This is a genomic window from Nocardia sputi, from assembly GCF_023501985.1.
Map to the genome: position 1 here is coordinate 345,355 of NZ_JAMFLC010000002.1, position 57,671 is coordinate 403,025.

Below are 57,671 nucleotides of genomic sequence, written 5' to 3' on the forward strand. Positions count from 1 at the left end.
TCGCCACCGGCATATCCCACGCCCGCCTCCACGACATCGGCTCTGGCAGCGCGACCACGCGGGCCGCGAGGAGCGAGACCCGAGAACAGCCGCGTTTCGCCGAGCCCAGCTTTTACTCCGGCGGACACCTGAACAGGACGACAGGCCTCCGGCCGTCCGCAGAGCGACCAATTCCAATCACCAACTGCGCCAAGCGCGGTCGCCGTTTAGGGTATGAACCCATGAGGCGTCCGTCACAGCGCACCCACCCGGCGTGGGGTGGAAAGCGAGCGCGCGGCGTCCCGGTGACGCACTCGCTCCGCCCATATACGGCGCTGCCCACCCGCGCCGAGACCGTCCCCGGTCACCCCGCGCGCACTCGTGTGCTGCGGTCACGGAGGGGCAGCTAGGCTTGACCATCGTGCATCCTGACGTTTCCGCTGATCTCGCCGAACTCGACGCCACTTTGAAGACGGTCGAATCGGTCCTCGACATCGACGAGCTGCGTCGTCGTATCGACGAGCTCGAGCATCAGGCCGCGGACCCCGACCTGTGGAACGACCAGGACCACGCCCAGCAGGTCACCAGCGAGCTGTCCCACGCCCAGGGTGAATTGCGCCGGGTCGAGGAGCTGCGGCAACGGCTCGACGACCTGCCGGTGCTCTACGAACTGGCCGAGGAGGAAGAGGGCGAGGCCAGGACCATCGCGCTCGCCGAAGCCGATGCCGAGCGCACCGCGCTGCACGCCGACGTGGAGGCGATGGAGGTCCGCACGCTGCTGTCGGGCGAGTACGACAAGCGTGACGCACTGGTGAACATCCGCTCCGGCGCCGGTGGCGTGGACGCCGCCGACTGGGCCGAGATGCTGATGCGCATGTACATCCGCTGGGCCGACCGGCACAAGTACGGGGTCGAGGTCTACGACACGTCCTACGCCGAGGAAGCGGGCATCAAGAGCGCCACCTTCGCGGTGAAGACGCCCTATGCCTACGGCACGCTGTCGGTCGAGATGGGCACGCACCGGCTGGTGCGGATCAGCCCGTTCGACAACCAGGGCCGCCGCCAGACCTCATTCGCCGAGGTCGAGGTGCTACCTGTGGTCGAGACCACCGACCACATCGAGGTGCCGGAGACGGAGATCCGGGTCGACGTGTACCGCTCCTCGGGCCCGGGTGGCCAGAGCGTCAACACCACCGACTCCGCGGTCCGCATCACCCACCTGCCCACCGGCATCGTGGTCACCTGCCAGAACGAGAAATCCCAGCTGCAGAACAAGATCTCGGCCATGCGGGTGTTACAGGCCAAACTCTTGGAGCGCAAGCGGCAGGAAGAGCGCGCCGAGATGGACGCGCTGAAGACCAACGAGGGCGCCTCATGGGGCAACCAGATGCGGTCCTACGTGCTGCACCCGTACCAGATGGTCAAGGACCTGCGGACGAACTACGAGGTCAACAACCCGTCGGCGGTGCTCGACGGTGACATCGACGGGTTCATCGAGTCGGGTATCCGCTGGCGAATGCGAGAGCAGGCAAGCTAGATGAATGTCGCGGGCATCCAGGCGATCGCTTCCACCGGTTTCACCACGTGGCTACGCGGCTCGGGCCTGGAGATCGTGCTGCTCGTTCTCGGCGCCATCCTGTTCAGCCGGTTCGCCACCTACATCAGGGACCGGGTCACTCGCAGAATCGACGCCGGGTTCCACAGCAGCGACGCATTGGTGCGCACCGAGGCGGCCAAGCATCGTCACGCGCTGGCCCAGGTGATCACGTGGGTGGTACTGACCATCGTCTACGTGCTGATCACCATGGAGGTGCTGCGGCGGCTCGGCTTCGCCGTCACCGGGTTGGTCGCGCCCGCCGCGGTGCTCGGCGCCGCGCTCGGCTTCGGCGCGCAGCGCATCGTGCAGGACATCCTCGCCGGGTTCTTCCTGATCACGGAGCGGCAGTACGGATTCGGTGATGTGGTCCGCATCGCGGTGACTGGAGCCGCAGACCAGGCGGAGGGTACGGTCGAGGACGTCACGCTGCGGATCACCACGCTGCGCAACGCGGACGGTGAGGTGATCACGGTCCCCAACGGGCAGATCGTGAAGGTCACGAACCTGTCGAAGGACTGGGCGCGCGCCGCGATCGACGTGCCGGTGGCCGCGCGCGCTGACATCACCAGGGTCAACGAGATCCTGCACGAGGTCGGTACAAAGGCGTACGAAGACGCTCGCTTGAAGCCGCTGCTGCTCGACGAGCCCACCGTCATGGGTGTGGAAGACCTCACCGTCGACCAGATGAACATCCGAATGGTTGCCCGAACGTTGCCGGGTAAACAATTCGAAGTCGGACGCGAGCTGCGGGTACGTGTCGCCGCGGCGCTGCGCCGGGAGGGAATCAGTGAGACCACGTAGATCCACGGCGATCCTGATGGCAACCTGGGTCGCCACCTTCGCGCTGTACGTATTCGTCAAACCCGACGAAACGACCACCGCTCCGGCCACCCTGGTCAACGCTGTTCCGGCAGCGGTGATCACGGAACCGCCGGGTCGCTGAGCCGAGCGTGACGGGCCGCCGCCGCGCTGTCACCCATGGTTGACGACGCAGTCCGCGCCCGGTTGCTGGTTACACTGGCTCCCCGTGATCACCATGCGGAACGTGACCAAGTCGTACAAGACCTCGACGCGACCCGCGCTGGACGACATCACCGTCGATGTGGGCAAGGGCGAGTTCGTCTTCATCATCGGACCGTCCGGCTCGGGCAAGTCGACCTTCATGCGTTTGCTGCTGAAGGAGGAGGCCCCGACGGCGGGCGAGATCAGAGTCGCCGACTTCCGAGTCGACCGGTTACCCGGCCGCAAGGTGCCCAAGCTGCGCCAGCGCATCGGGTGCGTCTTCCAGGACTTCCGGCTGCTGCAGCAGAAGACGGTGTACCAGAACGTCGCGTTCGCGCTGGAGGTGATCGGCAAGCGACGCCAGTTCATCGACCGCACCGTCCCCGAGGTGCTCGACATGGTCGGCCTCGGCGGCAAGGCCGACCGGCTGCCGACCGAGCTTTCCGGTGGTGAGCAGCAGCGGGTGGCGATCGCGCGGGCTTTCGTGAACCGGCCGCTGGTCCTGCTGGCCGACGAACCGACGGGCAACCTCGATCCCGACACCAGCGGCGACATCATGATGCTGCTGGAGCGGATCAACCGGGTCGGCACCACGGTGGTGATGGCCACACACGACAACCACATCGTCGACGCGATGCGCAGGCGGGTGGTGGAGCTCGATCACGGGCGGTTGGTGCGCGACGAGGCGACGGGCGTGTACGGGGTGGGCCGGTAATGCGCGCGAGCTTCCTGTTCGGCGAGGTCTTCGCGGGTCTACGCCGCAATGTCACGATGACCATCGCGATGATCCTGACCACCGCGGTCTCGCTCACCATGCTCGGCGGCGGCCTGCTCGCGGTGCGCATCGCGGACAAGACCGAGCAGTACTTCCTGGACCGGCTGGAGGTGCGGCTGTACCTCACCGAGGACGTCTCGGCCAACGATCCGGACTGCTCGCAGGACCCGTGCCGGCCACTCATGGCGGATCTGAAGGCGACCAGCGGCGTGGAGGCGGTCCAATTCCTCAACCGCGAGGAAGCGGTCCGCGAGGCCAAGGAGAAGACCTTCAAGGACCAGCCCGAACTGGCCAAATACGTCAGCGAGACGCCGCTGCCCGCGTCGCTGCGCGTGAAGATGGAGAACGCGGAGCTCTACCCCACGATCTACGAGAAGTTCTACGACCGCCCCGGCGTGGGCATGGTGCGCAACGACAAGGACATCGTGGACCGGTTGGTCAGCCTGTTCGACGGATTGCGCAACGCGGCGTTCGGCCTGGCCGTGCTTCAGGCACTGGCCGCGGTGATGCTGATCGCGAACATGGTGCAGATCGCCGCGTTCACCCGGCGCACCGAGGTCGGCATCATGCGGCTGGTCGGCGCGACCCGCTGGTACACCCAGTTGCCGTTCCTGCTCGAGGCCGTGGTCGCCGCGCTGGCCGGCTCGGTACTGGCCATGCTCGGTCTGCTCATCGCCCGCCCGCTGGTGATCGACCGCGCCCTCGGCGACCTGTTCGCCAGCAAGGTCTTCCCGCGCATCACCGGCGACGACATCGCCATGACCGCGCTGGTCATCGCACCGGTCGGCATTGTCTTCGCGGCCATCACGGCGTACGCAACGCTGCGGTACTACGTGCGCGAGTGATCGTCCGAGCCGGTGGCCGCCGAGCCACCGGCTCGACCCGGCCGCAGGCTGCTCAACCCGCCTCGACCTCGAGAACGCCGGTCCCAGCTCGACCAGCAACGCGACCTTTCGACGGCGACGAGCCGACCCTCGGGTACTGCGATCGTCCCGAGCTCACAGCACCAGATCGGTCAGTCGATCCCAGTCGAGTCGGATTCGGATCGGCAGGTCCAGGGCGAAGCCGGTCTGCGGCTTCAGCACGCGGGCGAGGCGGTAATGGCCGACGCTGTGGTCGAGGCCGTAGGTCTCGATGGAGGTCACGTCGGTATCCGACACGCTGACCAGCCAGTACCAGGGAATCCCGGCGGCGGCGTATTCACCCATCTTCTCGAGCCGGTCCGTTTTCACATGACTGGGCGAGATCACTTCGACGGCGATCTTCAGGTGCCGTGCGGGCATCGGCCGGACATCGGCCGGTACGCATTCGAACAGCGCGATGTCAGGACGTCGGATCGTCGCGCGGGGCACTTCCCAGAGCACTACATCGAAATCGTGATTGGCGTCCAAGCAAGCCGAAGGGTCTTCGGCCATGTATTCCCGAGCCGCCACCTCCAACATCGCCAATAGCCGGTGGACGGCTTTCTGGTGCGCCCGTGTCGGCGATTCACAGCGGACCGCGTCTCCGTTCACCACTTCCACCAAACGGCAGAACTCGTCGGGAAGTTCGCGCCAGATGTCGACTGTGATCGGCTCGGGCTGGACGTTGTCCGGCCGGGCCCAGTCGAAGATCGCTGACATGCGTCGGATTGTAGTCACGACTACGCCTTCAGTCGCTGGAGCCGAGCCGCTGCCCCAGTCCCCGATGCCTCCCCAGCCTTCTTCCCCGGATCGCGGATGGTACGGCCATCGCGGCGAGACCGGTAGCCCGGTGTGTGGCGGACGACGGCGGGCCGTCGACTGCCCAGCATTGGGCACTCGTCCAGCAAAGTGCGGATTCCCCGCGTATGCTGCCCCTCGACGCCCTTCTTACTCGGGAGTAAGATAGCCTTACTCCCGAGTAAGATAGCTGGGACGGACCGCACCGAACCCATCCGAGAAAACAGGTGATGATGAGCACTCGAGACAGCGCGACGAAGCGACGTCCGGACACGTCCGCGGTCGGCCTGAACCAACCCAAGCGGGATTGGATGGGCGCGGCGATGCGGGTTATGACGACCCTCACCGGGTCGGAACTCGCCGAGAAATACAACCTGCGCAAGCCGATCGAGCGCGTCACCTACGAGGGCACCAGGACCGGTTTCCGCACACTGGGCGCCGCGACCCGCGCGTTCGCCAGGGTCGCGGGCACCGGCGCGCCGAAGCGCCTGGCCGCCAACGAAGCGAAGAACAAGGATTTCTTCGACCTGACACCCTCTGACGAACAGCAGATGATCGTCGAGACGGTGAAGGAGTTCGCCGCCGAGATCCTGCGCCCGGCCGCCTACGCGGCCGACAACGCCGCCGAGGCCCCCCGCGATCTGCTCGAGCGCGCCGCCGAGCTGGGCATCACCCTGATCAACGTTCCCGAGGAACTCGAGGGTGCGGCCTCGGAGCGCGGCGCGGTGACCAACTCCCTGGTCGCCGAGGCACTCGCGCACGGTGACATGGGTCTGGCCCTGCCCATCCTGGCGCCCAGCGGCGTCGCGGTCGCGCTCGCGCAGTGGGGCAGCGACGCACAGCAGAAGACCTACCTGCCGTCGTTCACCGGTGAGAACGTGCCGCAGGCCTCGGTCGTGATCAGCGAGCCGCGCGCCCTGTTCGACCCGTTCGCGCTGGAGACCAAGGCGGTGCGCTCGCCGAGCGGCTACCGCATCTCGGGTGTGAAGAGCCTGGTGCCCGCCGCAGCCGACGCCGAGCTGTTCTTGGTCGCCGCCGAGCTCGACGGCCGCCCCGCGCTGTTCATCATCGAGTCGGACGCGCCCGGCCTGGTGGTGGAGGCCGACCCGAGCATGGGTCTGCGCGCCGCCGGCCTGGGCCGGCTGATCCTGGACAACGTCGCCGTCGGCGCCGACGCCATCCTGGGCGACGGTGACGCCACGACCCGCGCCGAGGAGTACGCCGACGCGGTGCGCCTGGCTCGCCTCGGCTGGGCTTCGCTCGCCGCGGGCACCGGCCGGGCCGTGCTGGACTACGTGATCCCGTACGTGAACGAGCGGGAAGCGTTCGGCGAGCCGATCTCGCATCGTCAGGCGGTGGCCTTCATGGTCGCCAACATCGCGATCGAACTCGACGGCCTGCGGCTGGTGACCCTGCGCGGCGCTTCCCGCGCGGAGCAGGGCCTGTCCTTCGGCCGGGAGGCGGCGCTGGCCCGCAAGCTCGCCACCGACAAGGGCATGCAGATCGGCCTCGACGGCGTGCAGCTGCTCGGCGGTCACGGCTTCACGAAGGAACACCCGGTCGAGCGCTGGTACCGCGACCTGCGGGCCATCGGCATCGCCGAAGGTGTCGTGCTCATCTAACCGGCTCGTTCCGTTTTCCAGGAGAACTTCCCCATGATCAACCTCGAACTCCCCAAGAAGCTGCGGGCAAGCGCGAACCAGGCGCACCAGGTCGCGCAGGAGATCTTCCGCCCCATCTCGCGCAAGTACGACCTCGCCGAGCACGAGTACCCGGTCGAGCTGGACACCATGGCCGCCATGGTCGAAGGCCTGGCCGACTCCGGCACCCAGAAGATCGGCGGCGCCGCCGGTGGCCGGTCCGACGACAGCAAGACCGACAGCCATGCCACCGAACTGCTCGGCAACACCAACGGCGGCAACATGTCCGCGCTGCTGAACGCGCTGGAGACCTCCTGGGGCGATGTCGGCCTCATGCTGTCGATCCCGTACCAGGGTCTCGGCAACGCGGCCATCGCCGCCGTCGCCACCGACGAGCAGCTCGAGCGCTTCGGCAAGGTGTGGGCCTCGATGGCGATCACCGAGCCGTCCTTCGGTTCCGACTCCGCCGCCGTGTCCACCACCGCCGTACTCGACGGCGACGAGTGGGTGCTCAACGGCGAGAAGATCTTCGTCACCGCGGGCCAGCGCTCGACCCACATCGTGGTGTGGGCGACGGTCGACAAGAGCCTCGGCCGCGCGGCGATCAAGTCGTTCGTCGTGCCGCGCGACGCTCCCGGGCTCTCGGTGGCGCGGCTCGAGCACAAGCTCGGCATCAAGGCCTCCGACACCGCGGTACTGCTGTTGCAGGACTGCCGCATTCCGAAGGACAACATCCTCGGCAGCCCGGAAGTCAACGTGGAGAAGGGTTTTGCCGGGGTCATGCAGACCTTCGACAACACCCGTCCGCTCGTCGCCGCGATGGCGATCGGCGTCGCACGCGCCGCGCTGGAAGAGCTTCGCTCGATCCTGACGGCCGCGGGGGTGGAGATCTCCTACGACGTCCCGGCCAACAACCAGCACGCCGCCGCCGCCGAATTCCTGCGGATGGAAGCCGATTACGAGGCTGCCTACCTGCTCGCCCTGCGCGCGGCGTGGATGGCCGACAACAAGAAGCCCAACTCGCTCGAGGCCTCCATGTCCAAGGCGAAGGCGGGCCGCACCGGCACCGACGTCACCCTGAAGGCCGTCGAACTGGCCGGCGCCATCGGCTACTCGCAGCGCACGCTGCTGGAGAAGTGGGGCCGTGACTCCAAGATCCTGGATATCTTCGAAGGCACCCAGCAGATCCAGCAGCTCATCGTGGCGCGCCGCGTTCTGGGCAAGACCAGCGCAGAGCTGAAATAGGCTGATAGACAACGGAAAATCGGTGCGAGTCCACTCATCTACTCGCACCGGTTTTTCGTGTCCGGTTTCGGCTCATCGGTCTACAGTTCGCTCAGGCCGCCTGTAGGCCGTCATCGCCGGGAAGCTCCCAGATTCGTGCCGCCTCATCCACGGCCTGACGAGCACGCTCATGGCTGGACGGAAGCAGGTGCGTATAGACGCGGAGAGTGAAGCCAGGGACCTCGTGTCCGAGGTAGTCAGCCAACTCTTCGACCGACAGGCCCCGCGACAGCAGCTTGGACGCATACAGGTACCGGAGCCCGGAGTGAATCCCGTCGGCTCGGTTCTGGTAGTCCAATCCCGCTTTGCCGAACGCTGGCTTCCACACGATCTCGCCCGAACAGATTCCCGTTCATCGCGCTGCCTCGCTCGCTGACGAGCAGCAGCCGGACCGTGACCGGATCACCATCGGCCGAGCCCCACGGCAGCGTGACCGAACCGAGTCTCGCCAGAGAAGCTCGCGTCGGGAAGCCAGGCGTCGCCGGTGAAGGTCGTTCCGATGAACCTGGCCACGCGTGAATCTCCCCGGTCCTGACTCCCCTGGCACACACGCCGACCACCGCCTCGTCGAACCCGGCCGCACGATCGCCTGGGGCCTGTCTGGGAAGAGTCCGCTGAGCTGCCGCAAATGAGGTATCAGCTGGTCGGTGCGCTCGATCCCCGCCAACGAGGGCTTGACAGATCCATCAACTGCAGTACGTTTCGGAGACACACAATGATGTGTGTGGAGGAGTAATCGCTCATGACCGCTCAGTCACTCGGCCACGTAACTGTCCTCAACGGCAGTAGCCTGTTCAGGCCGATCGCGGAGTGCCTGGCTGGAGAACTGGTACGGCGGGGCTCGGCCCGGATCGACCACCCGCAGGAGATGGAAGCGGACGAATACGCTGCCTTCAGCCCGGATTCAGCCCGGACTACGACCAGGATGAGCCTGTACACCTTGAACGACCCTGCCATCGAGGACGCAGTCTTCAGGCGTATGTCCAGCTGTCGTATCTGCGGCAGCGGCAAAACACTGCTGTCCTTTTTTGTCGCGCTAGGTAAGGCGAAAGAACAAATAGCGGAATCAAGGGCCACAGGCTCGGTGGAAGCGACAGACGCCACGGATCGAGTGTCGTGCCTCGGGTGTGGTGCCGAACCTGCTCTGCTGTCTGTTGTCCGAGCTCTCATCGCCGACACCGCATGGTTCGAGGATGCTCAACTCACGGCCCGAGCACTCACACGGGCCGAGCGCCCCGGCACAGCGCGCGGAATCGCCCGTGTTTCCCGACTCGCCGATTTCGCTGCGGGCGACGGCCGCATAGACTCGAAGTCCCTCCCTTTCTTGACCGGAAAAGGGGAGCCGGCGGCCTACCGCGAGAGGTACGATGAGTATCGAAAATATCTGGCGGCCAATGGTTTTCCGGGAGACGATTCAGCCGCGACGACCCGTCATTACTACCTGCTGAACGGCGGTGTCAGATACGGGCGGGAAGGTGCACTGGCCGGTGCGCGTTTGATGACTGCGGCAACTGCACACGACGGCGTCGAAGTGTCCGAAGCGGACATCCCCTTCCATGAACACCGTGCCGCAGAGACTCTGGACGCCACGACGGCTCCGACGAAACTCATGCTCGTTTGCTGGATCGTCAGGGCTGCGATCTGGGCCGCTGTAGTCAGGAATGCGAACACTGGGTCGCTCCCCTCCGCGAAGGAAAGGCCCCGACCGTACAACCGTGAACTCGAAGCCTTCAGTAGCGTTCGCCGCCTCACCTTTTCCATGCCGTACCACTGGCGAACAGTGCCCCATCGGACCGATGACAATCTGCCGGAAAGCAGCGTCGACCCCACCGCGGCCGGAACCTGCGCTCGGTGTGTCGCCGTTCTGGACGCGCTGTCGTACTGGCAGAACGATCTGAGCGGCTGCTATGTGGATCTGCTTACACCACCCAGCGAGCTGAATGAACTCGTGTTCAGACGGATCGTGCGGCCGAGGGGAGAGACGATCACCTTCGCCCGTGAACTCGCCCACTACTGGGACACGGTGACCTCGTGCCCGTGTGAGAAGGACGTCGACTGGAATGACGCGGTTTTCCTCACCGCAGGCTCGGCCGCATTCTGCTGGCTGGACCCCCGATACTGCGCCACCCTCAACGCGCATCGGGCGAACAACGCGTCCTCGGACTACGTGACGGTCCCCGAGAGAGGGTACAGCATCAGCTATCTCGTAGCTTCGGGGACCAGGAGGATCTGGCCCTATGGGCCTGGCCAGGACACCGACGAAGGGGTCAGAAGGAGTGTCGTCGCAGCACTCGAGCGCGCCTACGCAGGAATCGAATATCAGCGGGAAAAGCTTCCGGAATGCGTGGACGCCTATGAATTGTTCCTGCCTGTACAGGATCCGGGTTCCACGGCTCACCCCGAAATCGACGCACTCCTGCATGAACTGGCCGACACCGTGCGGTACGTGTACGGCCTCGTCCGCACAGGCCTGCGGGAATGCCGAGGAGCTGGCTGCACAACCTGTCTCGAGCTGGATCAACAAACGATCATAGCCGGTGGAAAATCCGAGATGACGCTTATGAAGATCGCCGCCACCGAGGAGAGGCGCACTGGAGACCGGGTGGTGGCAATGTACAGCGGTATTTTGGGCTGGTTATTCGAGTACGTAGGGCAAATGACCCACAGATCGTTGGCTACGGTGCTCGCACCGTAGCCCGCTTTATGCTTAGGAGGCCGACAGTGGGCGCATCCGGCACAGCCTCGCCTGATTCTGCCAATATGGCTGGAGCTAAGGAGCACCGTGCGATCCCGCGCGCGCCGGGCAGGATCCCGCTGATCGGCCACTTACGTCCGCTGCTCCGTGATCCATGGACCTTTCTGGCCTCCTTACCGAAACTCGACAGTGGTCTGGTCCGTGTCCAATTCGGACCTGTCACCGTCGTCGTTGTCTGCGACCTTGAACTGACCAATCAAGTGCTGCGCCAGGATCGAGTATTCGACAAAGGCGGGCCGTTATTCGATGTTGCCCGCACGATGTTCAGAGACAACGTACTCACCGTGCAGCATGATTCGCACCGCCGGTATCGCCGGTTGATCCAGCCAAGTTTCCACCACGGGCGATTGCCCAATTATGCGGACGTTATGAGCCGGGAGATCAGTGCCGTCACCACGCAATGGCAGGACGGCGCTTACGTCGATATACTGTCCGAATCACTGCGAATCACCGCGCGCACGTTTTTGGCGACTATGTACTCCGGTGCATTGCCACCCATGGTGCTGGATCGCACGCTGGCCGATATGACCATCCTCATCGGGGATATATATCGGCAATTGCTGACACCGGCGCCGCTGCGCAGGCTGCCGACACCAGCGAATCGGCGATATCAGCGGGCCCGCGCGGGTTTTCGTGCGACCATGAATACCGTCCTGGCGCAGCGCCGCGCTGATGATGTCGACCGCGGTGACCTGTTGTCCACGTTGCGGGCAGCGGCGGGCGAAGACGAACCGCTGACCGACGCCGAGATCTGCGACCAACTCACCATCTTCTTCGTGGCGGGGACCGAGACCACCGCGAGCGCCTTGGCGTGGTCTCTGCACCTCGTTGCCCTGCACCCGGATATCGAGCAACGGCTGCACACCGAGGTGGACCGAGTTCTGCAAGGGGACGCGGCGCAGTTCGGGCATTTGCCAGCCCTCCAACTCACCCGACATGTAGTGACAGAAGCGCTGCGCCTGTACACGCCGGGCTGGCTACTCACTCGTACGATTACGACGGACACCCAACTCGGTGGTTACGCACTGCCCCGCGGTACAGCATTGGTCGTCAGCCCCTATCTCATCCACCACCGTGAAGATCTGTACGTCGACCCGGAAAAGTTTGATCCCGACCGTTGGGACACTCCAGGCAGAATTGGCGTCAGTGGCGCATTTCTCCCCTTCGGCAGAGGACCTCGCGGGTGTGTAGGCGAATCTTTCGCGCTGACGCAAGCAACGCTGGCTTTGGCTACCATCATCGCTCGCTGGCGGCTACGCCATCGCACCGGCGCACGCGTTCGTCCGGCAATCTCAGCAGCTCTTGCGCCCAAGGGTCTGCACATGCAGGTCGCCACCCGTGTTCGAGGACGATCTCGCTGACCTCAGCCGCACACACTCATCGAGAACGCACCCTGGTTGCGCCGCCGCGACGAGAACTCCACATGGGCAGTTGATAGACGTTGCCAGCAACATTTTTCGACGCCAGCACAGGTATGGACCTGGGACCGGATGGCCCGTAGCCTTCGCACCCATGTGGAGCATCGTGCCTATCTCGATCGTCAGTTGTTTCGTGATCGCCGCCGGATTCGCGTGGGGGCTGCCCAAGGATTGAGGTGCCGTCGCGAACCCTCCGAGTGATCAGTCCTGCGGGGTCATGTCTCGGCGAGCGAGCCGGCGAGCGGTGAGATCGGCCGTCCACAGGGGCTGGAGCATATGCCAGTCGGCTGGGTGCGCGGCGATACCCGCGGCGAATCGGTCGGCCAGCGCCTGCGTGGTCGAGTGCACGCCACCGCTGGTGTCGATTGGGGAATCCACGTGGAATCCCCAGCCGTCAGGGGTGTACCAGCAATGCACGGGAAGCAGCGGCGCGCCGGTGTCGATGGCCAGCCGCGCCGGGCCGGCCGGCAGCCGAGCGGGTTCACCGAAGAAGGTGACCGGTACACCGGCGCCGGACAAGTCGCGTTCACCCAGCAGCCCGACTATCCTTCCCTGCCGGATTCGGGCGACCAATTGCGGGAACGGTGGCTCCGCGCCGCCAGTGAGCGGGATGATCTCGAATCCCAGGCCTTCGCGAAAGCGGACGAAGCGCTGGAACAACGATTCCGGGGCGAGTCGCTCCGCCACGACCGTCGGCGAGCCCACGCGCTGCACCAGCCACACTCCCGCGAGGTCCCAATTGCCGCTGTGCGGCAGGGCGAGCACCGCACCGGTGCCGCGTTCGACCGCCCGGTGGATGTGTTCCAGCCCGGTGGCCGAGGATTCGATGACGTCGGCGAGTCGCACCGGGTCCATCGACGGCAGCCGAAAGGCTTCCCGCCAGTAACGGGCGTAGGACCGCAGGCTGGCACGGATCAATGTGTGCGGGACCTCCGCCGGTGGAACACCGAGTACCCTGGACAGGTTGCGGCGCAACTGGTTCGGTCCACCATTCCGGGCCGCGCGGTCGGCTCCCGCTTCGAAGAGGCGGACAGCCAGTGGTTCCGGCAGAGCGCGCACCAGCCGCCAGCCGGCGGCGTAACCGAGATCCCATGCCCGGGCGGCCGGATGCACCGCTTGCCTACCGGCTTCGACCGGCGTCTTCGTCGGTCGCCACCGAAGGCGTTGCGGTGACGGCGTCGCTGAATACAGGCAGACGAACCGCCTCGGGGTGCGGCGCGCCGACATCGACCGGCTCACTGGGATGGCTGAACAAGTCAGGTGCGGGCTGGTTACTTCGATGCATTTCTCGGATTCTCCGCTCACTCGCGATCGATGACGCCCGATTGGATGGCTTGCCGTATGGACCCGGTCTAGCCGCCGCCGCAGATTCGGCGGCCGCCTCGAAAGTCCCACACTACCCTCGATCGGACCATACGGAACGGTCGTATCGGAGAAATGCCCCCTTGACAAGCACGCCGCTGCGTCGACGAGTCAACGACATGATCACGCCATTCGGCGCTCACCCCGTGGACAGGCGCGCATCGAGCGGGCAGCCTGACGCCCTGTCGCTGGATCGACGAATCAGTGGACGTATGCACTCGAGCTGCACCAGAACCGGCTTCCGCCGTCCCGGGAGCCGGAGCTTTCGGTTTGTCGGAGGTCAGGTACTTCCGTAGCTTGTGGATTCGTGAGTCTGGAAGACCGAGTCGCCGAATTGGAATGGCGGCTCAGCGCACTGGAAGAAGCGGTATGGCCGGAGAACCTCCCGCCGGAGACCGATCATCATTGGGCGGTGACGCGCCTGCGGGAGGAGTTCGCGGCAGCCGACGAGCCCAACGGCGGTGTCGTCTTCGCGGGCACGGTCCGCCTGCCCAACGACCAGCAGCGTGAGTGGCAGGCCCGGTTCACCACCGGCGACCTCATCGAGGACGACTGGGCCGAGACCGCGGAATGCCTTGCCGCGCTGGGCAGTCCGGTGCGGCTGCGCCTGCTGCGCGAGATCATGGGCGGGCGCAGAACGGCCGCCGAGCTGGCCGGGGTGGAAGGGGTCGGCACCTCCGGCCAGATCTATCACCACCTGCGTCAACTGGCGGCGGTCGGCTGGCTGCACACCGCGGGCCGCGGGCGATTCGAGGTCCCCGCCGCCCGGGTGGTACCCCTACTGGTCGCCCTGGCCAGCGCCCGGCGCTGAGTCCGGCGCCGCTGCGGCCGCGACATACCCGGCGGTGGCGAGCAGTCCGCCGATCTGCTCGTAGGTCGCCCGCTCGCGGGGCGCGATCGTCGCCAGGCCGTCCACGTAGCGGTTGAACATGCAGAACGCCGCGGCGATGAGGACCGCGTCGTGGATGTCCTCGTCCTTCGCGCCCGCGGCACGTGCGTGCTCGATGTCCTCCCCGGTCACGTCGAGCCCCGACCGGCGCACCTTGTCCGCGATCCGGAGCAGCGCACGAAGTTTCGCACCGATCGCGGCGGAGTCCACGTCCTCGATCACCGCGTCGATCAGCTCGCGCCCGCCGTCCACCAGCGCCGCCGCGGTCGCGGCATGCGACTGCGTGCAGAAGTAGGTCTCGTTGCGCGAAGAGACGTACGCGGCAATGGTTTCGCGCTCGCCCGGGGTCAGCGGCGAGGGCCCGCGCAACAGCGTCTGGGCGAACTCGCTCAGCGCCGTGCCGGTCGACGGTTTGAAGGCGAACAGGCCCCGGATGCCGGGCAGATCGCCGGGGACGTCGATGAACGGCGCGCGGTCTTTCGGATCGGGCATATGACCGCATCTCCCTTCGAGCGGTTTCGAGACGTTGCGAGGGTAGCGCTACCGGCCGGTAGCCGCGTGTGAAAAAGGCGTAATCGTGTCACGGACCGGCCTCACCTGCGGCGACGCAACCCAACCGAGACTGGTTTGTCCGCTTTTGTTGTGACCTGCCACACTCCCCACTGCTACGGTGGCGGTCAACACGCCGTATTGGTTCGCTAGGTCGAGTACCGACGCGAGGGTTTTTGTGGAGGTTTGTTCGACATGAAGCTGGCCCACACGCTGGAATTTGTGAAGGCGCTAGGGGTGCTGCGGAGCGCGGGCGTCAGTGACCCCAAAAAACCGCTGGAAACGCTGCGGACGATGAAGGAGTCCAAGATCCTCGGCCCGCAGGCCACCCTGATCCGGCACTCCGCGCGGGTGGCGCCGGACGCGCCCGGTCTCGCCGACGAGGCGGGCACCCTGACCTATCGCGAGCTGGACGAGCAGTCGACCGCGATCGCGCGCGGCCTGCAGGCGGCGGGCATCAGCGAGGGCACGGTGATCGGCGTGCTGGCGCGTGACCACCGCGGGCTGATCCTTTCCATGGCCGCCGCGGGCAAGCTCGGCGTGCGCGTGGCGCTGATGAACACCGGGTTCGCCAAGCCGCAGTTCGCCGAGGTGTGCGCCCGCGAGAAGGTCAAGGCGGTGCTGCACGACAGCGAGTTCCTCGGCCTGCTCGACGCCCTTCCCGCTGATCTGCCCCGCTATCTGACCTGGGTCGACGAGGGCACCGCACTGCCCGCGGGCGCGCAGACGCTCGACGACCTCATCGCGGCCAACTCGACCGAACCGTTGCCGGCTCCCAGCAAACCGGGCGGCTTCATCATCCTGACCAGCGGCACCACCGGCTTGCCGAAGGGTGCGCCGCGCACCAAGGTCACCCCGCTGTCCACCGCCCAGTTCGTCGACCGCATTCCCTTCCCGCAGCGCGGCACCCAGGTGATCGTGTCGCCGATCTTCCACAGCACCGGTCTGGCCACCTGGCTGGTCGGCGCGGCTTTGGCCAACAAAGTGGTGGTGCGCCGCCGCTTCGACGCCGAGGCGACGCTGCAGATGATCGCCGACCACCAGGCCGACATGCTGGTGGCGGTGCCGACGATGCTGCACCGGATGGTGGAGCTCGATCCGGCGATCCGGGCGAAGTACGACCTCTCGTCGCTGAAGGTGATCATGCTGGCCGGCTCCGCGCTGTCGCCCGAGCTCACCATCAAGGCCACCGAGGCGTTCGGGCCGGTGCTCTACAACCTCTACGGCTCCACCGAGTGCGCCGTCGCGACCGTGGCGAACCCCGAGGACCTCGCCCTGGCGCCCGGCACCGTCGGACGTCCGCCGATCACCTGCGAGGTGCGGCTCTACGACGACAACGACCAGCAGGTCACCGCGATCAACACCACCGGCCGCATCTTCATCCGCAGCGGAGCTCCCTTCGAGGGTTACACCGACGGCCGCACCAAGCAGGTCATCGATGGCTTCATGTCCAGCGGCGACGTCGGCCACTTCGACGAGAACGGGCTGCTGATGGTGGACGGCCGCGACGACGACATGATCGTCTCCGGCGGCGAGAACGTTTTCCCGCAGGAGGTGGAGAACCTGCTGCTGGAGCGGCCCGACGTCTTCGACGTGGCCGTGGTCGGCGTGGACGACCCGGAGTTCGGAAAGCGGCTGCGCGCCTTCGTCGTCCCGGAACCGGGCCAGGCGCCGGACGGCGAGGAGATCAAGGCGTACGTCAAGAACAACCTGGCGCGCTACAAGGTGCCGCGCGAGGTGGTCTTCCTCGACGACCTGCCGCGCAACGCGACCGGCAAACTGCTGCGCCGCGTGTTGGTGGACTACGAGGTCCAGGCCTGATCCGCAGCGGGCCGGGCGACCACGCCCGGCCCGCTACCGGCCGGTAGCGACCGCTGAGATACATGACACATCCGGTTACACGAGCTTGCTACTGTTAGCGCCAGCACTGGGTACCGAAATTGCGGTTCGCACCACCCGGAGGACCACCGGGTGGCACCGCCGGAAGGTTGTCGTCGATGTCTCTTTCCCTCCCCGCGTTGGCCGGTAGCGCCCGTAAGGCGGGCGATCTGGCCCTTGGCGTGAACGTGATGGTCAAGCGGCGGCTGTTCAATCCGCTGCGCCCCGACCACGCCGCCCGGTCGGCGTTCAACGTTCTGAAGTTCGGTCCGTTCGCGGGCGTCGTCATGCACGCCGCGCAGACCAGGCCGCACGCCGCGGCCATCGTCGACGAGCGCGGCGAGCTGACCTTCGGCCAGCTCAACGAACAGTCCAACGCCCTCGCTCGCGGGTTGCAGAGCAAAGGCATCAATCCCGGTGACGTGGTGGCGATCCTGGCGCGCGACCACCGCGGCATGGTGCTGAGCCTGCTGGCCACCGGCAAGCTCGGCGTGCGCGGGGTGCTGATGAACACCGGGTTCGCCAAGCCGCAGTTCGCCGACGTCGCCGAGCGTGAGCAGGTCAAGGCGGTGCTGCACGACAGCGAGTTCTTCGACTTGATGAGCGCCATTCCCGCCGCGATTCCGCGCATCCTCACCTGGGTGGACGAGAAGGACGACGCCGATACCGCGATCCCGACCATCGACTCGATGATCGAAGGACAATCCGGCGCTCCGCTTCCCGCACCCGCGAAGCCGGGCGGCATAGTCATCCTGACCAGTGGCACCACCGGCACCCCCAAGGGCGCGCCGCGCGATCGCGTGAGTCCGTTCGCCTCGGCTCAATTCGTCGACCGGGTGCCGCTGCCCAACAACGGCACCATGATCATGGCGGCGCCGATCTTCCACGGCACCGGCCTGTCGCAGTTCACCCTCGGTCTCGCGCTCGGCAACCGGGTGGTCTTCCAGCAGCGCCGCTTCAACCCCGAGCAGACTCTGGCGAATATCGCGAAGTACCGGGCGGATTCGCTGGTCGTGGTCCCGACCATGCTGCAACGCATGCTGGACCTGGACGAGAACGTGCTCGCCGAGTACGACGTCAGCAGCATCAAGGTGATCTTCGCGGCGGGCTCGGCCATCGCACCGGACGTGGTGACCCGCGCACTGGACCACTTCAACGACAGCCTCTACAACCTCTACGGCTCCACCGAGTGCGCCGTCATGACGGTCGCGACGCCCGAGGATCTGCGGAAGGCGCCCACCACCGCCGGTAAGGCTCCGGTCGGCATCCGGATCGTGCTGCTGGACGAGAACCGCAAGCCGATCACCGAGCCGAACGTCACCGGAACGATCTTCGTGGACAACGGTTTCGCCTTCACCGGCTACACCGACGGCCGCACCAAAGAGGTCGTCGACGGCATGATGAACAGCGGCGACGTAGGCCACTTCGACGCCGACGGTCTGCTCTACATCGACGGACGCGACGACGACATGATCGTCTCCGGCGGCGAGAACGTCTTCCCCCTGGAGGTCGAGAACCTCATCGCGGGACGCGAGGACATCTTCGAGGCCGCCGTCGTCGGCGTGGACGATCGCGAGTTCGGCAAACGGCTGCGCGCCTTCGTCGTCCCCGGACCGGACAGCAAGCGCGACCCGCAGGAGATCAAGGACTACGTCAAGGCCAACCTCGCCCGCTACAAGGTCCCGCGCGAGGTGATCTTCCTCGACGAGCTGCCCCGCAACGCGACCGGCAAGCTGCTGCGCAAGCCGCTGATCGAGATGGAGGTGGACGCGGGCTGATCCGCGTCCACGGCTTCCGGGCGGCGTGGTTCTCGCCCGTCCGGAAGACCGAAGTAACTCCACCTCGAATGTGCACGTCGCCGCGAGTTTCGGCCGAGCCGACTCGGTCCGTCGGGTGCAATCTGTCGGCTATCATCAGCGGGTGAGTTGCGAGTTCGACCGGTCTGCCGCGGGACGTCGCGGCGCCGTCGCGCGGGTGCGCGGTGGTTCGGCCGGTGCGATCTCAGGAGCGATTTCCGTCGCGGCGCACGGCTGGGCCTCCGGCGGCATGCTGCCCGACACCACCGCATTGGCGCCGCGTCCGCCGTGATCGGCGCGCTGGTGGCGGGCGCGGCTCCGCTGCGCGACACCTCGGCCGGGCTGGTCGCGGCGCTGGTAGCCGGTCAGCTACTGGGGCACTTCACCATGGGCATCGGCTCGGGACACCTGCACCACGGTGACGCGCAGCTGACCCCGGCCATGATCACCGCGCATGTATTCGCGGCATGCGCCGCCGCCATCGTGATCCGCGGCGCGGAGGCCGCCTACCGGATCGGCACCGCGGTGTTGCACCGCGTTCTTCCGGTGCGCCATGTCCCGCCCGTCGTCGTGGTTCGAGCTCCACTGCGGACCACCCATCGCGATCGGGTGGTCCTGCGGCTGTTCACCACCGACGGGCTGCGTACTCGCGCCCCGCCGCTCACGGTCGTCGTCTGAACCTTTCCCACACCCGGGGCATGGAGCAACTGTGGCGTGAGTGTCGCTCACGGCCACGGTCCGCACCGTGCAGCACGGCGTAGCCTCGCACTCTCGTGCCCACGCCTGAGCGTGCCGACACGCGACGCCGTCGCCCGGTCGCAAGCCATTCTTCCGCGCACCGCGGCGAGATCGCGCTTTCCCGAGTGCGCCCGTTCGCCGTCGACCAGGCCAGTCGTCGCACATGGTTGAACGACGATCGGGCCACGAGGCATGCGCTCTTGCCGAAACGGCTTCGAGCCGACGTCAACCGGGAGAACCGCCTGCGACCGGCGTCCGGGTTCCCGCCGTCAGAAACGAAACGACCGTGAATACAACAGAAACAATCACTGCCGACGCCGACTTACCGGAGCCGTCGGACTCCCCCGGCCCACGCCGGTCCACCGCGCGCAACAGCCTGACCGCGCTGGCCGGACGGCTGCACTTCTACGCGGGGGTGTTCGTCGGGCCGTTCATTCTCATCGCGGCCGTCACCGGCGCGCTCTACGCGATATCGCCGACGATCGAATCGATCGTGTCGCGCGACCTGCTGACGGTCACGCAGACGGGAACGCCGAAACCGCTGTCGGAGCAGGTCGGCGCGGCCGTCGCCACCCGACCGAACCTGCCACTCGTCGCCGTAGCCCCGGCCGCGGACGCCGAAGGCACCACGCGCGTGCTGTTCGATGACCCGACGCTGGGCGAATCCGAGCGGCGGGCGGTATTCGTCAACCCGTATACCGCTCAGCCGGTGGGCGATGCCGTCGTATACGGCAGTTCGGGGGCGCTGCCGCTGCGCACCTGGATCGATCAGTTGCATAGGGATCTGCACCTGGGCGACACCGGCCGGCTCTACAGCGAGCTCGCCGCGTCCTGGCTGTGGATCGTCGGGTTGGCCGGTCTGGTCATCTGGGTACGCCGAGTGCGGGCCCGACGCGCCCGCAACGGCTGGGGCTGGCTGCTGGCGGCCGACCGTACGCAGCGCGCGAGGGGGCGCACCCTGAACTGGCACGGTGCGGTCGGCATATGGGTGCTGCCTTTGGCATTGCTGCTGTCCGCGACCGGTATGACCTGGTCGACCTACGCGGGCGAGAACATCACCGAACTGCGTGAGCAGCTCAGCTGGACCACGCCCGCGGTCAGCACCGCACTCCCCGGAGCCGCTGCGCAAGAGCATGATCCCGGCTCCGACCACCACGGCGGCGGCCACGCGGCGCACACGCCGTCCGACCCGACCGAACAGATCACCCGACTGGATCGGGTGTACGCGACCGCGCGCTCCGAAGGCATCACCCAGGCAGCCGAGATCGCCGTGCCCGCCACGCCGGACAAGGCATTCGCGGTGAAGGAACGACGGATGCCCGGCACCTACACCGTCGACTCGGTGGCCGTCGACGGTGCGAGCGGCGCGGTCACCGACCGTCTGGCCTATGCCGATTGGCCGCTGATGGCCAAGCTCACCAATTGGGGCATCCAGTTCCACATGGGCCTGATGTTCGGGCTGCTCAATCAGTTGCTGCTGCTCGCGGCGATGATCGGCCTGATCACGGTGATCGTGCGCGGCTACCTGATGTGGTGGCGCAGGCGCCCGACTCGCGACGCCGGACGATTCGCCATCGGCCGGGCTCCGCGGCGGGGCGCGTTGCGCACGACCCCGCTGTGGGTGATCGCGCCACTGCTGGCCGCCGCGTTGGTGATCGGCTGGTTCGTCCCGCTGGTCGGGTTGAGCCTGCTTGCGTTCCTCGTGATCGACGTCCTGATCGGCGTCGCCGGACGGGTGCGCGCCACCTCGTAATTCCCATACCCCGGGGCTAAAGCCCGTCACTCAACGACCTATCGAACGTCACCGGTATGGCCGTCGTACAGCCATGCCTCGAAGACCAAGGATTTCCATGCAGATCACGAAACTCGCCCTGGCCGCCGCAGTCACCACCGCGGCGCTGAGCATCGCCGCGGGCACCAGTTCCGCCACCCCTGCAGCGCCCGCCGACGCCACCTCCGTCGAGACCGCTCCCGCCGACCCCGCAGCTGCCGACCCTGCGCCTGCCGAAACCTCGCCCGCCGAAACCTCGCCCGGCGACACGGAGTCGGTCGACACGGAGTCGGTCGGCTTCACCGCGTACGCCACCGAGACCTCGAGCATCATCACCACCGATTCCGGCTCGCTGGTGGTCGAGGACGGTGCGTTGAAGATCAAGGCCGCCGACGGCGCCGTCGTCGCGGGAGCGCCCTTGACCTTCCGCGTCGACGACTTCGAATTCCCCATCGCCGCCGAGATTTCCGAACGCACCGCGACGTTGACCCCACAGTTCGACTTGGCACACGCGACCTACAAGCCGGTCGCCCTGCCGTTCGAGGACAAAGCGCCGTGGAAGACCGAATACGACCGTGAACAGGCGGCCTGGTCCCGGATGACCAGCACGATCGGCATGGGCGCCAGCATCGGCACCCTGGTCGGCGGCATCGGCGGCGCCTCGGTCGGTTGCATCCTGGGCGGCATCGCGGGAGCGACCATCGCCGCGGCCACCATCGTCGGCATGTTCGGCCCGTTCATCCCGGCCGCCGCCGTCGGCTGCCTCGGCGGCATCGTCGCGGTCGGCGCCCTCGGCACGGTCGCGGGCCAGATACTGGTGACGGCCCCCGTCGCCATCGGCGCGGCGATCATGTACTTCAGCACGATCAACGCGCCGTTCAAGGGGCAATGAGCTGACCTGCGTAAATATCCCGGTTGAACAGGGCTGACCAGGGACTTTGCAAGCATAGTGAGTTCCATCACAGCGGCTCCGGTTCGGGACATTCCCCCCGAACCGGGGCCGCGCTGCACCACAGGAGGGTATCGAACCTTGGCCCTTTTCTCCCCGGTAGGGATGGCTGCCCCGAGCGCGACCCGAACCACACCCGACCACACGGTGAGCCCAGCGAGCGTGGATGGCTAATGGTCGCGGGATAGTCCGCGTGAGCGTTCCTGTCCTTGTCCGGTGCCGCCACGCTCAACACTCGGCGCAGAACCAGGCGGCTGCCTCACGGCCGCTTGTGGATGCTGCGCCTGCCCCAGCCAGAGAATTTTTTCGACCTCCGACAGATGTCCTTTCTCGTCCAACTCCTTGAACGCCGCGTTCCGCGCCTCGTTCAGGGCCTTCAAGGCAGCGGCTTCACGTTCTTTCGCTGCCGTGCGTGCCTCGGCTGCTTCCCGCTCAGCCCTGGCGGCGTCGGCCGCTTCTCGGGCCGCTTGTTCTCCAGCGTCGGCGGCTTCCCGTTGCGGGTACTGGCTGGGTGGCGGGAACTCCTGCGCCACCCGTTCGGCCGCCTCACGTTCCACCCGCGCCCGCTCGGCTTCCGGCGTTCGGCCTGCTTGCCTGGCTCGCTCGGCTTGCTCGCGGGCCTGCCGGTCGCGTTCGACCTGCTGTGGAGCATCCGCCCGGCCACGCGCAGCCGCTTCCCGGAACTGCTGCATCTTCCGGAATTTCTCGGCTCGATCTTGCGCCCGCACTATCTCACGCAGCTTCGCGAGCCGTTCCCGCGCTCGGTCGGCGCGATTCAGCTCGTACGGCCGTATAAGCTCCAATTGCTGAGATACCAGCGACTGGCCGAGTTTCATGGCGCGGAGTGCGTCAGCGCGAGAAACGACCACATGCTGAAACTTGTCGCCGAAATCGCGGGCCATGTCCTGAAGCTCTTTGGCTATCTTGGGAGGTATCTGCTCGCCGGCTACCGTCTCCCATCGGCTACTGGCCAGCATTCCGGCGTCCAGACCTGCTCGCTCTTTTGTTAGCTGCTCGCGTGCGTCTCGCTCATTGATCCGCCCCGATTTACGCTCCAATCCTCGGGTGCCTCGATTTTCGGTGCGAGCGTTGTCCAGCACACGCGGGCCTTTGCTGGTCTCTATTCTGAACTGGCGCACCCAGCCTTTATCAGGAGTTTCCTCTAGCTCGTGCGCCCTGCCCAGTTCGAAATAGAGACCCTTTTCATAGTTGGTCAGTCGCCGTCTGATTGCATCGTATTCGTCGGGCATGACAGCGCCCACCCCCCGTCTACCGAGCGTTCTATGTGCCCTTCCGGGCTTTGCGTATGTCACGGGCGGCCGACGTGATCACATAATCCGCCATACCAGGACCATCGTCTTCGAGAAACAGATAATCCGTCATCGAGAAGATACTTCGAACTTCTTCGCCGTTGCCGTCATGTACCGCTGGGCTGAAATCGGTATACAGCGGGGCACTGCTCCATTCGGGGCGGTTGGTCCACGCCATTCCTGCTCGCCGCACAAAGCATTCACCGTAGAATCGAATGAACTGATCCGCAGCTTTGCGATTATCGGGTTCCAGGAATCCCGCCCGACTGCCGAAGAATGCCTTCGCCGCTTCTAGAACGTGCATTGTCAGCGGCGGCATCCACCAATTATCCGAATAGTCGGCGATCCCCGGAACGGTGGCAGACAGGAAGTCTCGAATTTGCGATTCCATGCGTTCTGGCGCTACCCATTCAAGGAATGCTTGGGTTTTGTCATCGAACTCAATATCGAAACCGAATTGTTCGTGGTCCACTGCTGGGCCTTCCCTCTTGCTGGCTGTCTGGGATCGAGTTTCCGGGCTACAGTTTCGCCTCCGCCCTCGTCACTGGGCAAACGGTGGACAGTGCCGGAGTGTTGCAGTTGCCGGATGTCACCCTGATTCGGCTCGTATCGGGGATACTCGGTCATCGATCACCCGGAGTCCGACGGCTGGGCATTCTCCGTGTGGGCCGAGATGAGAGTCGATCATGCCGCCTGTGGCTACCGGCACCATCACTGGGCAGTCGGGAGCTGGGCAGTTCACCGACATGAGAGTGAGGGTGCTGGCGCGGAATACCGCTGCGGTGCACTGCGACAGCAACACTGTGTGGGTTACTGGCGGGTGGGGCATTTCGGGCGTGTGCATAGCCGGGCCTTCTGGAGATGGAGTCAGCCGAGTGAATACCGTTGTTTCTCAGAACATCTGGTAGGTCGGGAGAAGGCTGGCGGGCGGCTCGGTCGGGCACACCGATGCGAAGTCCCCGTCCGCGCAGCCTTCCCCCTTTTGGGTGCCCCGACACGTGGCTGCTTCCCATGTGGTGCAAAGGGGACCAGGAGTCGCGCATCGTTTCCAGGGCGGTCTGTGTGGATCAGGTGTTATTGAGGTGCTGGCCGATGATCGCGGGTATCAACAGGTCCAGGAACGTGATGTCGTCGGCGGCGGGAATGTTGTCAATGATCGGATCGAGTACCGGGCCGGCGTACAAGCGGCCGGTGTGTGGTGCGGCGGCGGTGCGGGCGCTGGAGATCAGCTCGAAGACGACCATCGCCATCAGGCGGACACGGATGGTCTCGGTCATCCCGTCCCGAACGGCAACCGCGGTGCCGGCCGCGAGGGTGCCGATCACGTCAGTGAGGACGTCGAGCTCTGCGGCGCTGCGCTCGGCGTCCTGGTCGTCGGTCATCGTCCCGCCCGCAGCGGCTGGGCTGGCAGCGGGGCGGGCTGGGCGGCGTGTCCGGGGAATAGTGTGGGGCCGAACACGACGCGGATACCGATCCACGGGCATTTCTGGCCTCCGAGTGCGATGTCCATCGGAGAGTCGTGATCGGCCATTAGGCCGTTGAGGATCTTCACCATCTGCCCGAAGCAGTTCATGGATGGGCATTTCACCGAGGACACCTCACCGGTTGCCGGATTCAGGGTGGCCATGCCGCAGTGTTCGACGGTGATCCACGGGTCACAGCCCGGTCCGCATCCCAATGGCCCTGTGGCGATGCCGCTGTGGTCAGGCATACGCCACCACCCGGCGCTGTCGCGCGTGATGGGCGGCGCATCCCCGGATGGCCTCGACCACGAGCCACCCCGGTGGGCGGTAGGAGTCGCGGGGCGGCTGCACCCAGGCCCGGAACAAGCCGGGACGCTGCCCCGGACCGGGTAGCGCGATGTCTCCGGCACGGAGGATGGACACGTTCAGCCGCGACATCTCCGCGAACAACCGGATGTCCTCGGGCAGGTCGGAACCGGTCAGGAAAGTCCAACGCTGCGAACGCGGATGCGTCAGCACCGGCCCAGGCCGGTGGCCTGCGCACTGCATCCACGTTTTGATCTCTGAGCCGATGAAGGCGGGCATCATCAACCCACACACCCGGCCCGCACGCAGCGTGATCCGCCCCAGATGCGGTGGGTGCACCTCGGCAGGCAGATCGCACACCTTTCGGTAGAAATGGCACACCGACAACGGTGTGTTCCCAGTTCTTTTCGGCGAATCCATGAACATGTCCCCTGACTTGAACGATTGACGCTGCGTCTTGGATGGAATGGGTGAACCTGAAACCGGGGCGGGCATTTGCCACCGGAGACAATGCGCCGTGCTCGTCTCTGATGCCCTCTCGTAGGTGGGGTTTGGGTTGTGCGAGAGGCTTTCCCGGTTCCGGGTACATATCCAAGGTTGCCGGGGGAGGATTCTGGGTGGAAGGTAGGGCAGGCGCATGTTTGACCAATCGATACCAGTGGAGTCGACAGGGGGCGCAGTGACGGGTGTGACGGTGTGGACTGGCGCTGATGTGAAGGCGCTTCGGACTGCATGCAGGCTCACGCAGAACGACCTTGCGGAGGCTTTGCGTTGCAGCCAGCGAACGGTCAGTTTCTGGGAGGGCCGTCCTTCGGTGCAAGTGGGTGTTGCCCATCAGGCGGGTCTGGACAGACTGCTGGCGGACGCGGACCATGGGGCACAAGATCGGTTCCGGAAGTTGATTGGAGACGACGTGGATCGGCGACAATTCTTTGCCGCAACTGGCGTGTTGGTGGGTGCATCTGCGCTGCGCGGCGATGATGTACCGATAGTCACGCCGGATGCGATCGGTCATTTGCGCACAACCATCCACTCGGCGATGCTGCTGGATGACCAGCTGGGCTCGAACGCGGCACAGCCGATCATCGAGGCTCAGTCGCGGGCCTGTACGGCACTGTTGCGTGACTGCCCGTCGAGACTTCGCCCGGAGCTTCAGTCCCTAACCAGCGAAGCCACCGCAAGCAATGCGTGGGCAGCATGGGACCAGGGGCAATACGAGAAGTCCGATCGGCTTTTCGTTGCTGCGTACGACCATGCGACGGACGCAGGTGATCAGGATGTGGCGGTTGGGATGCTGTGCCACAGAACCCAGCTCGCGATCTGGACCCATCGGTACCAGGCGGCGGCCGACTTGGCCGATGCAACCATGAGGCTGCCAGTGGCAGATCCGAGAATGGCCGACTACATGCTTCTGCAATCGGCGCAGGCGTACGCGTACGCGGGGCGGTCACGTGAGGCGTGGCCACTTCTGGATCGAATCTCGGGGAAGCACGCCAACCCGACAACGCCTGACGTCTCGTACGCGTACTACATGAGTGATTGGCTCACCGGTCTCCTGACGAGCAAGAGTCTGGAAATGGCAGGCGAGACGCGCGCGGCGGTCGAGACAATCGAAGCATCGATCGATCACATCCCCGAGACTGACGTGCGAGACCGTGCGCTCGCTTTGCTCCACCTGACAAAACTGACTGTCCGGGAGGACCTTGATCGGGCATGCCGGGCAGCGGAACGTGCTGTTGAACTGTCGAAGATCAACACATCGCCACGCCTGCGGGAGGTTTACCTCAACACACGTGCCACGCTCGCACCATGGGCACGATCGAGTGCGGTGCGCCGATTGGATTCGATAGCGGCTGACGTGTTGTAGAGGCTGCGCTTTCAGGCGCACAGCATCGATGGGCACAACTGGGACAACAGACTCGGTGCCGCGTCGCGTGCGACGACGAACGCCTCACCAACACCCACCGCGTCCCCTCCGGCGCAGGCCGCGCCAGGCCCTCCACCAAGCACTTGTGTCAACGTCGGTCGAAACGTGGATCTGGCACGGATTTCGTGATTCGGTCGGTACGGATTCATCAGTCGCGCAACAGGATCGCTTCCGAAGGAGGCCTGTTTTGCGGGCCCGTACATCTGGCGTTGATCATCTTGATGCGGTCGACATGCTTGGCCGGTGATTGCTCGGGCGGATTCGCTGGTTTGAGGCATGCCGTTCACCAGGGTCCTGGCCCGAATAGAATCGGTGGAGGGGGATCGTTCGGTGCTTGCTGAGCTATGAAGTCGGTGAGGTCGTCGAGGCGGCAGACTTTGACTGCATATATTTCGCGGCCCCATGAACCAGTGACAGGGTCGGGCTCGTGGGGGTCGTCAGGCGGAGGCCAGAACGAATACACCAACGGGCAACGTCGCGGTCCTTCTCCTGAGTAGTCGCCGGTCGCCATCGCGACGTGCTCGCCTCGGCCCCACACCACTAGGTCGCCACGAACGGGCTGGGGTACGGCCAGGTTCCCGGGGAGGTACTCGTGCCGCTCCCGAGGAAATAGCTTGGAGACAAAATCCCTACCAGGCACTTTGTCGGTGAAAAAGCGTAGTTGCTGCTTCGACATGATGCCGAGCCGGGCAGCCACCCAATGGGATAGCTCCCAGCAGCACAGTGCTGATTCTGCATGTAACTCGGGGATCGGTCTGTCCGATTCATCTCGGTACCAAGCCTCGAACTCACGTTTCGGCCGGTCTGCGGGGTGGAAGACCGCCCACCGCGCGCGAATACCCGCGGCTCGCATGCGGTCGAATTCATCGGCGATGGCCTCGCCGTTGGCTGCGGTCGTCCGATTCGAAGGAACCGACTGCGCAGACGCGATGGCGACGGGTTCAACCGGCGTATCCAGTTGATTCAGCCGAAACTGCTCGTCGACGCGGGTGTCGGCGACCACGGTTGACTTCATCACTCCGGCAGTTTCGCTGATGAACCGAGCAGCGGTGCGGCCGGCGCCTTGAAGAGAGTCATCGATTCGATTGCGGACCTGCGCCATAACACCGCCGTAGTCGTAACGCAGCAAACAGACTCCCTACTCGTCGTGGAACGTCAGTGGTAATCGCGGTCAGGCTTGGGCTTGACTTCCAGTATCGCCTCCTATGCGGACAACTCCACGCCGAGGATCCATTCGACCTCACCGATCGAGTCGGTCTGACCCTGCCCTGGAGCAGCGGGCCTGCATAGGGCATGTCAACCGCATCAGGAGGATCGACGGTGGCGGCCCGTGCGAAGCATCGAACGGTTCTTCGGGCAATACCGAGCCGAGCGCCGATCGACCGCACGCTCACGCCGTCGGCGAGGAGTGCGTGGACCGTAGCGTAACGTGCGTCGGTCCGCACGGCCCGCTTGTCCGTCCGGTCTGCCGGTGGCGCGACCACGTCGGGAATGACCGGGGTGGCGCCGATCCGCGCTCTCTGAATCGGTGTCGGTGATGGTGTCGAGGCAGTCTCGGTATGGGGGTCGCCAGGTACGGATCGGGCAGCGTCCGGATCTGCCGCAGCGGGCCAACGTGCCGCATCCTTTCGTGTTCCTCGCACACGTCACGGCGTGTGCGAGGCACGCGATCTCGCGAAGAACGCTTATTTCGGCAGGGCGGTGATGCATTCGTACATATGGCCGTCGAAGGAGGACATGGGCGCAACGCTCCACAGCATTCCGGTTGCTTCCAAGCTCGGTGTGTAGATTTCGCTGCCGGTGCTGTTGAAGTAGCCGAACGAGCTTCCGCTGAACTTCTTGTCCGACGTGTTCAGGTATTCCGACATCGTGTCCACGAACGCGGCGAAGCGCGCCGCGTCGGTGGATTCCTGCTCCGCTACCGCGGCGGCGTTCTGCGACCAGTCGTCGTATTGCTCCATCAGCGAGCCGGCAGGCGCCGGTGTGCCGGAGGGGAACGCGATGGCCTCGTAGATGCGAGACCGGTCTGTGAAGCCCGACAGCGTCCAATAGATCGAAGACGCGTCGCCACGATCGATACTGTCGACATCCGTCATGTGGCAGACGCCGTAGGCGTGGACGTCCAGTCGCAGGCCGAGGTTGCTCAACCAGCTCGGTAGCGCCTCCTCGAACCGGCTCAGACAGTCCTCGTCGTCGTTGCCGTTCTCTTCCGCCTGGGTGGCGGCCATCAAGCAGGCGAGCTGGTACGCGCCGTACGCGTCACCCCGGCCTCCGTTGGTGGCCGGTAGGCGACTTCTCAGCGCCTCGGGGTTCTGCATTTCCTTTCGGGTGGGCATCTCGAAGATCTCGACCTTCTTCATTTCGGACCCTCCTCTGCTCGCTGTTCTCGGGCATTGGCCACAACGAAAGCGTCATAGCCGCAGCAGCAAGAATGGCGGTGCGCGTTCTCGGATGTCCTCGCACGTTTCGGGTGGTCCTCGCGGTGTGCGAAGGGTTGTCCGGGCGACGACGTCAGGAGGCCGAGGTGGTGTGGCGGGTGACGAGGAACGGGATCAGCAGATCGAGGGGGGACAATTCGTTGACGGTGGGCTGGTTCTCGACGAAAGAATCGAGGATGGGGGCGGCGTAGAGACGACCGGTCTCGGGCCCGGCCGCGGTCCGGGCGCTGGCGATCAGCTCGTAGAGCACGACCGCTATCACGTGGGCCCGTCGGCAACGAGGGCGCCGACCGTGGCGGATGGCGTCGGTGAGTGCCGCGTCGACGGCGGCGATGGTGTCGGTGAGGACGGCTATCTCGGCTTCGGCGCGTTCGTCGTAAGGACCGTGGGACGTGGCAGGCGCATCAGGCATGGGTCCGCACCAGCCGCAGCCCGCCCACAAGGTCCCGGATGGCCGCGACGACGGTCCACCCGGAAGGCCTGAACGAATCGCGAGGCGGGGACAACCATTCCCGGAACCGGCCGGGCCGCTGCCCCGGACCGGGCAGCGCCACGACGCCTCCGGCCCCCACGATGGACACGTTCACCCGGAACATCTCGGCGAACAGCCCCATCTCCTGGGACAGATCCGGACGGATCAGGAAGGTCCACCGGCGCGACCGTGGATGGGTCAGGATCGGCCCCGCCCGGTGACCGTGGCTGTGCATCCACGCGTGCACGTCCCGGCCCGATGACGCGGGCATCGTCAGCGCCCACACGGCCCCGGTCCGCATCACGATCCGCCCCGGATGCGGCGGATACACCTCTGCGGGCAGATCGCACACCTGCCGGTAATAGGCGCAGCGGGATGACGGCGTGTCCCCGTACGGGATGTTCTGCACTGATGGTCCCCTCGCGGTCGTCGGTCGACCCGGAACCGGACCGGGAACATCAGGCGGCTCAATGCGTGTGCACGCTTCCGACGTCCCGTCACACAGCGGTTCGTTTGCCCGACAGCGTTTCTCGGTTTCGGGTACAGATACCAGCGTGCCGGTGCACTATGCCTGGTGGAAGGCAATGCACACGCAGGCTCGAGCAATCGGCAGCAATGACCGTCCAGCGGGCAAGGGGGCGCCGTGGCAGAGGTGACGATGTGGACCGGCGCGGATGTGAAGACGCTCCGGGACGCGTGCAGATTGACCCAGAGCGACCTCGCGGAGCTGCTGCGTTGTGGTCAGCGCACGGTGAGCTTCTGGGAGAGCCGACCGAACCGTCAGGTCGGTATCGGCCACCAAGCGCGGCTGGACAGGGTTCTCGAAGATGCGGACCATGGGGCACAAAAGCGTTTCCGGGCGTTGATTGGAGACCTAGACGTGAACCGGCGAGACTTCATCGCCGCCACCGGTGCGGTCATCGGCGCGGCGTCAATGAGCGGCAGCGGAGGTTCCCCAACCGTCACCCCGGACGCGATCGGTCATCTGCGCAACAGCGTGCACACCGCGCAACTACTGGACGATCAGCTGGGCTCCGACGCGGCTCGGCCGATCATCGAAGCGCAAGCGCAGACGTGCGCGTCGCTGCTGCGCGACTGCCCGGCGAATCTGCGCCCGGCCCTGCAATCGTTGACCGGAGAGGCCACGGCCAGCAGCGCTTGGTCCGCGTGGGATCAGGGCGACCTGAGCAAGGCCGACAGGCTGTTTCGGCTCGCCTACCAGCATGCGGACGAATCCGGTGACACCGACATCGCGACCGGCGTCCTCTGCCACCGCACGCAGTTGGCGGTTCAGATGCGCCGATACCGGACCGCCGCCGCCATCGCGGACGGCATGCTGCGCCCGCACGTCCAGGACAGGCGCGTCGAGGACTTCCGGAAGCTGTGCGCGGCACAGGCGTTCGCGTCCGACGGACGAAAGTCCGACGCGTGGCGCCTGCTGATCGCAGTCAGCGACGAGTTCGTCGAGCAGACGACACCGGACGAGTCGTACTGCTACTACCAGAGTGCGTGGACGACCGGCGCCATGACCGCCCGCTGCCTGGAAACCGGTGGCGAGCTGGGTGTGGCGGCCGACACGATCGAAGGGGTGCTCGGGCTCATTCCCGCCCATGCCACCCGTGACCGGGCGTTGTGGAATCTCAGCCTCGCGCAGCTGACAGGTTCGCGTGATCTCGACCGCGCGTGTGAAGCCGCCGAGCGGGCCCTGCGCCTGGCCGCGCAGAACACGTCGCCGCGGCTGCGACAGGCGTACGCGCAGACCCGTGCGACGTTCGAACCGTGGGCTTCGGCGCGACCGGTCCGTGAGCTGGACACCTACGCGGCGACCGTCTTGGTGTAGCCCTCGCGGCGCTGGGCCTGTTTGTGCTCCCGATGCCCGGGTAAGCGATCAAATGTCCCGAGTCGCCCCCAAGGGAGCGCTTGTCAACCGAAGAACGCCCGTCCGTGCGATCGTGCGGGTGGGCGAGGAAAGGGGTAGCAAGTGAGCACAATGGCCGCCACGGTGGACGTCGAGGTCCCGGTTCGCACCGCCTACAACCAGTGGACGCAGTTCGAGTCGTTTCCGCAGTTCATGGAAGGTGTGGAAGCGGTTCAACAGCTCGATGACCGGCATATGCACTGGCGTGTCCATGTCGGCCCGTCGACGCGGGAGTTCGACGCCACCATCACCGAGCAGCATCCGGACGAACGCGTCGCCTGGAAGTCCGACAGCGGGCCGAAGCACGCGGGCGTCGTCACCTTCCATCGGCTCGATGACACCCACACCAGGGTGACCGCGCAGATGGACGTCGACCCCGAAGGGTTCGTGGAGAACGTCGCCGACAAGCTCGGCGTGCTGAAGCACCGCGTGAACGGTGACTTGCAGCGCTTCAAGCACTTCATCGAAGGCCAGGGCCACGAAACCGGCGCTTGGCGCGGCGACATCCCGCGTCCGGACGCGGGTGGAACCGGCACGATGCCGGGTGAGACTCCTCGCCCGGGCGCGGGCGGAACCGGCAGTTTGCCCGGTGAGACTCCTCGCCCAGGCGCGGGCGGAACCGGCATGCCCGGCGGAACTCCGCGTCCCGGTGCCGGCGGAGCCGGCACATGGCCCGGTGAAACCAACCGCCCGGGAATCTGATCCGTCCGACCAGCCACGGAGCCCCCGGCTTGCCCGGGGGCTCCGTCGTCGCTCAGGCCGAGTCCTCGCCAGCGGCGCTCTCGTCCGCGGGGGTGTGCGGTTCGGGCGGCACCTGGACCGGGCGCAGCAGCGCCCAGGCCACGAAGGCCGCGGCGACGGCGCCCATACCGAGCCCGGCCCACAGATTCACCTCGACGCCGCCGGTCTTGGCCTGCTGGGCCGCGGTGTCGTCCACCAGGCTCGTGACGACGAGAACGATCGCGTAGCAGCCGAGCAACGCGCCGACGATGGTACGGATATCGAAAAGCATTGCGGGGCTCCCTATCCGACGAGAATGTTGAGCGCGATCACGAGCACGAGCGCGATGCCCGCGAGCAGGACCGGGCGCTGGTACCAAGGCAGCGAACCGGCCTCTGGGTCGGTGCGGATCTCCTTCGGGGTCTCCGAGTACACCAGCCCGACCAGTTCCGACGCGGGTTTCGGCTGCGTCACCTGGGTGACGGCGACGCTGACCACGATGTCGACCACGAACGCGACACCGGCGGCCACGAAACTCGCGCCTTGGCCGGACAACTCGAACACCTTCATCTCGTGCAGGATGAAGACCGCGATCGCCGAAGCGGTTCCGCAGACCAGGCCCATCCAGCCCGCTGTCGGTGTCATCCGTTTCCAGAACATGCCGAGGATGAAGGTGGCGAACAGCGGCGCGTTGAAGAAGCTGAACAGCGTTTGCAGGTAGTCCATCATGTTGCTGAACCCGGAGGCGATGAACGCGGTGAAGATCGCGGCTACGGTCGCCCCGACGGTGGCCAGCCTGCCCACGCCGAGGTAGTAGCCGTCCGGGCGGTCGCGGCGCACGTACTGCTGCCACAGGTCGTAGCTGAACACCGTGTTGAACGCGGAGATGTTGGCCGCCATGCCCGCCATGAACGCCGCGAGCAGGCCGGCGAGCCCCACGCCGAGCAGGCCGTTGGGCAGCACGTCCTTCATCAGGTACAGCAGCGCCTGGTTGTAGGTGGTGTCGCTGTCCACGTCGGGATTCGCGGTGACCGCCGCCTTGTACTCCGCCATCTGCGGCACCAGGACGGCGCTGATCATGCCCGGGATCACCACGATCAGCGGGATGAACATCTTCGGGTAGGCGCCGATGATCGGCGTGCGCCGCGCCGCCGAGATGGAATGCGTCGCCATCGCGCGCTGCACTTCGACGAAGTTCGTGGTCCAGTACCCGAACGAGAGCACGAAACCCAGTCCGAACACGATGCCGAGGATCGAGAGGAAGTCGTTGGCGAACCCGCTGAGCGCGTTGCCCGCCCAGGACTCCAATTGTTCCGCGCCGCCCGGTGACGCGCCGACCTTGTCCTGCAGCCCCTCCCAGCCGCCGACCTTGTGCAGGCCGACCAGGGTGAGCGGCAGCAGCGCGGCCACGATGACGAAGAATTGGAGCACCTCGTTGTAGATCGCGGCCGACAGACCGCCGAGGGTGATGTAGGAGAGCACGATCACGGCGGCCACGATCACCGACACCCACAGCGGCCAGCCCAGCAGCACGTTCAGGATGGACCCGAGCAGATACAGGTTGACCCCGGCGATGAGGATCTGAGCTACGGCGAAACTCAGCGCGTTCACCAGGTGGGCGCCCGTGCCGAAACGCCTGCGCATGAACTCCGGCACGCTGCGCACTTTGGAGCCGTAGTAGAACGGCATCATCACCACGCCGAGGAACAGCATGGCCGGTATCGCGCCGATCCAGAAGTAGTGGAAGGTCGGGAACCCGTACTCCGCGCCGTTGGCGGACATGCCCATGATCTCGACGGCGCCGAGGTTGGCCGAGATGAACGCCAGACCGGTCACCCAAGCGGGAAGCGAGCGCCCGGACAGGAAGAAGTCGATGCTGGAGGACACTCGCTGCCTGGCCAGCAGGCCGATGCCGAGCACGAACACGAAATACAGTGCCACCAGCGCGTAGTCGACCGGCTGCGCGTCCAGGCGTAGCGTCTCGGCGGCCTGCAGGTGCGGGGACGAGGCGACCAGGTGCAGGTCGGACGCGATCGGCGCGGCAGCGAGAACGGGTGGATCGGCGAGCGGCACAGCGTTCCTCCTGGCGGTGAAACCGGGGCGTCGAGCGAGATCGTTCGTCGCGGGAAGGTCGTGCGTCGTGCTGGTCCTGCCCGGTGCGCGCGACCTCTCGTCGCCCCGCCGAATGGTGTCGGCTGACACCTACTGTGCGTGATCATGCCCGACCGGCGTGGCACATTCGCGCACAAATTCTGGACGGTCGCTCAGCCGATTCGGTGCGCTCCCGCGGCGGGAACCACCACGAACGTGCGCGGAGCGGGAAGATCCGATGCGGCGAAACGCCGTGCCACCGCCCGCGCCACCGCCGCGGCGCGGTCGTGATCGACCAGCGCGATGGCGCTTCCGCCGAAGCCGCCGCCGACCATCCGCGCGCCGTGCGCCCCCGCCGCCAGCGCCGCGTCGACCGCCGCGTCCAGGGCCGGAGTGGACACCTCGAAGTCGTCGCGCAGCGAGGCGTGCCCCGCGGTCAGTATCGGGCCGATGCCCCGGGGGTCTACACCCTTCCGCAATTTCTCGGCAACCGTGAGCACCCTGGCGTTCTCGGTCACGACGTGCCTGGCCCGGCGGCGCAGCACGTCGTCGGCGATCCGGTCGGCGTCCGCCGCGGACGCCACGTCGCGCAAGGTGGTGACGCCGAGCGCCGCGGCCGCCGCCGCGCACTGTGCGCGACGCTCGGCGTAGCCGCCGTCGACCAGTTCGTGCGGCTGCCCCGTATCGATCACAAGCAGTTCGAGTCCGAAGCCGCCCAGGTCGAACGGGATCTGCTCGTGCCCGCGCGGCGCGGTGGTGTCGGCGGCGAATGCTCGCACGTCCAGCAACAGCGCGTGCCCGGCCGTGCACAGCATCGCGGCCGACTGGTCGAGCAAGCCGGTCGGGGCGCCGACGAAATCGTTCTCGGCGGCGCGGGCGATGTCGATCAATGCCCGGTCCGACAGCTCGGGTGCGAACAGGTCACGCAGCGCGACGGCCACCGCGCAGGACAGGGCTGCCGAGGACGACAGCCCCGCCCCGATCGGCACCGCACCGTCGAGGTCGAGATCCACGCCGGGGACCCGGTGCCCGCGCCGGGTGAACTCGGCGACCACCCCGAGCGGATAGCGCGCCCATCCGGGCACCAGCTCCCGCTGACCCGCCAGGTCGGACACCGCCGCGAGCACCGGCTCGTCCCGCTGCCGCGAGCCGACCCACACCCGCCCGTCGGTGCGCGCCGCCGCCGTGCACCGCACCACCAGCGGTAGTGCGATCGGCAGCACGTAGCCCTCGTTGTAGTCGGTGTGCTCACCGATGATGTTGACCCGCCCCGGCGCCACCCATGTCCGCAAACTCGGTTCCTCGCTGTTCTTCCTCGGTCGTGTCAGGTTACGAGACACGCCGCCCGAGCTGTGTTTTCGGCGCGCTCGGGTGCGCGATCGGCCTTCGTGACGCACAGTCGAATTCGACGCAAAGTCGGCCTGCAAATCCTGTGGCCGCGTCGAATCGGGAGGGCAGCATGGTTCACGACACCTCACGCGGCGACCTTCGCGCGCGGCCTCGCCCGGATCGGCTGCGGCCGCCGCTGGACCGGGCGCACCCGGCGCCGCTGACGATCGAGCTCGGCGCGGCGACCGGCGTGGGACCGACCGCCATGGCGGCGTTCGACGCGGCGCTGCGCGACCTCGGCGTGGGTGAGGCCAACCTCATCCGGTTGTCATCGGTCATTCCGCCGCGCGCTACCGTCGAACGCATCGGCCGGGTGCGCAAGCCGATCCTCTGGGGTGATCGTCTCTACTGCGTTTACGCCGTGGGGCACGCGTACGGGCGCGGCTCGACCGCCGCGGCGGGCATCGGCTGGGCGCTGCGCGACGACGGCTCCGGCGCGGGACTTTTCGTGGAGCACGAGGCCGAGACCAGCGCAGAGGTGACCGCGCTGATCCGGGCCAGCATGGCGGACATGACCCACCGCCGCGGCGGCGGCTTCGGCCCGGTCCAGTTGTGCACCGTGGACGCCGCCTCCGACGGCGACCCCGTCTGCGCGCTAGTGCTGGCCGCCTACCACACCATTCCGTGGGGTCCGCGATGAACGAGATCTCCGTGACCGTCGAGACGACGATCCCGGAGGAAAGGATCGAGATCTTCCACCGCCTCTACGAGGAGGCGTTCGGACCGCTGCGCGCGAAGGCCATCGCACGGCAGGTGCTGCGTCCCGAGGAGTTCCGGGAGGAGATGGTGGATCCCCGCGTGCAGAAGTACGTGGCGCACGCGGATGGGGAGCCGATCGGCGTGACCACGCTGACCAGGCACCTGGACACCGTGCCGTGGATCAGTCCGGACTATTTCGCGGCCCGTTACCCCGAACACGCGGCACGCGACGCGATCTACTACGCGGGTTTCACCCTTGTTGCGCCAAGTGCCCGCCAAGGGGCGGCCTTCCATGCCATGATCAAATCAGTTGTCCAGGTTTTGGTTGGCGAGCGTGCGGCGGTCGGTTGGGACATCTGCTCGTACAACAACACTCGGTTCTCGTTCGCCGACAGCATTCGGGCGGTGCTGGACGAACAGGCGAACGTCGAAGTCGCGGTGGAAGATTCACAGATCTACTACGCGGCCCGGTTCACCGGGGACGGAGCGACCAAGGGGGGCTGATGACACCCAGTGAACAGCCACAGGCCAGCTGTCGGCGCAGTCTCGGGTTCGGCTGGTACGCGGTGCTTCTGGGGGGAAGCGGGGCCGCGATCGCGGTCCATCTGGCGCTCGACTCACAGGTGGCGGCGCTCGTGACGATGGTGATCATCGTCGGCGAGACGCTCGCCATGATCGCCGTCGGAGTGCGCACGCACCGGCCGGCTCATCCGCTGCCGTGGTATCTGCTGTCCGGTTCGGCGGTGCTGTTCGCCTCCGGCACCACGCTGCGTGACGTCGGCGACCACGCGGTCCATCCGCTCGACGACGCGTTCACCCTGCTCGGTTATCTCGGCGTCGGGATCGCGGCGCTGATCTGGTTGTGGCCGCGCCAAGTGCACGGCGACTACGACCTGCTGCTGGACTCGGCCCTCATCGGCCTCGGCGCGCTGCTGGCCTCCTGGACCTTCCTCATCTCACCGATCCTGCAGTCGACTCAGAATGGCTTGGACGTACTGGTCGCGGCGACCTACCCGGTGCTCGACGCGGCGCTGCTGACCTTGGTCGCGCACTCGATGGCCACCTCGACGCGCGCGGAGACCTCGCTCTGGCTGCTGCACGCCGGACTGGTCGCACTGCTGCTCGGCGACCTGGGCTACAGCCTGGAGACCGCGGGCGCGACCGCGCTCGGGCGCGAGATGCTGCTGGCTCCCCTGCTCGCCGCCTACGCCACCGTGGGCGTCGCGGCGCTGCACCCCACCATGGCCACCCTCGGCACGCCGCGGCGCATCCACCCGCACCACTCCAGACAACGCGCCAGCCTCATCGCGATCGCGCTGATCGTGGCCTCGCTGGTGCCGGTCGTGGGGTCCAGTCTCCACCCGCTCGACCGCGTGGTGGTGTCATCGCTGTTCGCGCTGCTGCTGATCGGCATGCTGGTGCGGAGTGAACGCGCGATCGTGCGCAGCGCCCGCAGCGAGCGGCGCGCGCAATACCAGGCCGACCACGACATGCTCACCGGACTGCTGAACCGCGCCGCGCTGCTGCGCGCCCTGCGGCAGCACGGGGAACAGTGGGCCGAACAACCGATCTGCCTGCTGTTCATCGACCTCGACGGATTCAAGCGGGTCAACGACAGCTACGGGCACGCCGTCGGCGACGAACTGATCGCCACGGCGGCGGCCAGGATCCGGCGCGTGGTGCGCCGCGACGACGTGGTGACCCGCTACGGCGGCGACGAATTCGTCGTGCTCTCCCCGCTCGCCCGTCCGGAGGCAGCCGTGCTCGCCGAGCGTCTGCTCGGAGCGTTCGTGCGGCCGTTCGGGCTGAGCGCGGGCGAGATCCCGATCACCGCGAGCGTCGGCGTCGCGTGCGTCGCTCCGCGCGGCGCGCACACCGACGTCCACAGCTTGCTCCGGGATGCGGACGCGGCCATGTACCACGCGAAGCAGTACTCGATGGGCTACGCGTTCCACGACGACGTGCGGCGCGCGCCCACCGACACCGAGCGCCGCATCTGGCGCACGGCCACTCGATCCACCAGTCCGGCGGTGTGACTCAGTCGCTGAGCTCGTCGAGCAGGCGCTTGGCCTCCTCGAGCTCCGCCTGTAACTGCTGCACCTTGGCCTCCTGCACCCCGCGCAAGGCCTCCAAGACCCCCGCGACCACCTCGGCGACCTCCGGATGCAGGATCTTCGCCGCCTGCGCGACCGCGGAACCGGCGACCGGAAGGCCGCGCAGGGTGCGCTTCTTGCCGCTGACCACGTCGATGGACCACTCGCCGTCGGCGGTGCCGGTCAGCGTCACGGTGACCTCGGGCGCCTTGGCCTTGCGCGCGGCGGCCGCCTTGGCCGGCTTGGCCGCGGCAGCCGCCGGCGCCGGCTTCCCCGCACTGTCGGCGCGGCTCGCCGGGGCCTCCACCGGCTTCGGCGTTGCCTGCGGTGCGGGGGCGCTCGCCTCGACGGGCTGGGTCGCGGTGCTCGTCGTGGACGGCGACTGGGTCACAGGGGATTCCTTCCTTGTTGTCGACTTCGGCCCGGTGGTGGGGCCCGCGGCCCCTCGGGGCGGCTTGGTCAAGGTGACCTCGGTGGGAGAGAAGGACAGCACATCCTTCGATCCGGTCGGCCGGACCTGCAAGAAGTCACCGTCGGCCGGGTCGCCGAGCGCGATCACCTTGCCCGAGCGCCCCTCCGGAACGCCGACCGCGGCGGCGGTGAACCACACCATGGGCGGACGGCCACCGGCGAGGTCCGCGGCGATCTGTTGAATTTCGCTGTCCGACAAGGGCTGCGGCTTGGTTCGTGGGGAGGGCATGGTGACTCCGAGCGATTTCGTGGTTGGCTGCGTGCACAGATGATGCCCCACGCCGCCGACAGATTCTGCGGCCACCGTCGAATCGGGTCGGCGGACGGCGCGGCCCGGGCTATCAGCGAATATTTGGCAACACTCGCCGCCCACCCGTGAGCAGCGCCCCTCCCGCTCGCTTTGACACTCGCGCGTGTCACATGATCTGATTCCGGCGAATCGGTTTGCCAGCACCGGCTTTCCGGCGCCGACCCGCAGCGGTCCGCCCCGAACCGGTATCTGGAACGGGGCGACCAGGGGGGCCAGATGACCCATGCGCGGCATTCGGCGGTGCTCGCCGCCGCACCACTACACACCGATCTGCTCTTCGGCGCGGTCGCGGTCACCGTGCTCGCCGCCGGTGTGATCGTGATCGCGATGATCGCCGGAACCCGCGGGCCTGGATCGCATTTCGACGCCCGGAACCGCTACGGCGAGCCGGTGCGCCCCGCACGGGAAGCTCGGCCGCCGCTCGAGGAGCCGCCACACTCCTCGGCGACGAGTCCACCCCGGCGGGAACCATCGTTCATCGAGCGGTCGGCGCCTGAGGGGGAAACGGCGAACACCGCGCCGACGAGGTCGTCGCCTCCACCCTCCCCACGGGCGAACCAGCGCGACGTACCGTTCCTCGTCGGCGCCGCGGCAGGTGTCGTCGCGGTGCTCGGTGGCATCTCCTGCCTGGTTCTCATCGTTCCGGTGGCGGCGGAGGACGCCACCCGGGCGGCCGCATCCGATCCGCTGGCCGAAGCCCGTCCGGGCGAGTGCGTGGCGATATCCGCTTCGCGGGCGTCCGGGCACGACACGGTCGACCTGGCCCCCGTCCCCTGCGAGACATTGCCTGCCAACTTCCGCGTGCTACAGACCGGCACCTGCACCGACCCGCGAGTGGAGCGCGAGCACCGGGGCGCCGATGCCGCCGGATACGAGCGGTTCCGCTTGTGCCTTGCTCCCGACTGGCAGGCCGGTACCTGCTACGACGTCACCGACTGGCACGTGCCGAGCAAGGTGGACTGCGCCCGGGTCGGCAAGAAGATCGTCCGGGTGAACGCCGTCCTGCCCTACACCCCGGACGCCGCCGCTTGCCCACGCGACGCGGAAGGCGCCGGCGCGGTCGGGTGGGCGCAGCGGGGAATCACGCTGTGCCTGCGCGGCTCCGACCGGCCCGACGAGTAGTCAGCTCGCCGCGGCGGGCGCACGCAGCGCTGGGAACCAGATGTCGGTGAGCACCTCGACAGCCTGCTCCGCCGAGACGTCGATGGTGCCCTGCATCGCCCATCGGGTGAAGAACCGTTCCAGTTGCGCGACGAGAAGTTCCACCCGCAACCGCGCTTCGTCCCGCCGCTCGGCCGGCCAACCGGCGAGGTAGGCGGTCATCGCGTTGGGCAGGGCGAGGATGCCGACGCGGGCGATCTCGCGAAACTCCGGTTCCAGCGCGGTCGCCTCGTCCCAGGCGGGCAACAGGTCCTTGTACTCGTGGAACCACTCGATCGCGCGGGTCATCCAGTCGGCGAACTCGGCGCGCGAACCGGTCTCGAGCACCCGGTCGAGGTCCTGATAGAAGTGCAGCGCGGTGGGCGCGGTGCCCTGCTCGGCGATCGCACGCAGGATCTCCAACTTGCCCGCGAAGTGCAGGTAGAACGTGGCGCGACTACAGCCGACCGCGGCGGCGATGTCGTCCACCCGCACGGACGCGTAACCCCGGGCGGCGAACAGCTCCTTGGCCGCCGCCATCAAGCGGGCCCTGGTCTGCTGTTTCTGCTCCTCCCGCAGGTTCGTGTTCGCGTTCGTGCGCATGGTGAACAGCTACCTCGTATCCGTGAAAAGCGTGCTTACGTGCGGCTTCCGCCGAGCGAGTCTATGCGCGAGCCGCATGAATAGACATTGTGTCACTCACTAGACGTCAAGTCTACCGAGTGTTATTTTGTTGCCTACGTCACTCCGGCGCTCGACCCGCGCCGGACGGTTCGGCCGTCGTCGGCGGCTCTTCCCATGCGAGGTCAGTGAATGACGTCAACCGCACTCCCCCGGGTCTGTGTGATCGGCGCGGGCCCTTCCGGCATCACCGCCGCCAAACGACTGCACGACCACGGCATCCCCTTCGACTGCTTCGAGGCGTCCGACGACGTGGGCGGCAACTGGTACTTCAAGAATCCCAACGGCATGTCGGCCTGCTACCAGAGCCTGCACATCGACACCTCCAAGTTCCGGTTGGCGTTCGAGGACTATCCGGCGCCCGACGAATGGCCGGACTTCCCCCACCATTCGCAGCTGTTCCAGTACTTCCGCGACTACGTGGACCATTTCGGCATCCGCGAACGGATCGTGTTCAACACGAAGGTGACCGCGGCCGAGCGCAGCGCGGACGGCCGCTGGCTGATCACCACCAGCGAGGGCCGCACCACGGACTACGACGCGCTCATCGTCTGCAACGGGCATCATTGGGATCCCCGGATCCCGGACTACCCGGGTGAATTCGACGGCACGCTACTGCACAGTCACGCCTACAACGACCCGTTCGATCCCGTCGACATGCGCGGCAAACGCGTCGTGGTGGTCGGCATGGGCAATTCCGGCTTGGACATCGCCTCGGAGCTGTCGCAGCGGTTTCTCGCCGCGAAGCTCTACGTTTCCGCTCGCCGCGGGGTCTGGGTGCTGCCGAAGTACGTCAACGGCAAGGTCGGTGACAAGCGCTCGATGCCCCGGTGGATGCCGCCGAAGCTGGGCCTGCGGCTCAAGCAGCGTTTCGTCCGCAAGTATCGCGGCAAGATGGAGGACTACGGGCTGCCCGAACCCGACCACCTGCCGTTCGAGGCGCATCCGTCGGCAAGCGAGGAGTTCCTGCACCGCGCGGGCTGCGGCGACATCACGTTCAAGCCCGCGATCACCGCGCTGGAGGGCTCGCGGGTGCGCTTCGCCGACGGCAGCGTCGAAGAGGTCGACGTGATCGTCTGCGCCACCGGATACCGCATCTCCTTCCCGTTCTTCTCCGATCCCGAGCTGTTGCCCGACAGCGACAATCGATTCCCGCTGTTCAAACAGATGATGAAGCCCGGCATCGACAATGTGTTCTTCCTCGGTCTGGCCCAGCCGCTACCCACGCTGGTGAACTTCGCCGAGCAGCAGAGCAAGCTGGTCGCCGCCTACCTGACCGGCCGTTACCACCCGCCCTCGGAACAGGAGATGCACGCGGCCATCCGATCCGCGGAAACGGCAAGGACGGGCCGCTACTACGACTCGCCCCGGCACACCATTCAGATCGAATTCGAGCCGTACGTGCGAGACATGCGGCGGGAATTGGCGCGCGGGGCGAAACGCGCGGCCGCCGCGGGATACGCGCTGCCGGTTCCGGCCCGGGCTCTGGAACACGTGTGAGGCGGCGATGACCACTACCACGGGAACCGCCACGTCGGGGTTCTGCGCCGAGCGATTCGCGCGGGTGCGAAGGGAACTGGAGACCCGGCTCGCCTCCGGCGACGAGCTGGGCGCGTCGATCTGCGTCACGGTCGACGGCGAACCGGTCGTCGACCTCTGGGGCGGATACCGCGACCCCGAGCGCACCGCGCCGTGGACCGAGGACACCTTGGTCAACGTCTTCTCCCTCACCAAGACCATGACCGCGCTGTGCGCGCTGCTGCTGGTCGAGCGCGGCGAACTGGACGTGCACGCGAAGGTGGCCAGGTATTGGCCGGAGTTCGCGGCCAACGGCAAGAGCGACATCGAGATCCGGCATCTGCTCGCGCACACCTCCGGCGTCTCGGGGTGGGAGCCGCCGATCGAGCTGACCGACATCTACGACGCCGAAGCGTCCGCCGCCCGCCTCGCGAGCCAACCGCCGTGGTGGCAGCCGGGCACCGCGTCCGGGTATCACGCGCTCGCCTACGGCCACCTGATCGGGGCGATCATCCGCCGCGTCACCGGACGCTCGCTGGGCGAGTTCTTCGCCGACGAACTCGCCGGGCCACTGGGCGCGGACTTCCACATCGGCACGGCGGCCGAACACCACGGGCGGATCGCCACCTTGATCCCGCCCACCGTGCCCGAATTCGACATGGCGACGCTCGACCAGGACAGCGTGCTGGTCAAGACCCTCACCAGTCCGCTGCTCGACATCGCCGAAACCGCGAGCGCCGGATGGCGGCAGGCCGAGATCGGAGCGGTGAACGGCCACGGCAACGCGCGCTCGGTGGCGCGGGTGCAATCACTGGTGTCCTGCGGCGGCGAACTCGACGGACGGCGGCTGCTGTCGGAGCGGACGATCGAGCTGATCTTCCAGCAGCAGTCCGACGGTGTGGATCTCGCGCTGCTGCTGCCACTGCGTTTCGGCATCGGCTACGGTCTGCCGCAGCGGCAGACCGCCCCTGAGGTGCCCGAGGGCCGAGTCTGCTGGTGGGCCGGGTACGGCGGTGCGATGGTGGTCAACGACCTCGAGCATCGCACCACGTTCGCCTACACCATGAACCGGATGGCCCCGGGGTTGATCGGCTCCGAGCGTGCCGACGCCTACCTGCGCGCGACGTTCGCGGCGGTGCGCGGATGATGCGGGCGCTACAGCTCACCGGGCCGGGTGTGCTGGAACTGCGCGAGGTGCCGATCCCGCAGATCGGTCCCACCGACCTGCTGCTGCGCGTAGGCGCGGCAGGCATCTGCCATTCGGACCTGCACGTGCTGCACATCCCCTTCCGGATGCGCGAGGAGCCGTTGACTCTCGGCCACGAGATCGCGGGCACCGTCGAGGCCGTCGGCGACGGGGTCGGCGGCCGCAGGGCCGGTGAGCGCGGCGTCGTGTACCTGTGCTGGTCGTGCGGGGTCTGCCGGGAGTGCGCCGGGGGCAACGAGAACGTCTGCCGCGCCGCTGGCCGCACCGCCATGCCGCCCTGCCCCGGTCTGGGGCCGGATGGCGGGATGGCGGACTACGTCCGGGTGCCCGCGAGTTCCTTCGTGCCGATCGGCGACCTCGACTTCGCCCAGGCCGCGCCGCTGGCCGACGCCGCGCTGTCGAGCTATCACGCCATCCGCGGCGCGCGCGAGCAACTCGGGCCCGGGTCGGTGGCGGTGGTCATCGGGATCGGCGGGCTCGGTCACGTCGCCGTGCAGATTCTCGCCACGACCACGGCGGCGCGGGTGCTGGCCGTCGACGTGAGCGCCGACAAGCTCGAACTCGCCGCGCGGTGCGGCGCGGCGGAGAGACTCACGGCGGGCGACGACACCGCACGCGAGATCCTCGACCGCACCGAAGGCCGCGGCGCGGACGCGGTGTTCGACTTCGTCGGCGTCGACGCGACCGCACGGCTCGCGGTGGAATCGGTGGCGCCGAACGGGGCCTACCGGATGATCGGCCTCGGCGGCGGCGCGCCGGAGATCACGGCGGCCCCCGCGGGCGGGCCGGGCTGGCCGTGGGGCGCGTCGGTCCGAAAATCCTACGGCGGCACCAAATCCGACCTGATCGACTCCGTAACCCTGGCTATGTCGGGCAAGCTACGCGTCGAGGTGGAGCGCTACCCGCTGGCCGACGGCCGCGACGCCCTCGACCGGCTGGAACGCGGCCTGGTCACGGGCCGAGCGGTTCTGGTCCCCGAGCAGTGACCAACCCCAACTCCTGTGCAGTGACGAGGAAGTACCCGATATGACAAAGCCCTTCGACCCGCAGGCGTTCGTGGCGCAAGCCGCCGCCCGGCTCACCGGCCCCGGCGGTCGATTCGAGATGGTGATCGAGGACGTGCTCGGCGCGCCGATGCCGGTCCTGCGCCACCGCAAGTCCTCGCTGCGCGAAGTGCTCGCCGACGCGGTCGCGCACGGCGATCGGGACTACCTGGTCACCGCGGACCGCAGGATGTCCTTCACCGAGCACGCCGCCGCGGTCGCGGCACTGGCCACGGCCCTGCGGGATCGATACGGCGTCGGAAAGGGCGACCGCATCGGCATCCTCGCGGCGAACACGCCCGAGTGGGTGCTCACGTTCTGGGCGGCGCAAGCGCTCGGCGCGATAGCGGTGGGCTACAACGCGTGGTGGGCGCCGCGCGAGGTCGCCTACGGCGTCGAGCACACCAGCCCCGGCGTCCTCGTCGTGGACGCGAAACGTGCCGCGCTGGTAGCGGAACTCGACATCCGGATTCCGGTGCTCACCATGGAGCACGACGTACCCGCGCTCATCGCCGGATACCGGACCGACGAGCTGCCCTACACCGAGATCGACGAAGACGAACCCGCGGTGATCCTGTACACCAGCGGCACCAGCGGACGGCCCAAAGGCGCGGTGCATTCGCACCGGAACCTGGTCGCGGTCGCCGACTACCACGTCTTCAACGATGCCCTGGCCGCCGCGCTCACCGGGGCGGGCGAACTGCCCAGCGGGCGGCGCTTCCTGGTCACCTCACCGCTGTTCCACATCGCCAGTCTGCACAACCTCGTGGTTCCCCGGCTGGTCACCGGCGACGCGGCGGTGATCCACCAAGGGTCGTTCGACGCCGACCGGGTGCTGCGCCTGATCGAGACCGAGCGGATCACCAACTGGGGCGCCATGCCGACCATGGCCACCAGGATGCTCGAACTCGACCTGTCCGGCTACGACCTGTCCTCGCTGGCCGCGTTCTCGTTGAACTCGGCGCCGTCCTCGGCCGCACTGCAACAGAAGCTGCGCGATCAGCTGCCCGTCGCGCGCAACGCGCTGGTGACCAGCTATGGGCTGACCGAATGCAGCACCGCCGCGACGCTGGCGAGCCCGGCGGAGCTGGCGGCGTTCCCGGACACCGTGGGGCGACCGGTCGTCGGGGTCACGCTGGAGATCCGCGACAGCGCGGGCAACGCGGTACCCGAGGGCACCGAAGGCGAGATCTGCGTGCGCAGCCCCTATGTGATGCTGGGGTACTGGCAGGACGAGGCGGCGACCACCGCGGCCATCACCGCGGACCGCTGGCTGCGCACCGGCGACATCGGGGTGCTGGAAGACGGCAGGCTGCGCTTGTCCGGACGCCGTTCGGACCTGATCCTGCGCGGCGGGGAGAACGTCTATCCCACGGAGATCGAGCAGTGCCTCGAGGAGCATCCCGCGGTGCGCGAATGCGCGGTCCTCGGCGTGCCCGACGCCGACCTCGGGCAGCAGGTCGCCGCCTTGGTCGTGGTCGACAGCGCCACGCCGACCACTGAAGACGAGCTGCGCGCGTTCACCGCCGAGCGGCTCGCCTACTACAAAGTGCCTGCCCGCTGGCGGCTCACCACGACCCCACTCCCGCGCAACGCGACCGGCAAGGTCGTGCGCACCGATCTCGAGGTGTGAATCCATGTACGACACCGTCATCGCCAACGGCCGCTGGTTCGACGGCACCGGCGCGCCCTCCGCGGTCCGGCACCTCGGCATCCGGGACGGGCGGATCGCGGCCGTCTCCGCCGACCCGATCGACGACCCGGCCTGTCCGAACGTCGTGGACGCCACCGGCAAGTGGGTGATCCCCGGCATGATCGACATCCACACCCACTACGACGTGGAAGTGCTCCAGCATCCGGCGCTGACCGAGTCGGTCCGGCACGGCATCACCACGGTGCTGCTGGGCTCGTGTTCGTTGTCGACCGTCCACGTCGGCGCCTCCGACGCGGGCGACCTGTTCGCGCGGGTCGAGGCGATCCCGCGCAAGCACGTCGTCGCGGCGGTCGACGCGCACAAGACCTGGCGCTCGGCGCACGAGTACGCGGCCGCGCTGGAAGAACTGCCGTTGGGCCCGAACGTCGCCGCGTTCATCGGGCATTCGGATATCCGGGCGGCCGAGATGGGGCTGGATCGCGCGACCCGCGAGGACGTGCGGCCCGATGCCGCCGAACTGGCCGGAATGGAGGCGAAGCTGACCGAGGCGCTGGACGCGGGTTTCGTCGGGATGTCCTCCCAGCAGTTGATGTTCGACAAACTCGACGGCGAGGTGTGCCGATCGCGCACCCTGCCCTCCACCTACTCGACCAGCCGGGAACGGCGCAGGCTCAACGCCGTACTGCGACGGCGCGGCCGGGCGCTGCAAGGCGGGCCCGACGTGTCACGGCCGCACAGCCTGATCACGATGGCCGCCGCCAGTCTCGGCCTGTTCCGAAAGCCGCTGAAGGTCAGTCTGCTCTCGGCTGCCGACATCAAGGCGATTCCCGGCGTCGTGCACCTGTTCCCGCTGATCGCTCGGGTGCTGAACGCGCTCGGGGCCGACTTCCGCTGGCAGCACCTGCCGGTGCCCTTCGAGGTCTACGCCGACGGCATCGACCTGGTGGTGTTCGAGGAATTCGGTTCCGGCGCCGAAGCGTTGCACCTGGCCGACCAGGTGGACCAACGGCGGGAACTACTGCGCGACGAGGCCTATCGTCGCCGATTCCGCGCGGATTACGACAAGAGATTCGGCCCGAGGGTGTGGCACCGCGACTTCTTCGATGCGCGGATCGTCGAATGCCCCGACTCCACGGTGATCGGCAAGACCTTCGGCCAGGTGGGCGCGGAACGCGGTGGCACACATCCGGTGGACGCGTTCCTGGACCTCGTGGTGGAGCACGGCGGCAAGGTCCGTTGGCGTACGACGATCTCCAACCATCGACCCGAAGTGCTCGATCGGCTCGCCGCCGACCCCGGCGTGCAGCTGGGCTTCTCCGACGCGGGGGCGCATCTGCGCAACATGGCGTTCTACAACTTCGGGCTCCGCTTCCTGCGCCGGGTGCGCGACGCCGCGCGAGCGGGTCGCCCGTTCCTGTCCGAGGAACAGGCGGTGCACCGGCTCACCGGCGAACTCGCGGACTGGTACCGCCTGGACGCCGGGCACCTGAGGGTGGGCGACCGAGCCGATGTGGTCGTCCTCGATCCGGCGCGCCTGGACGATTCGCTCGACGACTACCACGAATCGCCGATCGCCCCGTTCGACAACCTGTCGCGGATGGTCAACCGCAACGACGACACGGTCACCGCGGTGTTCGTCGGCGGCGTGCCGGTCTTCGGTGACGGCGCTCCGGCCGCGGTACTCGGCACCAGCCGCACCGGCCGGTTCCTGCGCGCGTCGACCTCCGCACGGTGATCCGATCGCGCTGATCGGCCCGGTCGGCCACGTAGAATCCCAAGGACACGGCGGCTCGTTCGCCGGCCGTCCGTAGGGAGTCGACGTGGACGTTTTCCAGCATCGGGGCCGGTCCGTCGTCTTCGACCGCGCAGGCGCCGGGTCGCCGGTGGTGTTCCTGCACAACGCGGGCGCGCAACGCCGTATCTGGGACGACCAGGTCGCGGCGCTGCGCGACGAGCACGAGATCTTCGCGCTCGATCTCCCCGGATACGGCCGGTCCGACCAGCCCGCCACGGGCTACCGGCTCACCGACTACGTCGACATGCTCACCGCGTTCCTCGACGCCCACGACCGCACCGACGTGGTGCTGGTCGGCAACTGCCTCGGCAGCGCGACCTCTCTGCGCTACGCCATGGACCGTCCGGACCGGGTGCGCGCGCTCGTGTTGATCAATCCGCTCACCTGGGACACCGTCAGCTCGGGACAGTCGGCGGGCCTGGCCTGGCTCGACGCGCGGCTGCCGCTGGCGCCGCTGGCCCGCCGCATCAGCCTGCCGGGCCCGGTGGTCTCGCTGATCGTCGGCAATCAGCTCGGCCCGCGCGGTCGCGGCAGGGGAAGCCAGCACGAGCCACGCGTGCGGGCGCATTGGACCGACCGGGGCAGGCTGCAAGCCCTCCACGACTTGGTGCAGGACTTCCCGTCCTACCGCGCGCTCGACGGGTTCGACCCGCCCGCCGGCTTCCCGCCGATCTGCACGATCTGGGGGCGGCGCAACCGCGTCCTGTCGGCGAGGGCGGGCGGGCGGCTCAACCGCAAGCTGCGCCCGCACACCGCGGTGGAACTACCGGACTGCGGTCATCTTCCGATGGTGGAGGCCCCGGACCAGGTGAGTTCGATCATCACCGGCTTTCTCGCCGCGACCGCCGTGCCCGCGCGGGAGCGGCCCGACGGCCGCTGAGCGGCGTCAGAGCGCAGCGGCGGTAGGGCAGAGTTCCGGGAAACTGGCGGAGCGCACTCCGCATCCGGCGCATTCGAACGTCATGCCCATATCGAGCATCCACTGAATGCGGGTATGGCATGTCTCGCAGAGGAAGTCCACCCCCGCCGGGTGGCAACAGGACCGTTTACGGATGAACCATTCCGCGCGGTGCCGGCAGGGCACGGAATCGAAGCGGAACGTGCACCTCGGTGCGGCGGGTAGCGCGGCGACGATGGCTTCGAAAGCCGTTGTCGCCGTAGAAATATTCACAGCAGATACCTTTCGGCGGGGAGAGCGGGACCGCAGGCCGGACGCAGCCGCGGCGCCGTTACTCCTGGATCGATCTCCTTCCGGCAGCCGTTACCGGATGAGGCGGCCTTCACACGGCGGCGGACCGGCTTGTTTGGTCATCGAGCGCGCGGGAATCCGATTTGTGACTACATCAAGGGAAGGGGTTTTGTCATGTTGTTGCGCCGACTCGCCCGGCCGCTACTGGCCACCGCGTTCGTCGTAGATGGGGTCGATACGCTGCGGCGCCCGGACGAGCGGGCCAAGGCCGCGAGCGAACTGCTGCAGCGGGGACAGCGACAGCTTCCCGACGAGGTTGCCGCCAAGTTGCCATCGAACCCCCACACCGTCGTCCAGATCAACGCCCTCGCCCAGGTGAGCGGCGGCGTTCTGCTGGCGCTGGGTAAGGCGCCGCGCTTGGCCGCCTTGGTGCTCGCGGCGACCGTGGTGCCCTCGGCCGTCACCGAGCAGGACTTTTGGAACGAGCAGGATCCGGCGCGCAAGTCGGCGAAGCGCACCGCGTTCCTCAAGGACCTCGGCCTGCTCGGCGGACTGATGATCGCCGCGGCCGACACCGAGGGCAAGCCGTCGCTGGGCTGGCGCGGCCGCCGGGCCGCGCGCGACGCCGCCGCCGCGGTCACCGCCGCACTGCCGTTCGGCGCGACCTCGGAGGGCGCGACCGGCGCTGCGCTGCGCAACTACGCGCACGAGGCCGCGGAACGGGCGCGTGCGCTCGGATCGGTCGCCGCGAGCAAAGGCACGGAACTGGCCGAAACGGCCCAGCGTCGTGGGCCGGATTGGGCGGAGGCGGCCAAGGAACACGGCAGCGACCTGGCCGAGACCGCGAAGGTGCACGGCTCGGAATGGGCCGAGATCGCCAAAGAGCGCGGCACAGATCTGGCGGAAGTCGCCAAGGAGCGGGGCTCCGAATGGGCCGAGATCGCCAAAGAGCGCGGCGCCGACTGGGCGGAGGTGGCCAAGGAGCGCGGCGCCGACTGGGCGGAGGTCGCCAAGGATCGGAGTGCTCATCTCGCGGAGGTGGCCAAGCAGCGCGGGGCGGAACTGGCGGAGATCGCCAAGGAACGCAGCGCTGAGCTGGCCGAGCGCGCAAAGCACCGCGGACCCGAGATCGCCGAGGTCGCCAAGGAGCGGGGCGCGCTTACCGCGCGACTGGCCCGCCGGCGGGGAGCGAAGACAGCGCACGCCGCCCGTGAGGCGGTCGAGCGTCGCCGCTGAGCGGCGGACGGGCGGCGGCGGACTTCGATCGGCCGGCGCCCGTCAAGCGGTTTCGTCGTAGCCGGGTGCGAGGGCGGCCTCCAGCGACCGCACCCGATGGAACCGGTCGGCCAGTCCGGTGACCTCGATGACTCGGTCCACCGGCCGCACCCGGGTGATCAGCGCCATCCGGCGGCGCGTCCGCGTCACCTCGGCCTGCGCCTCGACCAAGACGCTCAGCCCGGCCGCCGCGAGGAACGTGACCGGCGAGAGGTCGAGCACGAGGACGGCCGCACGGCGGGCCGGGCCGCTCGCCAGCTGCGCGCGAAGCCGGGGTGCGGTGGCGACATCGATCTCGCCCGCCACCATCAGCATGGTGACGTCAGGGCGTGGTCGGCACACCGAAAACCGAAGCGGGCCGGTCCGTTCGGTATCGCGGAACATGCGCTGACTCCTGGCCGGAAGCTGGCAGTGCACAGACCTTGTGCCTCCAGTGAAGCATGGGTGCGCTCGGTCTGTACAGCAGCGCGACGACGCGAACTGCGTTCGCGGCCAGACCTTTCCAGCGGACGGGAGCGCCGCTAGGAGGTATTCGCGCTGCCGCCGCAGGAAATGGTGACAGCCTCCCCGTTGAAGTGGCGGCCGTGCTCGGAGACCAGCAACAGCACCGCTTCGGCCACCTCGGCGGGCTGGATCAAATCGCCGTTGGGCGGGCCGGATTCGATGATCGCCATCCAGTCCTCCTTGGTGGGATTCTCCTTGTCCGGCACCATGAGCCGCCAGGTCGCGGGGTTCTGGATCATGTCGGTGTCCACGCCGGAGGGCAGCAGGGCGTTCACCGTGATGCCGTACTGCGCCACCTCCAGCGACAGTGACTTCACCAGGCCGAGCACGCCCCACTTGCTCGCCGCGTAGTGCGCCGCGTTGCGCACGCCCATCTTCGCCACGATGGACGAGGTGGCCACGACCCGACCCCAGCGGCGCTCGATCATGTGCGGGACGATCGCGCGGAAGCTGTGGAACACTCCGGTCAGGTTGGTGTCGATCATGTCCTGCCACAACTGCTCGTCCATCTCGGCGACGGGTGAGTCGGATGCGATACCCGCGTTGGCGATCAGGATGTCGATGCGGTCGAATTCCTCGAGCGCGCGCTCGGCGACCGTCCGCATCTGTTCCAGGCTGCGCACGTCGGCCTGCACGGCGATGCAGCGGCGGCCGGTCCGCTCGACCAGCGCGGCGGTCTCGGCCAAGTCGTCGAGGGTGCTCAGAGCGTAGGGAAGGCCGGGCAACGGTGCGGCGATATCGCACACCACGATGTCCGCCCCCGCCTTCGCCAGCGCCACGGCGTGCGCGCGGCCTTGTCCGCGGGCGCCACCGGTGATCACCGCTACCCTGTCGTCGAGATTCCCCATGGCGGGTCCTTCATCGGTTCGGTACCTGCTTCGGCCGCCACTCATCGTGTCACGGGCGCGCGGCGTGAACTCCCGATTTCGGGGCGGGCGTGCCGCACAGGGGTCGATTTCCCAAAATTGGGAACCGACGACCGGGTGATCGTACCCCGACTTGACCATCCGCACGCGACGCCGCACGTCCGCGACCTGCACCGACAGTAGCGGATTGCCGAATTCCGCAGGGGCAGTGGAACAATGGTTCCGGTCTCTGCACCGAGGCGGGCACGGCCACGGCACGGACGAGCCGACCCGACTGCGGCAGGGAGACCACATGCATCCATTCCGACCCGGTCCAGCGACCAACTGTGCGCGATGTACGCTGCGCCCAGAACGACCCCGCCCGTGCCGACGCATCGTTCCTGGCACGGTCCGGCGCATCCACAATGGTTCCTGGGGGCCCGATGACCGATTGTGAGTATTTTCCCGTGGATCTCGACCGACAGCTCGACGCCGAACCCACCGACCACGACAGCAGCGTGGCCGAACGGATCACCAGCCCGCGGCTGCGCAGGCTGCTACACACGGTCATCGGCCTGTCCGAGGATTCCGTCGATCTTCTGACGACCATGACCACGCGCCTGCGTGCCGCCGAGGGCATGATCCTGCGCGACCCGCTCGACGACTGCTGACCCGCGCGCGGGCGGGCGCGACCGCGCCGTCCACCCCGCGGCGGCACGAGCGGTCGCCGTGCAGGTTGCCGAACCGGCAACGATATTTGCCGAATCGGTCGATTCGTCGGATCGTGGAACGCATGAGTGCGATACACCACCACGCCGACCGGACGACACCGACGACGGTCGAGTACTGGGAGACCTTCTACGGCGAACGCGAGCGGGTCTGGTCGGGACAGCCGAACTTCCTGCTGGTACGGGAGATCGAAGGGGTCACCCCCGGTACGGCACTGGATCTGGGCTGCGCCGAAGGCGCCGACGCGATCTGGCTGGCCGAGCGCGGCTGGCGGGTCACCGCGGTGGACGTGTCGGAGACCGCGCTCGGCCGCGCCAGGGCGCAGGCGGCACGACAGGGACTTACCAGCGAAATCGATTGGCAGCGGCACGATCTCGCCCACACCTTCCCGCCCGGACGGTTCGATCTCGTCACCGCGCAGTATCTGCACTCACCGCCCGCCGAGGACGGTGAGCGGATGCGGATCCTGCGCCGCGCCGCCGAGGCGGTGGCGCCCGGGGGTCTGCTGCTGATCGTCGGGCACGCGGAATGGCCCTCCTGGGTCACGGAACCGCCCGCCCACGTGCACTTTCCGACCACCGCCGAGGTGCTCGCCGGCCTCGCGCCGGACCCGGCCGAATGGCAGGTCGAAGTCGACGAGCTCGCCGAACGCGAGCACGCGGGCCCCGAGGGACAGCCGGGCACCCGAAAAGACAACATCCTACGAATTCGCCGCACCCGATCACCGCGCAAATAACGGGCGAATATCCTTGCGCTGAAACCGAATTCGAAAGTCTACCGCGTACTGTTAACTCTGATATTACTCAGGATTCACGGCGTCGATACCGTTTTCTAGCTACTGTGGACGGTGCCTACAGAGCGGTGGGAATCGAGAATCTCACGTCGGTCGGGGGGATAGTCGCCCGTAGGAGAGCTCCCAGTGAAGTATTCGGTATGCGCTCGCGTTCTAGGCCCATTGACGCTTGCTCTCAACAACCACAACGCGACGCCGACTGCACAGAAGCAGCGGCAGTTGCTCGCATTACTCTTGGTCCGGCACGACACGGTCGTTCCGGTGACGACACTGATCGAAGAACTATGGAACGACGATCCCCCGCGCAGCGCGGTGACCGTCGTGCAGACATATATTCTCGGAATTCGCAAGAAGATGGCCGAGCAGCTCAGGATGGGGCAGGCCGAGGTGGCCGAACGCTTTCTGCGCACCCGCAGCAAGGGCTACTCCTTCGACGTCAAGGATTGCGTGTTCGATCTGCGCGACTACCAGTCCATGTCCGCGGCGGCCCGGTGCGCGGCCAAGACCGGAGACGACCAGCGCGCGGTGGATCTGTTCAGCGCGGCCGAAGCGCTGTGGAGCGGGCCGGCGCTGGTCGACGTGGAGGGCGGCCATCCGCTCGCCGCGGAGATCTCGCATCTGGACCACCTGCGGCTGACCAACGTCGAACTGCGCGTGGAGGCGGAATTGCGCCTCGGCAGGCACCGCGAGGTATGTCCTGACCTCGCGCGGCTGACCATGCAACATCCGTTGCACGAGCGGCTGCAGGCGTACTACATGTTCGCCTTGTCCCGCTCTGGGCAGCGTGCCCGCGCTCTGGCCTCCTATCAGCAGTTCAGCAGGTGCATGCAGGACGAACTGGGGCTGGACCCCTGCCAGAAGCTGCAGAAGCTGCACCAGGACATCCTGGCCGCATCCGACGTCTCGGTGAGCGCGATGCTCAACAGCCGGCACGCCGGTTATCTGATCGGGTGGTCCTCCCCCGAGTTGCGCGCCGCCGCCGAGCCCGCCTGACGCCGCCGCGGCGTCCGTCCGGCGCGACGCGCGTCGCGCCGGGCGAAGTCCGGTCGCGCTCACTCCCGCCCGAGGATCTCGTCCACCAACCCGGTGGTATGCGTCGCGGCGCGCATGGCAGGGTGGTCGAGCACCTCGCGCAGGAAATCCCGAGTGGTGGCGACGCGGGCGCCGGAGATCCGGAAATCCTCCAGCGCTCGCCGCATCCGGGCGAGCGCCCGGTCGCGGTCCGGCGCCCACACCACCAGTTTGGCCAGCAGCGAATCGTAGTGCGGAGGTATCGAATAACCGGCGTGCGCATGCGTGTCGACGCGTACGAAAGGCCCTCCGGGTGGCGTGAATTCCGCCAGGACCCCCGGAGCGGGCGCGAATTCGGCGGCAGGGTCTTCGGCATTGATCCGGCATTCGATCGCCGCACCGCGCAGGACGATGTCATCCTGCGCGAAGCCGAGCGGGTGCCCCGCCGCGACCCGGATCTGTTCGGCGATCAAATCGATGCCGGTCACCATCTCGGTGACCGGATGTTCCACCTGAATTCGGCAGTTCACCTCCATGAAATAGTAATTTCCGTCCCGGTCGACCAGGAATTCCACGGTTCCCGCTCCGACATAGCCCGCTTCGACCACACCGCCGACGGCAGACCTGCCCATTGTCTCGGCAAGCCCTTCCGGCAGCAGCGGAGCCGGTGATTCCTCGATCAATTTCTGATGCCTGCGCTGTACCGAGCAGTCGCGTTCACCCAGATGCACGCCGTTGCCGTGACCGTCGCACAGCACCTGGATCTCCACGTGCCTGGCCGCGGCGAGGTACTTCTCCAGGTACACGCGGCTGTCGCCGAACAGCATTCGCGCCGTCGCCCTGGTCTCTTGATAGGCGCGCGGGAACGCCGCGCTCTCGTGCACCACCTGCATGCCGCGTCCCCCGCCGCCCGCGGCCGCCTTGATGATCACCGGGAAGCCGATCGAATCCGCGAGTGCGTGGGCCTCGTCGAGCTCGAGCGGGTCGAGGCTGCCCGGCAGTAACGGCAGGCCCGCTTTCGCCATCAGGGTGCGCGCCGACTGCTTGTCGCCGAGCTGAGCCATCACCTCGGCGGGCGGCCCGATCAGCGTGACGCCCGCCGCCCGGCAGGCGTCGGCGAAATCCGGTGACTCCGAGAGGAATCCGTATCCGGGATGGATCGCCTCGGCGCCGGTGAGCTCGGCGGCGGCCAGGATCCCCGCGGCGTTCAGATAACTGCGTTTGGCCGCGGAGGGGCCGATCTGCACCGCTTCGTCGGCGAAACGCACCACCGCCGAATCGGCGTCGGCGACCGAGTGCACCGCCACGGTGCGCACGCCGAGTTCACGGCAGGTGCGCGCGACGCGCAGCGCGATCTCGCCGCGGTTGGCGATCAGGATCTTCTCGAACATGGCCACACCCTCACGCGACCGACCGGACCAGGACCTGCTGCCGCGCGCCGAAGCGCCGGAAGCGGGCACGGCGCTCGTCGGCCAGCTCCGTCCCGCTGCGTCCGGCGAGTTCGCCGAGGGTCGCGGCGAGGGCGCGGCGCAGCTGTTCGGCCGCGGCCACGGGAGCCGACCCCACGTCGTCACCCGGCTCGGGCAGCACCGCGTCGACCACGCCGAGACCCAGCAGGTCCCGCGCGGTGAGCGCCAGCGCGGCCGCGGCCGTGGGCGCGGCCGCCGGATCGTTCCATACGATCGCCGCGCAGCCTTCCGGGCTGATCACCGAATACGTGCCGTTGGCGAACATCAGCACGCGGTTGGCGACGCCGAGCGCCAGAGCTCCGCCGCTGCCGCCCTCACCGATCACCACACTGATCACCGGCACCCGCAGCGCGGACATCAACCGGATGTTCTCCGCGATGACGATCGCCTGCCCCTGCTCTTCGGCGGTCGCGCCCGGGTATGCGCCGGGTGTGTCGATCAAGGTGATGACGGGCAGGCCGAGCTTCTCGGCCAGCCGCATCAACCGCGCCGCCTTGCGATAACCGGCGGGGGTCGGCATGCCGAAGTTGCGCTCCATCAGCTCCTTCGGGTCGTGTCCCTTCTGGTGGCCGATCAGCATCACCGGCCGCCCGGCAAGCCATGCCGTTCCGCCCACCACGGCGGCGCAGTCGCCGGAGATCCGGTCGCCGCGCAACTCGCGGAACTCCTCGAAGGCCAGGGCGAAGTAGTCGAGTGCGGTCGGCCGCTGCGGGGCCCGCGCCCGGCGCACCTGCGTCCAGGGATCGGTCGTGGGAATGCGGGCCGGATCGGTGATCGCTCCGGCGTCGGCGGGGACGAACGTCTCCGCCGGGTCGACCTGGGCCGCGGTTCGCACCAGCGCGCCGAGCGCCTGGCGCAGACCCGCCCGCGGCACGATCATGTCGATGAGCCCGCGTTCCAGCAAGAATTCGGCCGTCTGGAACCTCGGGGGCAATTCCTGCCGGATGGTCTGCTCGATCACCCGGCGCCCGGCGAAGCCCAGGCGCGCGCCCGGCTCGGCGATCAGCACGTCGGAGAGAGTGGCGAAGGAGGCCGCTACACCGCCGTAGGTGGGGTCGGTGATCACGGTGACGGTGAGCACGCCCGCCCGGTCCAGCTGCTCCAGCGCCGCGCTGGTCTTGGCCATCTG

Annotated in this window: 54 protein-coding genes and 1 pseudogene (1 of these 55 running past the window's edge); 33 read left to right on the forward strand and 22 right to left on the reverse strand. The window is 67.4% G+C overall.

Translation table 11 applies throughout. The annotated features are described in order from the left end of the window. Nucleotides 1-400 precede the first annotated feature (400 nt). The 5 genes from prfB (at nt 401) to ftsX (ending at nt 4,198) form a co-directional block, all read left to right on the forward strand. Nucleotides 401-1,516: a peptide chain release factor 2 gene (prfB, locus tag M8859_RS04205; RefSeq protein ID WP_159920985.1), complete on the forward strand. Its 1,116-nt coding sequence runs from the start codon at nt 401-403 to the stop codon at nt 1,514-1,516. Then, nucleotides 1,517-2,377 carry a mechanosensitive ion channel family protein gene (locus M8859_RS04210; RefSeq protein WP_195069407.1) on the forward strand — a complete coding sequence of 287 codons (861 nt, stop codon included), beginning with the start codon at nt 1,517-1,519 and terminating at the stop codon, nt 2,375-2,377. Between the two features lie 16 nt (nt 2,378-2,393). After that, nucleotides 2,394-2,519, forward strand: a complete 126-nt coding sequence (locus tag M8859_RS36770; RefSeq protein ID WP_255466107.1) for a hypothetical protein — start codon at nt 2,394-2,396, stop codon at nt 2,517-2,519. Between the two features lie 84 nt (nt 2,520-2,603). After that, the gene (gene ftsE / locus M8859_RS04215) at nt 2,604-3,293 is read left to right on the forward strand and encodes a cell division ATP-binding protein FtsE (RefSeq protein ID WP_159920981.1); all 690 of its coding nucleotides are present in this window, start codon (nt 2,604-2,606) and stop codon (nt 3,291-3,293) included. After that, entirely contained in the window at nt 3,293-4,198 is a 906-nt protein-coding gene (ftsX, locus tag M8859_RS04220) for a permease-like cell division protein FtsX (RefSeq protein ID WP_159920979.1), read from the forward strand. Before ftsE ends, ftsX begins: the two co-directional genes overlap by 1 nt. A gap of 153 nt (nt 4,199-4,351) precedes the next feature. On the opposite strand, the gene M8859_RS04225 is transcribed toward ftsX, so the two are convergent. Beyond that, a complete protein-coding gene (locus M8859_RS04225) occupies nt 4,352-4,975 on the reverse strand; it encodes a Uma2 family endonuclease (protein ID WP_195069408.1) in 624 nt (207 codons plus the stop codon). A 305-nt stretch (nt 4,976-5,280) separates the two neighbouring features. On the opposite strand from M8859_RS04225, the gene M8859_RS04230 reads away from it, so the two are divergent. Continuing rightward, nucleotides 5,281-6,675, forward strand: coding sequence for an acyl-CoA dehydrogenase family protein (locus M8859_RS04230; protein ID WP_370523768.1), 1,395 nt, complete (start codon nt 5,281-5,283; stop codon nt 6,673-6,675). Nucleotides 6,676-6,708: 33 nt separating this feature from the next. Beyond that, a complete protein-coding gene (locus M8859_RS04235; RefSeq protein WP_159920973.1) occupies nt 6,709-7,938 on the forward strand; it encodes an acyl-CoA dehydrogenase family protein in 1,230 nt (409 codons plus the stop codon). 91 nt (nt 7,939-8,029) lie between these two features. Here M8859_RS04235 and M8859_RS04240 read toward each other — a convergent pair whose 3' ends face one another. Then, the gene (locus M8859_RS04240) at nt 8,030-8,305 is read right to left on the reverse strand and encodes a site-specific integrase (protein ID WP_159920971.1); all 276 of its coding nucleotides are present in this window, start codon (nt 8,303-8,305) and stop codon (nt 8,030-8,032) included. Between the two features lie 414 nt (nt 8,306-8,719). Here M8859_RS04240 and M8859_RS04245 point away from each other — a divergent pair, with 414 nt between their 5' ends. Next, nucleotides 8,720-10,672 (forward strand): hypothetical protein, encoded by a 1,953-nt coding sequence (locus tag M8859_RS04245; protein WP_249643878.1) that lies wholly within the window; start codon nt 8,720-8,722, stop codon nt 10,670-10,672. A 65-nt stretch (nt 10,673-10,737) separates the two neighbouring features. Beyond that, entirely contained in the window at nt 10,738-12,093 is a 1,356-nt protein-coding gene (locus M8859_RS04250) for a cytochrome P450 (RefSeq protein ID WP_159920967.1), read from the forward strand. A gap of 258 nt (nt 12,094-12,351) precedes the next feature. On the opposite strand, the gene M8859_RS04255 is transcribed toward M8859_RS04250, so the two are convergent. After that, nucleotides 12,352-13,263, reverse strand: a complete 912-nt coding sequence (locus M8859_RS04255; RefSeq protein ID WP_223521331.1) for a phosphatidylinositol mannoside acyltransferase — start codon at nt 13,261-13,263, stop codon at nt 12,352-12,354. A 556-nt stretch (nt 13,264-13,819) separates the two neighbouring features. Between M8859_RS04255 and M8859_RS04260 the strand changes: the two genes are divergently transcribed. Then, complete coding sequence (locus M8859_RS04260; RefSeq protein ID WP_159920963.1) at nt 13,820-14,323, forward strand: ArsR/SmtB family transcription factor; 504 nt, start codon at nt 13,820-13,822, stop codon at nt 14,321-14,323. Here the strand turns inward: M8859_RS04260 and M8859_RS04265 are convergent. Beyond that, nucleotides 14,291-14,893 (reverse strand): carboxymuconolactone decarboxylase family protein, encoded by a 603-nt coding sequence (locus M8859_RS04265; RefSeq protein WP_159920961.1) that lies wholly within the window; start codon nt 14,891-14,893, stop codon nt 14,291-14,293. The genes M8859_RS04260 and M8859_RS04265 overlap by 33 nt on opposite strands. Before the next feature lie 252 nt (nt 14,894-15,145). Here M8859_RS04265 and M8859_RS04270 point away from each other — a divergent pair, with 252 nt between their 5' ends. The 6 genes from M8859_RS04270 (at nt 15,146) to M8859_RS04295 (ending at nt 22,025) form a co-directional block, all read left to right on the forward strand. Beyond that, a complete protein-coding gene (locus M8859_RS04270; protein WP_159920959.1) occupies nt 15,146-16,771 on the forward strand; it encodes an acyl-CoA synthetase in 1,626 nt (541 codons plus the stop codon). A 176-nt stretch (nt 16,772-16,947) separates the two neighbouring features. After that, entirely contained in the window at nt 16,948-18,606 is a 1,659-nt protein-coding gene (locus tag M8859_RS04275) for an acyl-CoA synthetase (RefSeq protein ID WP_159920957.1), read from the forward strand. A 142-nt stretch (nt 18,607-18,748) separates the two neighbouring features. Further along, a complete protein-coding gene (locus M8859_RS04280; RefSeq protein ID WP_249643879.1) occupies nt 18,749-18,916 on the forward strand; it encodes a hypothetical protein in 168 nt (55 codons plus the stop codon). Further along, complete coding sequence (locus tag M8859_RS04285) at nt 18,913-19,302, forward strand: hypothetical protein (RefSeq protein WP_249643880.1); 390 nt, start codon at nt 18,913-18,915, stop codon at nt 19,300-19,302. Before M8859_RS04280 ends, M8859_RS04285 begins: the two co-directional genes overlap by 4 nt. 346 nt (nt 19,303-19,648) lie before the next feature. Then, nucleotides 19,649-21,115: a PepSY-associated TM helix domain-containing protein gene (locus M8859_RS04290; RefSeq protein WP_249643881.1), complete on the forward strand. Its 1,467-nt coding sequence runs from the start codon at nt 19,649-19,651 to the stop codon at nt 21,113-21,115. Between the two features lie 97 nt (nt 21,116-21,212). After that, nucleotides 21,213-22,025 (forward strand): DUF8020 domain-containing protein, encoded by an 813-nt coding sequence (locus M8859_RS04295; protein WP_249643882.1) that lies wholly within the window; start codon nt 21,213-21,215, stop codon nt 22,023-22,025. A gap of 227 nt (nt 22,026-22,252) precedes the next feature. Here M8859_RS04295 and M8859_RS04300 read toward each other — a convergent pair whose 3' ends face one another. From M8859_RS04300 to M8859_RS04320, 5 genes are all read right to left on the reverse strand, one after another. Beyond that, nucleotides 22,253-23,332, reverse strand: a complete 1,080-nt coding sequence (locus M8859_RS04300; RefSeq protein ID WP_195069412.1) for a hypothetical protein — start codon at nt 23,330-23,332, stop codon at nt 22,253-22,255. A gap of 31 nt (nt 23,333-23,363) precedes the next feature. Continuing rightward, on the reverse strand, nt 23,364-23,864 hold the full coding sequence (locus M8859_RS04305) for a hypothetical protein (RefSeq protein WP_195069413.1): 501 nt from the start codon (nt 23,862-23,864) through the stop codon (nt 23,364-23,366). A 595-nt stretch (nt 23,865-24,459) separates the two neighbouring features. Next, a complete protein-coding gene (locus M8859_RS04310; protein ID WP_195069414.1) occupies nt 24,460-24,774 on the reverse strand; it encodes a hypothetical protein in 315 nt (104 codons plus the stop codon). Then, nucleotides 24,771-25,103: a hypothetical protein gene (locus M8859_RS04315; RefSeq protein ID WP_249643883.1), complete on the reverse strand. Its 333-nt coding sequence runs from the start codon at nt 25,101-25,103 to the stop codon at nt 24,771-24,773. Before M8859_RS04315 ends, M8859_RS04310 begins: the two co-directional genes overlap by 4 nt. Next, nucleotides 25,096-25,581 (reverse strand): DNA-directed RNA polymerase subunit beta, encoded by a 486-nt coding sequence (locus M8859_RS04320; RefSeq protein ID WP_195069416.1) that lies wholly within the window; start codon nt 25,579-25,581, stop codon nt 25,096-25,098. The genes M8859_RS04315 and M8859_RS04320 overlap by 8 nt, the downstream gene beginning before the upstream one ends. 259 nt (nt 25,582-25,840) lie before the next feature. Between M8859_RS04320 and M8859_RS04325 the strand changes: the two genes are divergently transcribed. Next, nucleotides 25,841-27,028 carry a helix-turn-helix transcriptional regulator gene (locus M8859_RS04325; RefSeq protein ID WP_195069417.1) on the forward strand — a complete coding sequence of 396 codons (1,188 nt, stop codon included), beginning with the start codon at nt 25,841-25,843 and terminating at the stop codon, nt 27,026-27,028. A gap of 343 nt (nt 27,029-27,371) precedes the next feature. Here M8859_RS04325 and M8859_RS04330 read toward each other — a convergent pair whose 3' ends face one another. The 4 genes from M8859_RS04330 to M8859_RS04345 form a co-directional block, all read right to left on the reverse strand. Further along, entirely contained in the window at nt 27,372-28,217 is an 846-nt protein-coding gene (locus M8859_RS04330) for a hypothetical protein (RefSeq protein WP_195069418.1), read from the reverse strand. A 556-nt stretch (nt 28,218-28,773) separates the two neighbouring features. Further along, nucleotides 28,774-29,448 carry a hypothetical protein gene (locus tag M8859_RS04335; RefSeq protein WP_159920939.1) on the reverse strand — a complete coding sequence of 225 codons (675 nt, stop codon included), beginning with the start codon at nt 29,446-29,448 and terminating at the stop codon, nt 28,774-28,776. A gap of 151 nt (nt 29,449-29,599) precedes the next feature. Further along, a complete protein-coding gene (locus M8859_RS04340) occupies nt 29,600-29,938 on the reverse strand; it encodes a hypothetical protein (RefSeq protein ID WP_195069419.1) in 339 nt (112 codons plus the stop codon). After that, nucleotides 29,931-30,407 carry a DNA-directed RNA polymerase subunit beta gene (locus M8859_RS04345; protein WP_195069420.1) on the reverse strand — a complete coding sequence of 159 codons (477 nt, stop codon included), beginning with the start codon at nt 30,405-30,407 and terminating at the stop codon, nt 29,931-29,933. The genes M8859_RS04340 and M8859_RS04345 overlap by 8 nt, the downstream gene beginning before the upstream one ends. A 249-nt stretch (nt 30,408-30,656) precedes the next feature. Between M8859_RS04345 and M8859_RS04350 the strand changes: the two genes are divergently transcribed. Next, entirely contained in the window at nt 30,657-31,838 is a 1,182-nt protein-coding gene (locus M8859_RS04350; RefSeq protein ID WP_500797149.1) for an NsdA family TPR-like regulatory protein, read from the forward strand. A 150-nt stretch (nt 31,839-31,988) separates the two neighbouring features. Continuing rightward, nucleotides 31,989-32,435: pseudogene (locus tag M8859_RS04355) on the forward strand (SRPBCC family protein); the annotation flags it as partial. Nucleotides 32,436-32,670: 235 nt separating this feature from the next. On the opposite strand, the gene M8859_RS04360 reads toward M8859_RS04355, so the two are convergent. From M8859_RS04360 to galK, 3 genes are all read right to left on the reverse strand, one after another. Then, a complete protein-coding gene (locus M8859_RS04360; RefSeq protein WP_159920929.1) occupies nt 32,671-32,928 on the reverse strand; it encodes a hypothetical protein in 258 nt (85 codons plus the stop codon). Between the two features lie 11 nt (nt 32,929-32,939). Further along, complete coding sequence (locus M8859_RS04365) at nt 32,940-34,652, reverse strand: sodium:solute symporter family protein (protein ID WP_195069565.1); 1,713 nt, start codon at nt 34,650-34,652, stop codon at nt 32,940-32,942. A gap of 248 nt (nt 34,653-34,900) precedes the next feature. Continuing rightward, the gene (gene galK / locus M8859_RS04370; RefSeq protein WP_195069422.1) at nt 34,901-36,019 is read right to left on the reverse strand and encodes a galactokinase; all 1,119 of its coding nucleotides are present in this window, start codon (nt 36,017-36,019) and stop codon (nt 34,901-34,903) included. 167 nt (nt 36,020-36,186) lie between these two features. Here galK and M8859_RS04375 point away from each other — a divergent pair, with 167 nt between their 5' ends. The 3 genes from M8859_RS04375 to M8859_RS04385 are packed head-to-tail and all read left to right on the forward strand — an operon-like array spanning nt 36,187 to nt 38,851. Beyond that, on the forward strand, nt 36,187-36,756 hold the full coding sequence (locus tag M8859_RS04375) for a pyruvoyl-dependent arginine decarboxylase (RefSeq protein WP_249643884.1): 570 nt from the start codon (nt 36,187-36,189) through the stop codon (nt 36,754-36,756). After that, the gene (locus tag M8859_RS04380; protein ID WP_195138914.1) at nt 36,753-37,319 is read left to right on the forward strand and encodes a hypothetical protein; all 567 of its coding nucleotides are present in this window, start codon (nt 36,753-36,755) and stop codon (nt 37,317-37,319) included. Before M8859_RS04375 ends, M8859_RS04380 begins: the two co-directional genes overlap by 4 nt. Then, nucleotides 37,319-38,851: a GGDEF domain-containing protein gene (locus M8859_RS04385; protein WP_195069424.1), complete on the forward strand. Its 1,533-nt coding sequence runs from the start codon at nt 37,319-37,321 to the stop codon at nt 38,849-38,851. Before M8859_RS04380 ends, M8859_RS04385 begins: the two co-directional genes overlap by 1 nt. 1 nt (nt 38,852) lies before the next feature. On the opposite strand, the gene M8859_RS04390 is transcribed toward M8859_RS04385, so the two are convergent. Continuing rightward, nucleotides 38,853-39,608, reverse strand: coding sequence for a DUF6319 family protein (locus tag M8859_RS04390; protein WP_195069425.1), 756 nt, complete (start codon nt 39,606-39,608; stop codon nt 38,853-38,855). Nucleotides 39,609-39,905: 297 nt separating this feature from the next. Between M8859_RS04390 and M8859_RS04395 the strand changes: the two genes are divergently transcribed. Beyond that, nucleotides 39,906-40,811 carry a hypothetical protein gene (locus M8859_RS04395; protein ID WP_249643885.1) on the forward strand — a complete coding sequence of 302 codons (906 nt, stop codon included), beginning with the start codon at nt 39,906-39,908 and terminating at the stop codon, nt 40,809-40,811. Here M8859_RS04395 and M8859_RS04400 read toward each other — a convergent pair whose 3' ends face one another. Beyond that, nucleotides 40,812-41,432 carry a TetR/AcrR family transcriptional regulator gene (locus tag M8859_RS04400; RefSeq protein WP_195069427.1) on the reverse strand — a complete coding sequence of 207 codons (621 nt, stop codon included), beginning with the start codon at nt 41,430-41,432 and terminating at the stop codon, nt 40,812-40,814. A 210-nt stretch (nt 41,433-41,642) separates the two neighbouring features. On the opposite strand from M8859_RS04400, the gene M8859_RS04405 reads away from it, so the two are divergent. From M8859_RS04405 to M8859_RS04435, 7 genes are all read left to right on the forward strand, one after another. Continuing rightward, nucleotides 41,643-43,010, forward strand: coding sequence for a flavin-containing monooxygenase (locus M8859_RS04405; RefSeq protein ID WP_195069428.1), 1,368 nt, complete (start codon nt 41,643-41,645; stop codon nt 43,008-43,010). A 7-nt stretch (nt 43,011-43,017) separates the two neighbouring features. Beyond that, nucleotides 43,018-44,175: a serine hydrolase domain-containing protein gene (locus M8859_RS04410; RefSeq protein WP_195069429.1), complete on the forward strand. Its 1,158-nt coding sequence runs from the start codon at nt 43,018-43,020 to the stop codon at nt 44,173-44,175. Beyond that, a complete protein-coding gene (locus M8859_RS04415) occupies nt 44,175-45,221 on the forward strand; it encodes an NAD(P)-dependent alcohol dehydrogenase (RefSeq protein WP_195069567.1) in 1,047 nt (348 codons plus the stop codon). The genes M8859_RS04410 and M8859_RS04415 overlap by 1 nt, the downstream gene beginning before the upstream one ends. A gap of 40 nt (nt 45,222-45,261) precedes the next feature. Further along, nucleotides 45,262-46,911: a steroid-24-oyl-CoA synthetase gene (casG, locus tag M8859_RS04420; RefSeq protein WP_159920913.1), complete on the forward strand. Its 1,650-nt coding sequence runs from the start codon at nt 45,262-45,264 to the stop codon at nt 46,909-46,911. Between the two features lie 4 nt (nt 46,912-46,915). Further along, complete coding sequence (locus M8859_RS04425; protein WP_195138910.1) at nt 46,916-48,667, forward strand: N-acyl-D-amino-acid deacylase family protein; 1,752 nt, start codon at nt 46,916-46,918, stop codon at nt 48,665-48,667. An 85-nt stretch (nt 48,668-48,752) separates the two neighbouring features. After that, on the forward strand, nt 48,753-49,607 hold the full coding sequence (locus tag M8859_RS04430; protein ID WP_159920909.1) for an alpha/beta fold hydrolase: 855 nt from the start codon (nt 48,753-48,755) through the stop codon (nt 49,605-49,607). Between the two features lie 483 nt (nt 49,608-50,090). Next, a complete protein-coding gene (locus M8859_RS04435; RefSeq protein WP_159920907.1) occupies nt 50,091-51,152 on the forward strand; it encodes a DoxX family protein in 1,062 nt (353 codons plus the stop codon). Nucleotides 51,153-51,194: 42 nt separating this feature from the next. Here the strand turns inward: M8859_RS04435 and M8859_RS04440 are convergent, their stop codons facing one another. Then, complete coding sequence (locus M8859_RS04440; protein WP_159920905.1) at nt 51,195-51,575, reverse strand: STAS domain-containing protein; 381 nt, start codon at nt 51,573-51,575, stop codon at nt 51,195-51,197. A gap of 137 nt (nt 51,576-51,712) precedes the next feature. After that, a complete protein-coding gene (locus M8859_RS04445; protein WP_249643886.1) occupies nt 51,713-52,543 on the reverse strand; it encodes a mycofactocin-coupled SDR family oxidoreductase in 831 nt (276 codons plus the stop codon). A gap of 464 nt (nt 52,544-53,007) precedes the next feature. On the opposite strand from M8859_RS04445, the gene M8859_RS04450 reads away from it, so the two are divergent. The 3 genes from M8859_RS04450 (at nt 53,008) to M8859_RS04460 (ending at nt 55,055) form a co-directional block, all read left to right on the forward strand. Then, complete coding sequence (locus M8859_RS04450) at nt 53,008-53,211, forward strand: hypothetical protein (RefSeq protein ID WP_159920901.1); 204 nt, start codon at nt 53,008-53,010, stop codon at nt 53,209-53,211. Nucleotides 53,212-53,333: 122 nt separating this feature from the next. Next, nucleotides 53,334-54,005 carry a class I SAM-dependent methyltransferase gene (locus M8859_RS04455; RefSeq protein WP_249643887.1) on the forward strand — a complete coding sequence of 224 codons (672 nt, stop codon included), beginning with the start codon at nt 53,334-53,336 and terminating at the stop codon, nt 54,003-54,005. A gap of 183 nt (nt 54,006-54,188) precedes the next feature. Then, complete coding sequence (locus M8859_RS04460; RefSeq protein WP_195069432.1) at nt 54,189-55,055, forward strand: AfsR/SARP family transcriptional regulator; 867 nt, start codon at nt 54,189-54,191, stop codon at nt 55,053-55,055. Nucleotides 55,056-55,114: 59 nt separating this feature from the next. Here the strand turns inward: M8859_RS04460 and M8859_RS04465 are convergent, their stop codons facing one another. Continuing rightward, complete coding sequence (locus M8859_RS04465; protein ID WP_159920895.1) at nt 55,115-56,464, reverse strand: acetyl-CoA carboxylase biotin carboxylase subunit; 1,350 nt, start codon at nt 56,462-56,464, stop codon at nt 55,115-55,117. A gap of 10 nt (nt 56,465-56,474) precedes the next feature. Next, nucleotides 56,475-57,671, reverse strand: partial view of an acetyl-CoA carboxylase, carboxyltransferase subunit beta gene (gene accD, locus M8859_RS04470; RefSeq protein WP_159921311.1) — the 3' portion only. Its footprint extends 489 nt past the window's final position; the window shows 1,197 of its 1,686 coding nt (coding positions 490-1,686); its start codon lies off the right edge, out of view; it ends in the stop codon at nt 56,475-56,477.

Coding starts and splice junctions, on each gene's coding strand:
- M8859_RS04210 (WP_195069407.1), top strand. CDS start 1,517: ATGAATGTCGCGGGCATCCAGGCGATCGCTTCCACCGGTTTCACCACG.
- M8859_RS36770 (WP_255466107.1), top strand. CDS start 2,394: ATGGCAACCTGGGTCGCCACCTTCGCGCTGTACGTATTCGTCAAACCC.
- ftsX (WP_159920979.1), top strand. CDS start 3,293: ATGCGCGCGAGCTTCCTGTTCGGCGAGGTCTTCGCGGGTCTACGCCGC.
- M8859_RS04225 (WP_195069408.1), bottom strand. CDS start 4,975: ATGTCAGCGATCTTCGACTGGGCCCGGCCGGACAACGTCCAGCCCGAG.
- M8859_RS04235 (WP_159920973.1), top strand. CDS start 6,709: ATGATCAACCTCGAACTCCCCAAGAAGCTGCGGGCAAGCGCGAACCAG.
- M8859_RS04245 (WP_249643878.1), top strand. CDS start 8,720: ATGACCGCTCAGTCACTCGGCCACGTAACTGTCCTCAACGGCAGTAGC.
- M8859_RS04250 (WP_159920967.1), top strand. CDS start 10,738: ATGGCTGGAGCTAAGGAGCACCGTGCGATCCCGCGCGCGCCGGGCAGG.
- M8859_RS04265 (WP_159920961.1), bottom strand. CDS start 14,893: ATGCCCGATCCGAAAGACCGCGCGCCGTTCATCGACGTCCCCGGCGAT.
- M8859_RS04270 (WP_159920959.1), top strand. CDS start 15,146: ATGAAGCTGGCCCACACGCTGGAATTTGTGAAGGCGCTAGGGGTGCTG.
- M8859_RS04275 (WP_159920957.1), top strand. CDS start 16,948: ATGTCTCTTTCCCTCCCCGCGTTGGCCGGTAGCGCCCGTAAGGCGGGC.
- M8859_RS04295 (WP_249643882.1), top strand. CDS start 21,213: ATGCAGATCACGAAACTCGCCCTGGCCGCCGCAGTCACCACCGCGGCG.
- M8859_RS04300 (WP_195069412.1), bottom strand. CDS start 23,332: ATGCCCGACGAATACGATGCAATCAGACGGCGACTGACCAACTATGAA.
- M8859_RS04310 (WP_195069414.1), bottom strand. CDS start 24,774: ATGACCGACGACCAGGACGCCGAGCGCAGCGCCGCAGAGCTCGACGTC.
- M8859_RS04315 (WP_249643883.1), bottom strand. CDS start 25,103: ATGCCTGACCACAGCGGCATCGCCACAGGGCCATTGGGATGCGGACCG.
- M8859_RS04320 (WP_195069416.1), bottom strand. CDS start 25,581: ATGGATTCGCCGAAAAGAACTGGGAACACACCGTTGTCGGTGTGCCAT.
- M8859_RS04335 (WP_159920939.1), bottom strand. CDS start 29,448: ATGAAGAAGGTCGAGATCTTCGAGATGCCCACCCGAAAGGAAATGCAG.
- M8859_RS04340 (WP_195069419.1), bottom strand. CDS start 29,938: ATGCCTGATGCGCCTGCCACGTCCCACGGTCCTTACGACGAACGCGCC.
- M8859_RS04350 (WP_500797149.1), top strand. CDS start 30,657: ATGTGGACCGGCGCGGATGTGAAGACGCTCCGGGACGCGTGCAGATTG.
- M8859_RS04360 (WP_159920929.1), bottom strand. CDS start 32,928: ATGCTTTTCGATATCCGTACCATCGTCGGCGCGTTGCTCGGCTGCTAC.
- M8859_RS04375 (WP_249643884.1), top strand. CDS start 36,187: ATGGTTCACGACACCTCACGCGGCGACCTTCGCGCGCGGCCTCGCCCG.
- M8859_RS04380 (WP_195138914.1), top strand. CDS start 36,753: ATGAACGAGATCTCCGTGACCGTCGAGACGACGATCCCGGAGGAAAGG.
- M8859_RS04385 (WP_195069424.1), top strand. CDS start 37,319: ATGACACCCAGTGAACAGCCACAGGCCAGCTGTCGGCGCAGTCTCGGG.
- M8859_RS04390 (WP_195069425.1), bottom strand. CDS start 39,608: ATGCCCTCCCCACGAACCAAGCCGCAGCCCTTGTCGGACAGCGAAATT.
- M8859_RS04395 (WP_249643885.1), top strand. CDS start 39,906: ATGACCCATGCGCGGCATTCGGCGGTGCTCGCCGCCGCACCACTACAC.
- M8859_RS04400 (WP_195069427.1), bottom strand. CDS start 41,432: ATGCGCACGAACGCGAACACGAACCTGCGGGAGGAGCAGAAACAGCAG.
- M8859_RS04405 (WP_195069428.1), top strand. CDS start 41,643: ATGACGTCAACCGCACTCCCCCGGGTCTGTGTGATCGGCGCGGGCCCT.
- M8859_RS04410 (WP_195069429.1), top strand. CDS start 43,018: ATGACCACTACCACGGGAACCGCCACGTCGGGGTTCTGCGCCGAGCGA.
- M8859_RS04415 (WP_195069567.1), top strand. CDS start 44,175: ATGCGGGCGCTACAGCTCACCGGGCCGGGTGTGCTGGAACTGCGCGAG.
- casG (WP_159920913.1), top strand. CDS start 45,262: ATGACAAAGCCCTTCGACCCGCAGGCGTTCGTGGCGCAAGCCGCCGCC.
- M8859_RS04425 (WP_195138910.1), top strand. CDS start 46,916: ATGTACGACACCGTCATCGCCAACGGCCGCTGGTTCGACGGCACCGGC.
- M8859_RS04435 (WP_159920907.1), top strand. CDS start 50,091: ATGTTGTTGCGCCGACTCGCCCGGCCGCTACTGGCCACCGCGTTCGTC.
- M8859_RS04440 (WP_159920905.1), bottom strand. CDS start 51,575: ATGTTCCGCGATACCGAACGGACCGGCCCGCTTCGGTTTTCGGTGTGC.
- M8859_RS04445 (WP_249643886.1), bottom strand. CDS start 52,543: ATGGGGAATCTCGACGACAGGGTAGCGGTGATCACCGGTGGCGCCCGC.
- M8859_RS04455 (WP_249643887.1), top strand. CDS start 53,334: ATGAGTGCGATACACCACCACGCCGACCGGACGACACCGACGACGGTC.
- M8859_RS04465 (WP_159920895.1), bottom strand. CDS start 56,464: ATGTTCGAGAAGATCCTGATCGCCAACCGCGGCGAGATCGCGCTGCGC.